This window comes from Pseudoclavibacter sp. JAI123 (assembly GCF_013409665.1).
In the GTDB taxonomy this organism is placed as follows: Bacteria; Actinomycetota; Actinomycetes; order Actinomycetales; family Microbacteriaceae; genus Pseudoclavibacter.
Map to the genome: position 1 here is coordinate 2,562,756 of NZ_JACCCM010000001.1, position 43,242 is coordinate 2,605,997.

A 43,242-nucleotide genomic window follows, 5' to 3' on the forward strand; every position below is an offset into this window, starting at 1 on the left:
CTGCGAGCACCTCGGCCTCCCCCTCGTGTGGGGGTCCGTGCTTCGCTTCGACGCGCAGCTCAGCGTGTTCTGGTCGGCGCCGCCTGCCCCCGCCGTCGGCGTCACGCTACGGGACGTCTTCCCGGAGCCGCCGCCCGCCGGGTCCGTGCCGTCCTGCGCCGAGGCCGGCGTGCTCGGCGCGCTCTGCGGCATCGTCGGCTCGATGATGGCGGTCGAGGCGATCAAGCTCGTCACAGGCATCGGCGAGGTGCTGCTCGGCAGGCTCGTCGTGGTCGAGGCGCTCACGATGCGCGTCTCCGAGCTGCCGCTGCGCGCGGTCCCCCAGCAGCTCCCCGCACAGCCCTCGGCGCGGACCGCTGCCCGGGATCGGCCGGTGGCGCCCCCACCAGGGCAGCCGAGCCCGCTCGATTTCGACCCGACCCGGGACGCGCGCGGCCACTTCGTCGACGTGCGAGAGCCGGACGAGTACGCGGTCGACGCGATCCCCGGTGCCCATTCCCTCCCGCTCAGCGAGCTGATCCACCTCGAGCGAGAGCCAGAGGCTCTGACCGCTCGCCTGCGCCACCTTCTGCGTGAAGATGAGGCCGAGGTCCCCACACCGCTCAACCTCTACTGCGTCTCGGCGACGCGGGCACGACGTGCCGCGCTGCTGCTCGCCCCGCACGGCTACGAGGTGCGCGTCGTCCAGCCGTCGGCGCTCAGCCTGCTCCGGGCCCCAACCGGACTGCCGGACGCCGACGCAGCTCAGGCCGGGACGCTCGCATGATCGAGGTCGAGACCCAGCTGGCTCGCGTGCTCGCGGAGACACGGCCCCTGTCGAGCGAGACCGTTGCGCTCGCGGCAGCCCACGGGCGCGTCATCGCCGAGACCGTCGCCTCGAGGTACGCGCTGCCGCCGTGGACGAACTCCGCCATGGACGGCTACGCGGTGCGCTCCGCCGACGTGGCCACCGCGAGCGCGGACACCCCAGTCACCCTCGAGGTCGTCGCTGATCTGCCCGCCGGCGCGTCGGCGGACCCAGCCCTCTCGGCGGGGCAGGCCGCACGCATCATGACCGGTGCACCCGTCCCGGCGGACGCCGATGCGATCGTGCCCGTCGAGGCGACGGACGGAGGCGAGCGACGAGTGAGCGTCACCGCCCCCGCCGCCCCCGGCGTGCACATCCGCTCGGCTGGGGAGGACCGCCGGCCGGGTGATGCGCTCGTCTCGGCCGGGTCACGCGCCGGGGCCGAGGTGCTCTCCGCGCTGGCATCCGCCGGCTACGGCAGCATCGCCGTGGCTCGACGCCCTCGAGTCGCCGTCATCGCCACGGGCAGCGAGCTCGTCGCCCCTGGCGAGCCGCTCGACCGCGGCCAGATCCCTGATTCCAACTCGCTGCTCATCTCCTCGCTCGCCATCGAGCACGGGGCGGAGCTCGTCGAGGTCGTCAGGGTCTCCGACGACATCGCCGACCTCGACGCGGCGCTTCGGCGGCTCGCCGGCCGGTGCGACGTCATCGTGCTCACGGGTGGTGTGAGCATGGGCGCCTACGACCCCGTCAAGGAGCTCCTCTCTCCCGGCGGCCAGGTGAGCTTCGAGAAGGTCGCCATGCAGCCGGGCAAGCCGCAGGGCTTCGGCCGCCTCGGTGACCCCTGGGTCGGAGCGGGCGAGCCCGGCCCCCTCGTGTTCGGCCTCCCCGGCAACCCCGTGAGCGCCTGGGTCTCATTCCTCGTGTTCGTGCGGCCGTGTCTGCGCGCGCTGCAAGGCGCATCCCTCGTCGAGGATCCGCGGCTGAGCGCGCGAGCCGAGACCGGATGGCGCACCCCGCCGGGGCGCCGCCAGTACCTCCCCGCACGCATCCGCCTCACCGATGCGGGAGTCCTGGTCTCCCCGGCAGCCGCCCGTGGGTCCGGCTCGCACCTCGTGGGCAGCCTCGCCGACGCGAACGGCTACGCCATCGTCGATGCGAGCGTCGAGCGCGTGCAGGAGGGTGACCTGGTGCACGTCGTTCGGCTGATGTCGGACGTCGGTGCAAGACTCTGAGCATGACGAACTTCACGCACCTCGACGCAGCCGGCCACGCACGCATGGTCGACGTCACCGAGAAGCAGCCGACCGTGCGCGCCGCGACGGCGTCCGGCATGGTCTTCTGCGGCGAGCAGGTGCTGGAGGCGCTCACGAGCGACGCCGTGCCGAAGGGTGACGCGTTCGCGGTGGCGCGCATCGCCGGCATCCAGGGTGCGAAGAAGTGCGCCGAGCTCCTCCCGCTCGCCCACATCATCGGCGTGCACGGCGCGGCGGTCGACCTCGAGCTGCGCGACGACGGCGTGCTCATCACGGCGACCGTGCGCACGGCCGATCGCACGGGCGTCGAGATGGAGGCCTTCACCGCCGTCTCGGTTGCGGCGCTCGCGCTGGTCGACATGGTGAAGGGCATCGACAAGTCGGTGACGATCGGCGACATCAAGCTCATCGCGAAGACCGGCGGGAAGTCCGGGCCGTGGAAGCGCGAGCAGTAGGGCAGTCGCCCGGCGCGCCCACGGCGTCTGTCGGGTTCGACGCCGTCATCCTGGCCGGTGGCCGCGGCTCGCGCCTGGGAGGCGTGAGCAAGGGCGAGCTCGAGATCGGCGGTCGTCGCCTCGTCGACATCGCCGTTGTCGCCGCGAGGGATGCCGGGGCGAGACGGATCATCGTCGTCGGTCCGGTTGCCGTGGCTTCACCTGCCGTGGTCGTGCGCGAGGAGCACCCGTTCGGCGGGCCGGCGGCTGGGCTGGCGGCGGCTCTCCCGAGCGTCGAGTCGCCGCGTGTCCTGCTGCTCGCCTGCGACCTCCCGCGCGCCGCCGAGCTCGTCGCGCTGCTGGTCGGGCGCCTCGAGTCGCAGCCGGCCGGGCTGTGCGCGGCGGACAACGCCTCCGGCCCGGACGGCGCTGTGATCGTCGACTCGGATGGGCGCGTGCAGTGGCTCGCTGGGCTCTACCGCGCCGAGGCGGTGAAGCATGCGCTCGCGAACTCTCCGGGATCGGGCGCGCACGGCCTCCCTCTCCGCCGGGTCCTCGAGCACCTCGATCTCGCGCGAGTGCTCGACGAGACCGGCGCCACCGCAGACATCGATACCCCCGAGCAGCTGGAGGCGGCACGCGCCCTGGCCGCCGCCTCCGCCTCCCCAGGCCTGCCGACAGACCAGCCGACAACGAGGAAGGAACCGTCAGCGATGACCGAGAAGCCCAAGCATCTGCCCCCTGAGGCGCTCGACGCGTGGCTTGCCGAAGCCAAACGCGTGCTCGAGCTCGACGACGACATCGACGTCGCCGCCGTCCTCGATGTCGCCAGGGACGTCGCCCACAACGTCGCTCGGCCCGCGGCGCCACTCACGACGTTCGCGCTCGGGCTCGCGCTGGGGCGGCAGAGCTCTGCCGCAGACTCCCCCGAGGTGTTCGCGCGCCTCGCCGAGCTCGTCACCGAACGGGCTCTCGCCTGGGAGCATCAGGCATGAGCGCGGCGTCGCGAGTGCGCGTCTTCGCCGGCGCCGCCGAGGCCGTGGGCGGCAGCGAGTTCGCGGTCGAGGTCGACTCGATCGGCGCGCTGTTGACGGCGCTCAACCCGTCGGCTGACGCTCACATCGCCGAAGTCCTCGCGCGCTGCTCCTTCCTCGTGGACGGGGTGCGAACCTCCGACGCCGGCGCGACCATCGCGCCCGGAGCATCCGTCGACGTGCTCCCGCCCTTCGCTGGCGGCTGATCGCTGCCGACCGCCAGGCGCGGCGCGAACGGCCGACTGCGCGTCGCCCGCTAGCCGCCGATCGCGTTCATGCCGCGGGCAGGCTGCAGGAAGCTGGGGTCGTTGATGGCGTGCCCGGGCAGCTTGTTGTGGATGCACGAACGCAGCATCGCGTCGACCGCCAGTTCCGAGTCGGTCCAGTTCCCAGCCGCGTGGCGTGCTCGCGCGGCATCGTCGGCGTCGAGCGCGAAGCTCGGGTCCGCGCGGAGGATCGGCATGAGGTCGTACTCGCTCGTCGAGAACAGGCAGTTGCGGAGCTGCCCGTCAGCCGTGAGCCGCAGGCGGTCGCAGTTCCCGCAGAACGGCGCCGTGACGGAGGCGATGACACCGACCGTGTGCGGCCCGCCGTCGATGGTCCACCGTTCGGCCGGCGCACCGCCGCGTCCGGGGACCGGGGCGAGCTCGAATCTCGCGCCGAGGGCCTCGAGGATCTCCTCCCGGGTCACCATCTGCATGCGATCCCAGGTGTGGCCGGCATCGAGCGGCATCTGCTCGATGAAGCGCATCTGCGCGTCGTGCTCCATGGCGAACTCCACGAGCTCCACGATCTCGTCGTCGTTCACGCCGCGCATGGCGACGGCGTTGAGCTTGAGCGGGCGCAGCGACGACGCCTGCGCGGCGCGGATGCCGGCGAGCACCTCGTCGAGCTTGTCGCGCCGGGTGAGGGACGTGAAGCGGTCGCGTCGCAGGGTGTCGATGGACACGTTGAGACGGTCGAGACCCGCGTCGATGAGCTGCGGCAGCATCCGCGGCAGGAGGATGCCGTTGGTGGTCATCGCCACTTGCACGCGTCCGTTCGGCCCCTCGATCGCAGAGATGCGCCGCACGATGTCGGCGGCGTCGCGGCGAAGGAGCGGCTCCCCGCCGGTCAGTCGAAACGTCGTGATTCCGGATGCGGCGGCGAGCTGCGCGATGCGCACGATCTGGTCGGTCGTGAGGATGCTGTCCTTCTCGAGGAACTCGTTGCCCTCCGCCGGCATGCAGTACGTGCAGCGCAGGGAGCACTTGTCGGTCAGCGAGATGCGGAGGTCGCGGTGCACGCGCCCGTGCGTGTCGACAAGCGGGGCCCCGGGCGCAGCTGCGAGCTGCGGCTCCACGAGCCGTGGCCTGCGCGAGATCGTGACGGGCACTGCGCTCATGGCAGGCCGACCCAGGATGCGGCGCCGTCAGCCTCGTGCTGGTGCTTCCAGATCGGCACCTCGGACTTCACGTCTTCGACGAGGGCGCGGCTCACGTCGTAGGCCTCGCCGCGGTGGGCGCTCGAGACGCAGGCGATGAGTGCGATGTCGCCGACCTTCAGGTGCCCGATCCGGTGACTCACAGCGATTCGGACGCCGTCTTGAGCATGGGCCGTGACGAGCCCCTCGAGCACGCGCTCGGCGTCTGGGTGCGCGGTGTAGTCGAGCGAGACGACGCGGCCGGCGGCCTCCGGGTCGTGGTCTCGGATCTGCCCGACGAAGGTCACGACGGCGCCCGCTCGGGGGTCGTCGACGGCGGCGAGATGCTCGGCGAGCAGGAGCTCGTCGGTGGTCACGCGGGCGAGGGGGGTGCCGGTCACGAAGGGTGGTCTCCGCCACGCAGCTGGTCGAGGATGTGCGGGATGAGGGGCGCCAGCAGCGCCACGCCGTCGCGGGCCGCGCCGGGTGAGCCCGCGAGGTTCACGACGAGGCTCGGCGCTCCGCGGCCAGGTCGGTCGATGATGCCGGCGAGACCGCGCGAGAGGATCGCGGTCGGCACCCGGTCGCGGGCTGTGGCCCTGAGTGCTTCGGCGATGCCGGGCAGCTCACGCGTGATCAGCGGCCAGGTGGCCTCCGGCGTCTCGTCGCGCGGCGAGAGCCCGGTGCCCCCGAGCGTGACGATGAGCTGCGCGCCAGCATCCGCTGCGTGCGCGATGGCATCGCGCACGACGGTCGCACCGTCCGGGACGACCGAGAGGGCGACGGAGGTGTAGCCGTGCCTCGCGAGTGCGTCGACCGCCGCGGGACCGGAGAGGTCCTCGCGCTCGCCCCGAGCCGAGCGATCGGAGACCGTGATGACGGCGATCGTCGCCTGCTGCTCTTCGTTCGATGCTTGCCGCTCGAGGGACGCTTCCTGCATGGGTCGAGCGTACCTGCTCGGCTCTCGGGGAAGCCCTGCTCAGGCCGCGAGCGCGCCGGTCGCTGCGGCGATGCCGAGGAGCACCACGGCGAGGAGGGGGAAGCCCCCCTGGATGCTGCCCGCGCGCAGCTTCGTGCGGTCGCTCGTGACGAGCACCAGGGCGGCGAGCAGCATGGACCCGGCGCCGGCGAAGATCAGCGTCGCCCCGATCGCTGGGTGACCTGCGACCGTGAGCACGACCCCCAGGCCGGCCATGATCGCGAGGAACAAGTTGTAGAAGCCCTGGTTGAAGGCCAGCGACTTCGTGGTCTCGGCGACCTCGAGCGACGGGATGCCGAACGTTCTCCGAGTCGATTCGGCCGTCCATCGGAGGGATTCGAGGATGAAGATGTAGACGTGCACGAGGGCCGCGAGAGCGGCGAAGACGAGGGCGGCGACAAGCACGAGATGCTCCTAGATCGGTGTATTCTGAAACGAACGTTACAGTATCGGGGGCCAGATGGCACGCACGAAGAACTTCGAGCAGGATGACGCGGTTCGACGGGCGCGCACGCTCTTCTGGCGCCAAGGCTACGACTCCGCATCCACGAGCGACATCGAGGCCGCGACCGGCTTGAGTCGGTCGAGCATCTACAACACCTTCGGCAGCAAGCGAGGACTCTTCGACGCCGCCGTGCAGAGCTACCTCGACGACGTCGTGCATCCCTTGCTCGCGCCGCTGCTCGCCGAGCCCGTCTCCGCGTCCGCCCTCGATGACTACCTCGCGAGACTCTCGGCAGCCGTCGCCGCACAGGGTCAACGAGACGACGTGCGCGGCTGCCTCCTCCTCGCCACCGCCGCGAGCTCACTTGCACGAGACCCAGCGGTTCGCGACACCATCGCCGACTATCGCGCGACACTCGAGCGGGCGATCCTCCGCGGCACCGCCGCACTCGGCTACCCCCGCGAGACCGGCGCCCTGGTGACGTCAGCGGTCGTCGGGGCGCTGACCATCGCGCGCGTCGACACTCGCGCGGCGACGGATGCACTCGAGGCCGCCCGCGCCGCCGTCCGCGCCTGATCCAGTGACCCCTCGGAGATTCATCAACTCAGTGGTTGACAAGCGCGCAACCCGGTCGCAGACTTGAACCATCAACCATCTGGTTGACAAAACACCCCGAGGAGCCATGGACCACGACGCGCTCTCCCCCGTCTTCGCCGCACTCGCCGACCCGACTCGACGAGACCTCATCGCCAGGCTCGCCGATGGCGACGCGACGGTCGGCGACCTCGCCGCCCCCTACGACGTCTCCGTGCAGGCCATCTCGAAACACCTCCGCGTTCTCGAGGATTCCGGACTGGTCTCCCGCACGAGCGACGCGGTCCGCGCTCCCCGCCACCTCGAAGCGGAGGTCCTCAGCCTGATGACCAAATGGATAGAGCGCTACCAGGCGACCGCCGAGACCAGATTCCGCCGACTCGACGCGCTCCTCGAGTCCCAGACCGACCAGACCCCACCCACAGCAGCAGCACCCGAGAAAGGAACACCATCATGAGCACCACCTCAGCCAAGGACACCGTCGTCACCGTCGGCGAGGACCTCCCGAACATCACCGTCGTCCGCGAGTTCGACGCCACACCCGAGCGCGTCTTCTTCGCGTTCATCGACCCCGACCTCTTCACCAAATGGGTGGGCCCGCACGACGTCTCCACCAACATCGACCACTGGAACGCCGTCACGGGAGGCGCCTACCGCTGGGTGAACCTGCAGGGCGGCGAGGAGATCGCGAGGTTCTTCGGCTCGTTCCACGAGATCCGCGAGAACGAGCGCATCGTACAGACGCAGACCTTCGAGATGATCCCGGACGGCGTCCTGCTCGAGACCATCACCTTCGAGGCACTCGAGGGCGGCCGCACGAGGGTCACGAGCACGAGCCTGCTCGAGTCCTTCCAGATGCGCGACGGCCTGGTAGCGAGCGGCATGGAGCACGGCGTGCGGGACGGCTACGAGAAGCTCGACGCGCTCCTCGCCGCGTGAACGGCCCTCCCGACGCGCGCATCTGACGCCAGGCCCGGCCGGTTTGCGTGCTGAAAGCCCCGAGATCCAGCACCACGTGCCGGGTCCGGGGCTTTCATCACGCAAGTTGGTCAGGCGAGGAGGAGGCCAAGCGTGGTGCTCAGGCCGCGAGCGCCGCCCGGGGCAGCCGATCGAAGAGCTTGTCGAAGACGGCCAGCCGGTCGAACTGCAGTGCGTAGTCCCTCGCCTGGACGGCGAGCAGTCGGCGTTCGGCGGCGCTCGTCTCGAGCACGGCCGTGTTGAGCGCCTCGGCGATCGACGACGGACTGTTGACGGGCACGATGATGGCGTGGTCACCGACGGCCTCCCCCACCCCTCCCGTGACGGTCGTGATGACGGGGCCTCCACCTGCGAGCATCTTCTCCGCGAGCGCGATCCCGAAGGTCTCGATGAACTCCGGGCGCGGCTTCGTCGGCAGCACGAACGCGGCGCAGCCCGCCATGAGGAAGGGCTTCTCCGCGTCGCCGACGTCTTCGAGGAAGTGGATGCGGTGGGCGAGCGGCGACGCGGCCCCGATGGCCTTGAGCTCCTCGGCCTGCGGCCCGCGCCCGGCGATGACGAGCTGGATGTCGGGGTCGTCGGCGACGCGGGACTGCTCGAAGCCCGCGATGAGGTCCTCGACGCCCTTCGCCTCGGTGAGGCGCGACAGGAACATGACGTAGCCGTCGCGCTTCAGCCCGCGCGCCTCGACGGCGGCGGTGATGTCGGTGTCCGCGAGGCCGACGTAGGCGCTCGAGTCGATGGCCGGGTAGGAGATCTCGATGCGGTCTTCGCACTGGGGCGCGTAGCGGGTGCCGTGCTGCGCGTCCACCTTCGCCGCCTCCCCCACGATGAGGTCGCGCGTGTACTCGGAGACGGCGACGCAGACGTCCTGCGACAGGTAGGCGGAGAGGATGTGGGCGGCGGCCCCGAGGCGGCCTTCCTCGACGGCGTGCTTGACGACGTTGGTGACGTCGGATCCGACTGCCTCGGCGATCGTCGTCACGTTGACGGGGAGGCCCGTCGAGCGTGCGACGGTGAGCGCCTCGGCCACGGCGAGCGTGTGCGGGCTGAGGTACAGCGACATGCACACGGTCGGGACTCCGTCGGTGAAGAGCTCGACGAGGCGCCCGATGAGGCCGGCGAGGTAGCGGCCGTCTGGCACCTTGTAGTCGCCGACGGGTGCTGGTCGGTCGACGAAGATGCCGTCGCTGTATGGCATGACGGTCTCGAGCGGCTTGAGCGGCAGCCCTGCCGCTTGGAGGCGCTCGATGGGCCAGGTGACGATGCGGACTTCGTCGAAGCCGCGCAGGCGTGCGGCTTCCGCGAGGTTGCGGGCTTCCACGGAGTGCCCGCAGATGACCGGATCGGCGCGGACGACGATCACGAGGCGGTTCTGGATCTTGTTCATGAGGGCCCTCCCGGGGTTGGTGTCGACGGCAGGCCGTCGGCGGTGGGTGGTGGTTCGGGTGAGGTGATGGGGGCGGATGCTGGGGCTGGGAACGAGGTGGGGAGGTCCTGCTCACGGGTTCCCCAGTCGCTCGGCTCGGGTCCGAGCTCGAGGTGGAGCTCCTGCGCGGCCATGAGCTCGCTCGGCGAGAGCCAGCTGCGAGCGAGTGGGCGCCCGTCGAGGTGGGCGCTCTGCACGTACTGCACTGGTCCGCCGTGGGTGGGCTCGCGGAAGCCCGTTGTGGTGATGCGGAAGCGCTCGCCGTAGACCGCGAGCGAGGACTCCGCGAAGGCTGGGGCGTTGACGAGGAAGCTCGCCTGGCCTGCGACGGGGAACAGCCCGAGCGAGGCCCAGACGTACCAGGAGCTGAGGCCGCCGGAGTCGTCGTTGCCGGGCAGGCCGCCCCGTCCGGTCGCATACTGCTGGGTGATGACGGCGTGCACGATCTCGGCGGTGCGGTCCGGTCGCCCCGCGTAGTGGTAGGCCCAGGGGGCCTCCATGTCCGGCTCGTTGTTGAGGCCCTCGAAGCGGCCGAGTGCGTAGCCGGCGGCGAGCTCCTCGATGCCAGGCGTGCGGCCTGGCTGCTTCACGGGCGGCGCGCCGTAGCCGAAGAACTCGTCGAGCTGGGCCACGAAGCCCTCCGGCCCGCCGCTCAGCTGCATCCGCCCCGCCATGTCGTGGAGGATGCGGAACGAGTAGTTGTGCTTGGAGCCCTCGTAGAAGTTCGAGTCGACGAGCAGGCCCGTCTCGGGGTCGAACGCCCCCTTCCACTGCCCTGCGCGCTTCTCGAGCTGCTGCACGAGCTGCAGGTCGCCGACGCGGGCGGCGACGCGGGCCGTGCACCAGTAGCCGAACGCGAGGTCGAGCGTGTGGGTGATGGGGTGGGCGACGCCGCGCAGCAGGAACTCCTCGCCGTAGGTGCGCCGCAGGTCGTCGGCCATGTGCACGAGCGCCCAGTCCCAGTCGATGCCGGGCAGTCCGAGCTGGCAGAGGTCGGCGAGGAAGGTGTGCGCGAGCGCGCTGCCCTGCCGGGAGAAGCGGTCGCTGCCCTTGGCCATGCGGTAGCCGATGGGGAAGTTGCCTTCCTCCTCGCAGATGGTGAGGAGCGCGTTGGCGAGTTCGACGGCCTTGTCGGGGCGTAGCGCGGTGAGCAGGGGCAGCTGGGTGCGGTAGATGTCCCACATCGTCGAGAGGTCGAAGACGAAGGGCCCGTCGCTCGGCCAGAAGGGGCTCTCGTTGAGCGCGAACGATGGTTTCACGAACGAGTGGTAGAGGGCGGTCGAGAAGACCGTCTCGCGCTCGGTGGAGCCAGTGTCGACGTCGATCTCGTCGAGCAGGCTCTGCCAGTCGCGCTCGGTCTCGGCGAGCCGGTCGGCGAACCTGGCCTCCCCGTCGCCGCAGTCGTCTCTGAGGTTCTGCTCGGCCTGCTCGACGCCGCGGAGCGAGAAGCCGATGCGCACCTCGATGACCTGTCCTTCCTCGCTGGGACCAGCCCACATGAGGCCGAAGGGGCGCAGCGTGGTGGGGCGGATGTGGTCGAAGTCGAGGCGAGTGCCGCCCGGCATGAGGCGACGGTCGTGCCAGAGCAGCTGCCGCCACTGAGGCGTGTCGCACTCGATGTGCACGGCGAGCGGAGCGCCTTCGGCCACGATCTCGCCCGTCGCGACGCCCGGCCTGACCGTCTCGAGGTGGGCCCGCAGCGGCACCGTGGCTCCGTAGGGAATGGCGAGGCCGCCCAGGGAGAAGTCGATCACGACTCGCGCGCTCGCGTGCTTGGGGAACGTGTACCGGTGCACCGCGCTCTTGGGGCCGACGGTGATCTCGGCGCGGATCCCGTTGCCGAGCGTCGCCGCGTAGTAGCCGGGCGAGGCGTCCTCGTCGTCGAGCGACCAGGTGCGGCCGAGCACGTCGAGCGGCTCGGTCATCGGCGTCACGCGGAAGTAGTTGTAGTACTTGCGGATCGCGCCCGTGCCCGACTGCTGGAAGTGGGTGAAGCCAGAGGCGAGAGACCGGTCGTAGATCGTCTCCGGCACGCCCTCGAGGCTCAGGTCGTATCGGCCGTAGCCCGTCGGGTACGCGCCCGAGTAGGCGCAGGCTGACACCATGCCGAGCGGATAGGTGGCACCGGGATGCGTGTTGCCGATCTGCGGCTTCGGCCACCACCAGGTCGCGGCGAGGCCCGTCTGCGGCGGCAGCGCGGTGGGCTCTGTGCCGATGAACGGGTCTACTCGGGTGGTCATGCTGTGAGCCTGAAGGGGCCCTGCTACGGGCGTGTGGACGCCAGGTTACGTTCGCGCGTCGGGAGACTGTGCACGCCCTGGGCCGAGGCGACGCCTGACGGTTCCGAGACTGGTCAGACGAGCGGCCGGTCGCGTCGGATGCGCCGGCGCACGTCAGCGAGGAGGAGCCGGTAGACGAGGCTGGACGCGGCGAGCGGCAGCGCTCGCTCGATGCGCACGAGCCGCGCCCGCTGGCGCACGAACCACGCCTCGTCCGCGGCAGTCCACCGCACCCGCAGCGCGCGGCGGAACTCGGGCGGCAGGAAGCCGATGGTGAGCCGCTGATGCCAGGCCCGCATCCGCTCGGGCAGCACCCCAGCCGCGAACCCGAGCCGTGCGACGTCGAGCAGGTAGGTGCGCACCTCGTCGTCGACGCGGAGCTTCGCGACCTCCGCGTTCCAGTACGCGTCGAACGCGACCAGGTTGCCGGGCCAGGCACTCGGCGGCATCTGCAGGGTCGTGCCGAACACCCGCCCCTCGAGGAGGAAGCGCTCCGCGGTCGCGGTCGGCTGCGGCCCCTCGACGAGGTCGAGCACGTCGCGCGAGCCGACGAACAGGCACGCGGCCACCCACTTCTGCAGGTCGACCCAGAGCGCCGAGTACTCCTCGGTCGCGCGAGGGTCGCGGTCGGAGCGGACCTGCGCGTGCTGGCGCGTGACCGCCCTGCGGTACGCGCGGCGTTCATCCGGCGTGCCGAGCACGGCCACCGCGAGGTAGCTCAGCGTTGTCCTGGTGCGCTTGATCGGATGCACGTCGAGCCGACCGCTGCGCACCCGGCTGTGCGCGACGCCCTGCCCCACGGCAGGGTTGGAGAGCTGCATGATGACGTTCGCCGCCCCCATGGTCAGGGCCAGCAGTCGCGAACTGCGCGGGAGCTCGATGCAGACGAGGTCGTCGACGGACGCCGCCGTCCACCGCTCAGATGGGGCAGCACCCTCCGCTGCTCGAGCCCCGATGTCAGAGGCCGTGCGCACTCAAGCTCTTCGCGATCGCCTTCAGTTCGGTGCTCGAGCAGCCAGCGAGTGGCGAGGCGCGCTTGAGCGCCGCGATCGCGAGCTTTCGAACGCGCTTGCCCTCGGCCGTCAGCGTGACCACCCGTGAGCGCCGGTCGTGCTCGCTCTCACGCCGCTCGACCAGGCCGCGGTCGACGAGCCGATCCGAGACGAAGGTCAGGTTCGACGCGTTGCAGTGCAGCTTCGTCGCGAGCTCTTTCATGGCGGGCGGCTCACGGTCGGGGTCGATCGCCCAGAGCGCCTGCGCGGTCGCGAAGGTCAATCCGAGCGCTTCGAGCTCCCGCTCAGCAGCCACATTGGTGCTCTGCGCGGTTTCGTAGACGGCACGCATCGCCCGTTCCAGCGAATCCATATTCAGTACCTTACGCCACGGAAATATTTCAGCAATCGAAGCGTTGTACTCTGAGTCTCGAAACGTTCGAGGCTTGAAGGAGTGTGACGATGAAGACCTTCGCCATCACCGGTGCCACGCAGGGTGTGGGCTACTTCGCCGCGGAAGAGCTCGCCCGCCGCGGCCACCACGTCGTCCTGCTGGGGCGCAGTGTCGAGAAGCTGAACAGAGCCCTCATCTCCATCACCGAGCAGGTGCCGGATGCGAGCACGAGCCGCATCCTCCTCGACCTGACCTCCAGCGAGTCCATCGCCAGCGCAGCCGCCTCCCTGAGCGCCCGCGAGCGCCTCGACGGCGTGCTGCTGAACGCCGCGCACGTCTCCCCCGGCGCGCACCGCGAGCAGGACTCCGAGGGTCGTGAGCTCACGATGTCGACGAACCACCTCGGGCACTTCGAACTGACCGCGCAGCTCATGGACGCGCTCGTGGCCACGAAGCCCGCCCTCGACGGGGAGGCGCCGGAGAAGAGCCGCGTCGTCGCGGTCGGCAGCCTCGCGACGCGCATCTACCCCTTCGACCTCGAAGACTGGCAGAGCACCCACCTGTACGAGCCGAAGCGCGCCTACGCCGCGTCGAAGCACGCCCTCGAGATGTTCACGTTCGAACTCGACCGACGGCTGCAGGCCGCCGGGGCACCCGCGGAAGCGCTCGTCGTCGACCCGGGCATCCCCGTCAACGGCGCGACGCCGCCACGCACAGGCGTCAGCGAGCCAACCGCGTGGCAGCGCTTCGCATCCCGCCTCGCCGGCCCGTTCGCCCATGGCAAGCACCGTGCGGCGGCCATTGCCGTGCACGCGCTCACGAGCGACGCCGTCGCCGGCGGCGACTACCTCGGCCCGGCACGCACCCTGCGCGGCACCCCCGTGAAGCTCGACAAGCCGGCGACGCAGCGCGACCGGGAGCGAGCGGCGCGCCTCTGGCACCTCAGCGAGGCGTCGACCTCCGCGACGTTTCGCCTGAGCGAGACGGTCAGCTGAGGCGCGGCCGCGTCACACCTCGACCGCGCCCCCGACCCGGCTCAGGTGCTCGCGCAGCGTGAGCGCGGGCTCGGCGCGGCGGGCCTGCACATAGGCGGAGAAGCGCACCTGGTCCCGGAGGCTCGTGCCGAGGCGGATGCGCGATGCCTGCGCGCGCTCGACGTCGCGGATCTGCAGGGCGTGCATGAGCACCTCGTTGGCACGATCCTCCGGCACGAAGAGCAGACCGTCCTCGTCGCCGAAGACGGTGTCGCGCGTGCGGATGGTGTGCTCTCCGAACTCGGCCGACGCGAACGTGTTGCGTCGCCGCTCGTCCAGCCGTCGGGGCCCAGCAGGCAGCGCGCCGAGACTGAAGACCGGGAGACGGATGCCGCGGATGTCGCGGGTGTCCCGGTGGAGCCCCCAGATGGCGATGCCGGCGAGACCAGCCGCCTTGGCCTCGAGGACGACAAGATCACCCACGCAGCTCTCGTCAGAGCGTCCCTGGTTGTCGACGATGAGCACGTCCCCGGGATGCGCCCGCTCGATGACCTCGAGGAACACGTCGACGCTGCCGAAATGACGCACGGGCAGGCACCGACCAGCCACTCTCGTCGCCCGACCGGAAACGGACGTCAGCCCCGGCGGGCCGCAACGCACCTCAACCCCGGCTCGGACGCATCCGTCGGCGATGTGCGCCGTCGAGAGCCCCGTCGCATCGGTCCACAATTGCGCGATCTCCTGCACAGACGACTCCCCTGAACCTCACTCGAGCACTCGTCTCCGAGTGCCTGAACGCCCCCACGTTCGGCGAGGTCACGATACGGCATGCGCAGGTGTGAAACACTCTGCACATGGACGCGCACGAGATTCGCAATGCCTACCTCGACTACCAGGAGCGGCTCGGGCACGTCAGGATCGACCGAGCCCCGCTCATCCCCCGCGGAGACGGCTCGACGCTCTTCACGGGAAGCGGCATGCAGGCCCTCCTCCCCTACCTCCTCGGCGAGGACCACCCGGACGGCACACGCCTCACGGACAGCCAGCCTTGCGTCCGCGCGCAGGACATCGACGACGTGGGCGACAACCGCCACACGACCTTCTTCGAGATGCTCGGCAACTGGAGTCTCGGCGATTACTTCAAGGCCGAGCAGATCCCTGCTTTCCTCTCGTTCCTCGTCGACACGGTGGGCCTCGACCCGAACCGCCTGTACGTGACGGCCTTCATCGGCGACGAGGCTGCCGGCATCCCGCGCGACGACGAGGCGGCCAGCATCTGGCAGAAGGCCTTCGCGGAGCGCGGCATCGAAGCTGGCATCGTCGAGATGGGCAGCCAGGCCGACGGCGACGCACGCGGCGTGCAGCCCGGCGAGCGCATCTTCTTCTACGACGGCAGCGAGAACTGGTGGTCGCGCGGCGGATCGCTGCAGGCGACGCCCATCGGAGACCCCTGCGGACCAGACAGCGAGGTGTTCTACGACTTCGGACCCGAGCACCACGACCCGTCCTACGGTGCGGCGCACCCCGCGAGCGACAGCGGCCAGTTCATGGAGATCGGCAACCAGGTCTTCATGCAGTACCGGCGACAGGAGGACGGATCGTTCGTCGAGCTGGAGCGACGCAACGTCGACTTCGGCGGCGGCCTCGAGCGCATCGCGGCGGCGGCCATCGACTCCCCGGACGTGTTCCGCATCTCGCTCCTGCGCCCCATCGTCGAGCAGATCGAGCAGCTGAGCGGCGAGAGCTACGAAGCGCACACGCTGTCGATGCGCATCATCGCCGACCACCTCCGCGGCGCCACCTTCCTCGCCGTCGACGGTGTCGTGCCCTCGAACAAGGAGCAGGGCTACGTCATGCGGCGCCTCGTCCGCCGCGCGATCCGCGAGGCGCTCATCCTGGGCATCTCGGAGAACTTCTTCGCCGAGCTCGTTCCCACGATCGCCGACCTCTACGTCGACGACTACCCGGAGGTGCGCGAACGCCGCGACCAGGTCGTCGCGGTGCTCGTCAAGGAGGAGCGCTCGTTCCGCCGCACCCTCAAGGGTGGCCTCAAGGCGCTCGCCGCCTACAAGGGCTCGACCCTCACCGGTGCTGATGTGTTCCTGCTCTCCGACACCCACGGGTTCCCCCGCGAGCTGAGCGTCGAGGAGGCGAAGCGCCAGGGCATCGAGGTCGACCCCGCTTGGGAGGCGGAGTTCCTCGCAGCGCTGGAGGAGCAGCGTGCTCGCTCGCGCGGCGCGACGAAGCTGGGCACCGCTGGCCTTCCACACCAGGAGACAAAGGCTCAGCAGGAGTCGCAGGCCCCCAAGGACCAGGGATGATGTTCCGCTGGCGCCGGAAGTCTCGAACCTCCTCGACAAGTCAGCAGACGAAGCCGAAGAAGAAGGCCGGGCTGCCGCCCGTCATCTTCCCTGAGCTCTCCGAGGCGATCGACGACGGGCTGCTGCTCGCGCTGCGCATCGTCAGGCTCGACGTGAAGAACGCCATCATCAAGCGCACGGTCGGCGAGAAGGTGCCGTTCGCCGCAGCCGACTATCGCGAGGCCGCGAACGCGTCCCTCGACCGGGTTCTCAAGGAGCTCCGGTACTCGGCGGAGCGCGTGGCCGGTGTGCGAGACCGCGCGAGGCCTGGTCGCTCGCTGAGCGCGCACGACTACCGCCACGCCGACATCGAGACGCTGAGCTTCCGTGAGCGGGCGTCTCAGGCGGTGAGCGAGCGGATCGAGTCGGAACGCGAGGACGAGGCGTACGTGGACGGCCTCATCGAGCAGGCGCGAGCCGACGCGTGGGCCGAGATCTCCGCGCACATCGAGCATGAACTGCTCGACCCGTGGTCGAAGGGCAGTCCGCGGATGCAGCTGCCGACCTCGCCGGAGGACGACCCGGAGCGCGGTGAGCGCTTCGACGACCTCGAGAAGGAGCTGCGGAAGCTCGCTCGTGAGGCGAAGATCCAGGAGCGTCGCGACGCGAAGCAGCGCGAACGCTCCTGAGCCTCGTGCTCTGGCCCCGCGGGAGTGTCACCCCCGCGGTCGTGACCCGCACCCCGCCTACTTGGCGAGGATCGAGTAGAGGGCCTTGCGAGCGTCGTCGAGCACCTTGGTGGCTTCCTGCTGCTGCTCCTCGGTCGCGCCGAGGCGGAACTGCTGCATGACGCCCATGAACTGCATCGCGGACTCTCGCAGGCCGGTCGCCGTCTCCGACATACCGGCGACGCCGCGCCAGCCCTGCTCGAGCTCCTCGGCGTGCTCGGACACGTACGTGCGGCCAGCTTCGCTGAGCTCGAAGACCGGCTTCTTCTCGGTGCCGCCCTGCTCGATGAGCTCCTCGTCGACCAGCTGCTGCAGCGTCGGGTAGACAGAGCCGGGGCTCGGGCGCCAGACGCCGTCGGTCTTCTCGGCGATGCCCTTGATCAGGCCGTAGCCGTTCGAGGGCCCCTCGGCGAGGAGGGAGAGGATGGCGGCGCGGACGTCGCCCTTGCCAGCGCGGCGGTGGCCGCGTGGACCGAACTTGGGCCCGAAGCCGGGGCCGTGACCCGCGCCCGGCCCGAACCCGGGGCCGAAGCCTCGTCCGGGACCGAAGCCGTGCGAGAACCGTCGGACGCGCTCGTCCTGCTGGTGCTCCTGGCCGTAACCGTGACCGCGACCACCCTCGTGGGAGTGTCCCCGTTCGGTTTCGAACGGGTGGTGATTGTGAGTGAAGTGCTTGCGCATTGAATGAACCTTTCTGCCGGAGCTGCACGCTGCAGCTCCGATAGCTCGACGATATATCGGTGAATGATCGGTGTCAAGCGATATATCGGAGAATGTTCGAGAGCTTCGGGCTGAGGCCTCAGCCCCGCGCGTCCCGGCGCCTCCGAAGCTCGGGCATGACGCACTCACTGAGCAGGGGCGCAAGGTCCCGCAGGTCAGCATCCGGCCCCGGGTACGCATCCACCCAGCGCAGCTCCTCGATCTCGGCCCGCGCGTTCGGCTCACCGGTGAGCGCAGCGAGGTAGACGGTGCCGACCAGGTCGGTCGCCGCCTCGTTGGCAGCCGCGGTCGTCCACTCGCCGAGGAAGGCGACCTCGGCATCGTCGAGCACGATGCCGACCTCCTCCTCGATCTCCCGGATCGCGGCGGCCTTGGGCGACTCCCCCGGCTCGAGCTTGCCGCCGGGAAGCATGAACTTCGTCGTCCCTCGCTTGCGAACCGTGAGCACCCGCCCCTCGGAGTCTTCGAAGCAGATGGCGGCGACGGTAAGCACAGGAGCGGGCACGCACCAAGGATAGGTGCGTGCCCGCCGTCGTCGAGAGGATCTGCCGCGAGTCTGGTCCTGGAGCTGAGTCCTACTGCCCGAGCTCCCCCACCGTCACCTGGACGGTCTGCTCCTGGCCACCGCGCACGAGCACGGCCTCGACCTGCGTGCCGGGCTCGAGGGCGCGGATCTGCGCCGTCAGGTCCGTCGAGTTCGAGACTCGATGGCCACCGAAGGAGGTGATGACGTCACCGGCCTGGATGCCGGCCTGCGCCGCAGGTCCTCCCGCTGTGAGCTGGGCGACGTAGGCGCCCGCCACGCTCGAGTCGGCCGCCGTCGGGTCGCTCACGCTGGCACCAAGGAACCCGTGCGACACCGCACCGTCGGCGATGAGCTGCTCGGTCACCCGCTTGACGAGGTTCGACGGCAGCGAGAAGCCGACCCCGATGTTCCCGGCAGTCTCGCCGCCGCTGCTCGCGCCGGCGATCGCGACGTTGATGCCGATGAGGGCACCGTCCTGGTCGACGAGTGCGCCACCCGAGTTGCCCGGGTTAATGGCGGCGTCGGTCTGGATCACGGGCAGGGCGACCGAGGACGAGCCTTGCGTCGTGCTCTGCCCCTCTGGTGAGTTGGGGTCGCCGCGCCAGAAGTTGTACGGGCTGTCCTCCTGTGTGCCGTCGGACTCGACTTCCTCGGGCACCGCGGAGGAGCTGACCAGGATGCCGCGGTCGAGCGCGCTCACGACGCCCTCGGTCACGGAGTCGGAGAGTCCGAGGGGCGCGCCGATGGCGACAGCGACGTCCCCGACATTGAGCTTGTCGGAGTCGCCGAAGGTGATCGGCGTCAGGGACGTGTCCTCGACCTTGATGATCGCGAGGTCGAGCACGGGGTCTCCGGCGACGAAGGTCGCAGGCAGCAGGCGACCGTCGCTGGTCTGGACGGAGAGCTCAGCGTTGCCGGTGGCGCCGTCGATCGTCGCGACGTGGTTGTTGGTCACGATGTAGCCGGCACCGTCGATGACGACGCCCGAGCCGCTCGCGGCCGTCTGGCCGGAGGAGGCCGAGATCGTGACGACGCTCGGCGAGGCCACAGCCGCGATGCTCGTGACGAGCGTTGCATCCTGCGGGTTGTTGACCGTGATCGACTGCGAGCTCGACTGGCCCGCGGCGACCTGCGACGAGCCGAAGCCCCCGACGACCGCACCTCCGACGCCACCGCCGACGACGCCGCCGACGAGGAGACCCGCGGTGAGGAGCGCGACCGTGCCGAAACGGCGCTTGCGCGGCTTCGTGTCGGGGGCAGCCGCCTGGTCACCGGCCGGGCCGAAGCTGCTCGACGAGAAGTCTGCACCCGGGTATTGATGGGTCCTCGAGTCAGACGAGGCGTAGCCACCGGCGACGGACCCACCTGGAACGTACTGGCCCGGCTGATACTGGCCGGACCCCGACGAGTACTGGGGCGCGAACGAGTGCGCCTGCTGGCCGGCTGGCGCCTGAGGGGCGAAGGGCTGCTGGGGGAAGGACTCGGGGTACGACTTCGCGCCGTCCTGCGGGGAGTTCTCCGGGGTGAAGGGGGTGGACATGTGTGGTTCCTTTCGACACCACTGAGCATCCAACCCGGGGCTATGGCATTGCTATGCCGCAGCTGTGGCTCAGCTTCGACCCGCGATGGCGTGCACCCGCACGCGTACCCGCACGGTCGATCCGACCGGGAGCACCGTCAGAGCAGCCGCCTTGATCCGCGTCGCGAGCCCTTCCACGATGCGCCCCTGCGGGCCCGACGAGTCGACGCGCACGCGCACCGTGATCGAGACGACACCGTCTGCAGTGCCGACATCCACGTGCAGTGATCCCAGGTGGATGCCGATGATGGGCAGCAGCTCCACAACGCCAGGGGTTCCGAGGGCCGCGCCCTCGACCACCTCGGCGACGCGCTCACGGTCGATCATTCGACGCTCCTCACATCTGCGATGACGATATCGATGCCCGTGACCCGCAGCGTCGTGTCGAGTGCAAGCGCCTCCGCGATCGCATCCCGCACCTCGTCGGCGAGCGGATGCAGCGGGCGCAGCCCGAGCACCGTCACCGAGACGGTGACGTGCACCGGCGCTCCCGGCGTGGTCACGTCGCCGTCCAGCACGCACCGTCCGATCAGCACGCCGTCGATGGCGTCGCCAGTCCGGCGGATGAGCTCGCGGATGACACCCTCGCTCTGCGAGAACTCGAACTCGGGCTCCAGCGAGGCGAGCGGGATCTCGCGGCCCGCGCGTGCATCCATCGCGATGCCGCGCAGCATGGACTGCAGCCAGGCGCTGCTCGGCGCGGGCGTGGCCGCGGACTCCGCCTCGATGAGGTCGTGCGACGCCCTCGTCACCCGCTCGAGTGCCGCGAGCGCCCGCTCGCACTCAGGGTCTTCCTCGATGTCGGCGTTGTACGGCAGACGACCGGCGTCCAGGTACTCCGAGAGCTGCGTCAGGGTGTACCCCGCGGCGCCGATGGTCGGCTCGACTTCTTCGCTCATGCCCATTCCTCCATGCCCCGCAGCAGCGCGATCCGGGCCCGAGAGAGGGCCCCACGCACCGTCGATGTGTTCGTGTCGAGCTGTTCGGCGATCTCCGCGTAGGTGAACCCGGCGGTCTCCTTGAGGATCCAGCACTGGCGCTGCAGCTCGGGGAGGCCCGCGAGCACCCGGGACGCCGAATCGAGCTTCGCGTTCAGCTCGAGCTGCGCGAGCGGACCGAGCTCCGGGGCCTCCGGGGCGTCCACGTCGTCGATGTCCTGCTCGAACTTCCGCCTCCTGAGGCGATCGGTCGCCTTGCGTGCCGCGATCTGCACGAGCCACGCGCGCACGGCATCCGGGTCGCGGAGGAGGTCGAGGCGCTTCCAGGCGACGATGCAGGCGTCCTGCACCGCGTCCTCGGCGTCAGCGCGCGACGACAGCAGCCTGATGGCGGTCGCGATCATGAGTCCCCAATGCCGGCGGATGAGCACCTCGAACGCACGCTCGTCACCGTCTCTGGCACGGGCGACAAGCAGCGCATCTGGCGCATCTGCGAGGTCAGGCACGCTTCCTCCTTCGCGACATTCCGAACTGGCTGGTCCTGCCGGGCAACCCTAGGGCATGCAGGCCCGGCACTCCCTGCCAATGAGCGGGGTCACCACCACGTGGGGATCGACGCAACTTCTCCCCCGGCAATCGCCATCGTGCTTCCGGCAGGTAAACTCCACACGCGCGCGGGTGCCCGCGCGCGGAGAGAACACACTGGGGGAACACCTTGAGCTTTTTCCAAAGCCTGATGCGAACGAAGAGCATCGAGGCCTCACTCGCGGACTCGCACTCCGAGGAACGGTCGCTCAAGCGATCCCTCGGCGTGTGGGACCTCGCCATCATGGGCGTCGCCGTCGCCGTCGGCGCCGGCATCTTCTCCGTCGGAGCGAAGGCGGCCGCCAACAACGCCGGCCCGTCCATCACCATCGGATTCCTGCTTGCCGCCGTGACCTGCGGCCTCGCGATCATGGCCTACGCGGAGTTCGCCTCGTCCGTGCCCGTGGCCGGTTCCGCCTACACCTTCACCTACGCGACGCTCGGCGAGCTCCTGGCCTGGATCATCGGCTGGGACCTCATCCTCGAGATGCTGTCAGCCTCCGCCGTCATCGCGAGCTACTGGGGCGTCTACCTGCAGGAGGTCGTCAACATCTGGGACTGGGACATCCCGCCCAAGCTCAGCATCTTCGGCCTCTTCGAGCTGAACTGGGCCGCTTTCTTCATCGTGGCCGTCCTCACGACGCTGCTCGTGCTCGGCACGAAGCTCTCATCACGCGTCAGCGCGGTCCTGACGATCCTCAAGGTCCTGACCGTGCTGTTCGTCATCGTCGTCGGCGCGTTCTTCGTGAAGGCCAGCAACTACACGCCGTTCATCCCGCCGTCGCAGCCTGCGGCCGAGTCGGGCACGGATGCCTGGCACCAGTCGCTCTTCTCGTTCATGTCCGGCGCTGAGCCGAGCATGTACGGCGTCTTCGGGCTCCTCGCCGGCGCATCCATCGTCTTCTTCGCGTTCATCGGCTTCGACGTCGTCGCGACGAGCGCGGAGGAAGTCAAGAACCCGAAGAAGAACCTGCCCCGCGGCATCTTCCTCGGCCTCGGCATCGTGACGGTGCTCTACCTCTCGGTGAGCCTCGTCATCACCGGCATGGTCTCCTACAAGGACCTCGCCGCCACCGAGACCCCGTCGCTGGCGACCGCGTTCGTCCTCGTCGGCGCCGACTGGGCGGCGCAGATCATCTCCATCAGCATCCTGCTCGGCTTCACGACCGTCATCCTCGTGCTGCTCATGGGCCTCGCCCGCGTGCTGTTCTCCATGAGCCGCGACGGCCTGCTGCCGCGTTCGTGGAGCATCACGAGCGAGAAGCGCAAGACCCCCATCCGCCTGCAGATCGGCGTCGGCATCGCCGTCGCGCTCCTCGCCGGCCTCACGAACGTCGACTGGCTTGAAGAGATGATCAACATCGGCACGCTCTCCGCGTTCGTGCTGGTGAGCCTGTCCATCCTCGTGCTCCGCAAGAAGTACCCGAACCGCGAGCTCGCCTACCGCATGCCGTGGTCGCCGTTCCTGCCGATCCTGTCGGCCGTGCTCTGCTTCTGGCTCATGCTCAACCTGTCGACGCTCACCTGGCTCCGCTTCGCCATCTGGCTGGCCATCGGCCTCGCCATCTACTTCCTCTACAGCCGCCGCAACTCGCGGCTTGGCAAGGAGCGCGCCTCCTACACCGAGATCCTCGGCGCCGAGCTCAAGTAGTCCAGCGACGAGATACCCCGAAGGGTCGTCATCCGCACAGGATGGCGACCCTTCGGGGTATCTGGCGCACCACGCGACGGCGCGGCGGCGCCGGGCCTAGAGCTGTGAGACTTCCCTGCGGTGCGGCACGATGGGCGGCTGGACGCCACCGAGCTGCTCGATGATGCGCACCACCTGGGTCGAGTAGCCGAACTCGTTGTCGTACCAGACGTAGAGCACGAGGTTCTTGCCCTCGGCGATCGTCGCGAGGCCATCCACGATGCCGGCGCGCGTCGTGCCGACGAAGTCGGTGGAGACGACCTCGCTCGACTCGATGTAGTCGATCTGCTGGCGGAGCACCGAGCTGAGCGACACCTGGCGCAGGAAGTCGTTGACCTCGCCGCGGGTCGTCGGGCGCTCGAGCGTGAGGTTGAGCACGGCCATGGAGACGTCCGGCGTGGGAACGCGGATGGCGTTGCCCGTGAGCTTGCCCTCGAAGTGCGGCAGCGCCTTCGCGACGGCCTTCGCCGCACCGGTCTCGGTGATCACCATGTTGAGTCCGGCGGCCCGACCACGACGGTCGCCCTTGTGGAAGTTGTCGATGAGGTTCTGGTCGTTGGTGAACGAGTGCACCGTCTCGACGTGACCGTGCACGACCCCGTAGCGCTCGTCGATCACCTTGAGCACCGGCGTAATGGCGTTGGTCGTGCACGAGGCGGCCGACAGGATGCGATCGTCGTCGGTGATGCCGGCGTTGTTGATGCCGTAGACGATGTTCTTCAGCTGCCCCTTGCCGGGCGCCGTGAGCAGCACTCGACGCACTCCGGGGCTCTGCAGGTGCTGCGCGAGACCGTCGGCGTCGCGCCAGCGTCCCGTGTTGTCGACCACGATCGCGTCGCGGATGCCGTACGACTCGTAGTCGACGGTCGCGGGGTCGTTCGAGTAGATGACCTGGATGACCGTGCCGTTGGCCTGGATCGTCGAAGCGGCCTGGTCGACCGAGATGGAGCCGGCGAACGCGCCGTGCACCGAGTCGCGGCGCAGCAGGCTCGCACGCTTCTCGAGGTCGTTGTCGCTCCCCTTGCGGACGACGATGGCGCGCAGGCGCAGCCCCCGTCCCGTGCCGGCGTGCGAGATGATGATGCGCGCCAGGAGGCGGCCGATGCGGCCGAAGCCGTACAGCACGACGTCGGCGCCCGAGTCCGGAGAGCCGGTGCCGATGACTTCGAGGAGCTGGTTCGCGAGGAACGTGTCGAGGTCCTCGCCCTGTGCCGCGAAGCGCGTCGCCAGCTCGCCGAGGTCGATGGAGGCGGTGCCGAGATCGAACTCCTGCAGCCGCTCGAGGATCGGCAGCGTCGCGTCCAGCGAGAGCTCGACGTCGTTGATGCGGCGGGCGAAGCGGTGCGCCTTGATGATGTCGATCGCGGAGAGGTTGATGAGGCGGTGACCGTAGATGGAGGTCACGACGTTCCGGGTGCGGTACAGGTTTCCGATGAGCGGGATCATCCGCTCGGCGATGCCGACTTTCTCCAGCCACTCGTGCTGCGTCTGCTCGGACTTTTCCATCATCGAATGGGACCCCTCAACGTCGAAAGTTCTCGCCTGAACGCCAGGCACAGACAAAATCCTACGGTTCTGCGTCCTGCGCGAGGCCCGAATCGGCGGTATGGAGCGCCGAAGTATTCACGATGAGAGAAATTCTGCCGTTTTTGACAGGCAGGACCTGCCACACGAAAGGGGCCAGCCCCGCCGACCCGAGCGGGTCGAACTGGACTGGCCCCATCAAGCTCGAGGGCTCGATCAGCTGCGCTTGGCCCGCTTCTCGCGAACACGCATGTTCGTGATGATGGGCGACCCCTCGAAGCCGTACACCTCGCGCAGGCGACGCTGGATGAAGCGGCGGTAACCCGGGTCGAGGAAGCCGGTCGTGAAGAGCACGAATGTCGGCGGGCGCGTCTGCGCCTGCGTGCCGAACAGGATGCGCGGCTGCTTTCCGCCTCGGAGCGGGTGCGGGAACTCCGCCGTGAGCTCGGCCAGGAAGGCGTTGAACTTGCCGGTCGGGATGCGCGTGTCCCACGAGTCGAGGGCGAGCTCGAGGGCTGGCACGAGCTTCTCGAGGTGGCGCCCCGTCTTCGCGGAGATGTTGACGCGCGGCGCCCAGGCGACGTGGGCGAGGTCCCGCTCGACCTCACGTTCGAGCTGCCAGCGGCGTTCGTCGTCGAGCATGTCCCACTTGTTGAACGCGAGCACCAGCGCGCGGCCGGACTCGAGGACGAGGTCGATGATGCGCAGATCCTGCACGTTGACGGCCTCGGTCACGTCGAGGACCACGACGGCGACCTCGGCCTTCTCAAGAGCTGCCGTCGTTCGCAGCGAGGCGTAGAAGTCGGCGCCCTGCTGCAGGTGCACGCGGCGGCGGATGCCGGCCGTGTCGACGAAGCGCCAGATCTTGCCACCCAGCTCAACCTGCTCGTCGACGGGGTCGCGCGTCGTGCCAGCGAGCGAGTTGACGACGACGCGCTCCTCGCCTGCGGCCTTGTTGAGGAGGCTTGACTTGCCGACGTTCGGGCGTCCCAGGATGGCGACGCGGCGGGGTCCGCCGATCTCCTCCTTCGCGACCTTCGAGACCTCGGGGAGGATCTCGATGACCTTGTCGAGGAGGTCCGCGACGCCGCGGCCGTGCACGGCGGAGACCGGCCACGGCTCACCGAGGCCGAGGCTCCACAGCTGCGCTGCGTTCGGCTCCTGCACGGCGTCGTCGACCTTGTTCGCGACCAGGATGACGGGCCGGTCGGTGCGGCGGAGCAGCTTCACGACGTGCTCATCGGTCGCGGTCGGGCCGACGTTCGCGTCGACGACGAACAGGACCGCGTCAGCGAGCTCGACGGCGATCTCGGCCTGCTGAGCGACGGAGAGGTCGATGCCCTTGGCATCCGGCTCCCACCCGCCGGTGTCGACGATCGTGTACCAGCGGTTGTTCCACTCGGCCTTGTACGAGACGCGGTCGCGCGTGACACCGGGGGTGTCCTCGACGACAGCCTCGCGGCGGCCGATGATGCGGTTGACCAGTGCGCTCTTGCCCACGTTCGGGCGTCCCACGACTGCGAGCACGGGGAGCGCGGGCAGGTAGGTGATGGCGTCGCCGTCCTCGGAGGCGCCGAGCAGCACCTCGAGGTCGTCTTCCTCGAGCTCGTAGTCGTCGAGGCTCTGGCGCAGCGCCTGGGTGCGCTTCTCCACGACCGTGTCGTCGAGCTCCTCGAGGCGCGCGACGAGCTCTTCGCCGCCTGCTGGGTCGAACTCCTCGGAGGCGTCGGTCGCCTCGTCGTTCCGTCCTTGGTCGTCAGTCATCGTGACTCCTTCGTGTTGTCGTGTCTGACAGCGCTTGGGGCGGCTGCCAGCGACGGTGCTGTCGTCTGGTGCGGACCTGGTGTCGCCGAGGCGACGATCCGCAGGAATTCCTCGACCGACTGCTCGAAGTCGAGCCTTGTCGTGTCGAGCACCGTGACGCCGTCGGCGGCTTCGGTGAAGTTGGTGACCTTGGCGTCGCGGGCGTCGCGCGCTGACACGGACTCCGCAACGGCGGCGACGGTCTCGCCGACCTTCTCGCCCGCCCTGCGCGCGATGCGCACGGCCTCGTCGGCGGTCATGAGGATGCGCGCAGGGGCATCCGCGGCCACGACCGTCGTGATGTCCCGACCCTCGGCGATGATGCCTGGGCTCGTGGTGCCGGCCATGGTGCTCCGGAAGAGCGCCGTGAGGGCCTCGCGGGCAGCAGGCACGCGGGAGACCCGCCAGACCTCGCCGGAGATGGCGGTGTCGCGGATGAGCTCCGTGACGTCGCTCTCGCCGACGCGAACCCAGCGTTCGTCCGGGCTCTCCGAGATGCGGTACCGGTCGATGAAGCTCGGGAGCAGTGCCGCGACGGCGTCGACGTCGTCGAGGTCGCATCCGCTGTCGATCGCGAACCAGGTGAGCGCGCGGTACGCGGCACCTGTGTCGAGGTAGCCGAAGCCGAGGCGTCGCGCGCTCTCACGGCAGACGCTCGACTTGCCGGAGCCTGCCGGCCCGTCGACGGCGACGACGACGGGAGTGCCAGCGGCGAGGGCGTCGTGGCTGATCGGGGTGGTCTCGGTCATGCGGCGATCCTCCATCCGCGCTGTTCGAGCTCGTCGACGAGCTTCGCGGTTGCCGAGGGGACGACGGAGATGACGACGAGGCCGACGTTGGAGGCCTGAGCGTGCTCCATGCGGAAGTCCTCGACGTTGACCTGGGCGTCGCCCACGTCGCCCATGAGCTTCGCGAGCTGGCCTGGCTTGTCGTCGATCATGACCGTGACGGAGTCGAACTCACGCCTCGAGGAGCCGTGCTTGCCTGGCAGCCGCGCGACGCCGGCGTTGCCGGTCGCGAGCTGCTCGGCGATGATGCGGCCCGAGCCGCGTTCGTGGCTGTGCTCGAGTGCGCTGGCGACCTTGTCGAGGTCTGCCTGCAGCTTGCGGAGCACAGCAGCGGTCGGGGCGGCGTTCGCGGTGAGGATCTGCGTCCACAGCACGGGGTCGCTGGATGCGATGCGCGTGAGGTCCCGCAGGCCTTGGCCCGCGAGCGCCGTGGCCCCGTCCTCGTCGTCGACGAGACGCGAGGCGAGCAGCGTGGAGACGAGCTGGGGAACGTGCGAGACGAGCGCGACGGCCCGGTCGTGATCGTCCGCGGTCATGGCGACGGGAGTGGCGCCGACGTCGAGGGCGAGCCCCTCGATCTCCTGCAGCGCGAAGACGCTGGTCTGCTCGTGGTGCGCGATGACCCAGGGGCGGCCGACGAAGAGGTCTGCGCGGCCCGAGAGCGGCCCGCCCGTCTCGCGCCCGGCCATGGGGTGCGACCCGAGGTAGCGGCTGATGTCGGCGCCTCGGGCGACGAGCTCTGCGAGCGGCGCAGACTTCACGCTCGCGACGTCGGTCACGATGGCGTCGGGCCAGCGTTCGAGTTCCGCGGCCACGACCTGGCCGGTCACGTCAGGGGGCACGCAGACGACGACGATCCGCGGCGCTTCTCCCCCGGCGGCGTCAGCGGCCAGGGTCCCCGCCCCGTAGTCGACGGCGAGCTGGAGCACCGAAGGTGAGATGTCGTCGAGCTGGACGTCGACGCCGAGCCTGCGCAGGGCGTGCCCGACGCTGGTGCCGAGCAGCCCGGCACCGACCACCCGCACCGGGGAGTTGGTTCGAGTTGGCGTCATCGACGACCTTTCGATCTGGTGGGCGGCGCCTGCCGCGGGCCGCGGCCCTGCTTGGGCTCGCGAGCCGGCTCTGCCGCCTGGGTGAGGGAGCCGCCGTCGCGCTGCTCCCCGGCTCGCCGGGCGAGCTTCAGGATGCGGCCGAGTTCCAGTGTAGTGAACTCGCGCATCTCGCCTTCGCGGAGGGTGCCGAGGTTCAGCGGGCCGAAGCTGCGGCGGACGAGCGCGGTGACGGGGTGGCCGACCTCCTCGAGCATGCGACGCACGATCCGGTTGCGGCCGGAATGCAGCACGATCTCGACAAGCGAGGCGGTGCGGCTGGGCTGGTCGGCGAGGAGCCTCGCGCTGTCGGCTTTGATGAAGCCGTCCTCGAGCTCGAAGCCCTGGCGGAGGCGCTGCAGGGCCTTCGCGGAGACCCGCCCGTCGACGCGTGCGATGTACGTCTTCTCGACACCGAAGGACGGGTGCGCGAGCACGTGCGCGAGCTCACCGTCGTTGGTGAGGATGAGCAGGCCGCTCGTGTCGACGTCGAGCCTGCCGACGTTGTAGACCCGCTCGCTGAACTCCCTCGTGAACTCGCGGAGGTCGGGGCGTCCCTGCTCATCACGCATCGTGGAGACGACGCCGGTCGGCTTGTTGAGCACGACGTAGCGCTTGCTCGGGTCCAGCTGGATGGGCGTGCCGTCGACGGCGACCTCGTCGCGGTCCGGGAAGATGCGGCTGCCGAGCTCGGTCACGACGACGCCGTTGACCTCGATACGACCCTGCGTGATGTACTGCTCGCACACGCGACGCGAGGCGACGCCGGCCGCGGCGAGGGCCTTCTGCAGGCGCACGCCGTCGCTCCGCTCCGGCGCCGGTTCGGCTTCACGCCCCGCGAGCGGGATGTCGTCGAAGTCGTCCATCGAGTAGCCGCCTTCGGGGCGAGCCTGCGCCGCCTGGCGGAGTGCCGCTGCCTCGTCGGCGGTGCGGTCGGTGTCGCCGCGGCGCGATCCGCGCCCTCGCTGGTCACTCATGGAATCCGTCCTGTCCTTCGTCGAGCAGAGGTGAGATCTTGGGCAGCTCGTCGAGCGAGTTGAGTCCCAGATGCACCAGAAGCGTCTGAGTCGTGACGTAGCGAATGGCCCCGGTCACGTCGTCGTGGCCGTCTTCTGCGATGAGGCCACGTGCTACCAGAGTACGCACCACCGAGTCGACGTTCACGGCGCGCACCTGCGCCACCTGCGAACGCGTGATCGGCTGGCGGTACGCGATGACGGCCAGCGTCTCGAGCGCGGCCTGCGAGAGCTTCGACGGCTGACGCGTGAGCACGAAGTCGGCGACGATGTCGTCGAGGTTCTCGCGCACGTAGAGCCTCCATCCTCCACCCACTTCGCGCAGCTCGAAGCCGCGCTCGGGACCAGCGAGGTCACCGTTGTAGTCGGCGACCAGACGGCCGATGGAGGCGCGCACATCGGGGACGGGGCGGCTGACGGCCCCGGCGATGGCCACGAGCGACAGCGGCTCGTCGGCGACGAAGAGGATCGCCTCGACGGCTCGGTCGAGGTCGATGCTCGGCTGGTGAGCTTCTTCGGCCGCGCGGTCGAGCTGCCGCGGATCAGTCATCGTCGTCTCCGAGGCTCGAGAGCTGCGCGGCGTCCCAGTCGTCGGCATCCCAGGTCACCGTCAGCTCGCCGAGGGGCGTCTCCTGCTCGAAGCTGAGCGCTGCCCGCCGGTAGAGCTCGAGGAGGGCGAGGAAGCGAGCGATGACGACACCCCGGGCGTCGGCGTCGGCGACGAGCTCGCGGAACGTCCGCGGCTCACCATCCTGCAGCAGGGCGACGAGGATCCGGGCCTGCTCGCGGATGCTCACCTTGGGCGCGTGCAGGTGGGTGAGGCCGACGGTCGGGATCTCGCGCGGTGCGAGCGCGAGGGTCGCGAGCGCCGCGAAGTCGGCGGCCGAGAGCGTCCAGACGAGATCCGGGATGCGCTCCCTGAACCTCGGCTCGAGCGGCACGGCGCGGGTCGTGCGCTGCCCCTCGACGCCGAGCGCGGCCGCGAACCAGGTGGAGACCTCTTTGAAGGCCTTGTACTGCAGGAGACGGGCGAAGAGCAGGTCCCTCGCCTCCAGGATCGCCACGTCCTCCGCATCCACATACTCGCCCTGCGGCAGCAGGCTGACGATCTTCATGTCGAGGAGGGTTGCGGCGACGACGATGAACTCGCTCGCGCGGTCGAGCTCTTCCGGCGTCGACAGATCGTTGAGGTACCCGATGAACTCACTCGTGACGCGGCTCAGCGACACTTCGGTGATGTCCATCTCGTGCTTCGAGATGAGGGTGAGGAGCAGATCGAACGGGCCCTCGAAGTTGCTCAGCGACACCCGGAAGTCGGGGTCGGACGCGCCTTCGAGGTCGGGCGCGGCGGAGGCGCCGACCCGCGGTGCTGAGGTTCCCCGGGTGGTCAGGGCGCTAGGCGACGGCGCCACGTTCGATCAACTCGCGCGCGAGCTGGTGGTACGCCTTCGACGCGGTGTGCTCTGGAGCGAATCGGACGATGGGGACTCCGGCGACGGATGCGTCGGGGAACTTCACCGTGCGGCCGATGACCGTGTCGAAGACCTGGTCGCCGAACGCCTCGTACACGCGGTCGAGCACCTCGCGCGAGTGCAGCGTGCGGCCGTCGTACATCGTGGGGAGGATGCCGTCGAGCTCGAGCGACGGGTTCAACCGGTCGCGGACCTTGTCGACGGTCTCGACGAGCAGCGCGACACCGCGGAGCGCGAAGTACTCGCATTCGAGCGGGATGACGACGCCGTGGCTCGCCGTGAGCGCGTTGACGGTGAGGAGGCCCAGCGACGGCTGGCAGTCGACGATGATGACGTCGTACTCGCTCGACACCTTGCGGAGCACGCTCGCGAGGATCTGCTCGCGAGCGACCTCGGTGACGAGGTGCACCTCCGCGGCGGAGAGGTCGATGTTGGCGGGCATCACGTCGAGGCCAGGGAACGCGGTGGCCTGGATGACGTCGTGCGGGTCCTTGACCGTGCCGATCAGCAGATCGTAGACGGTCGGCACGTCGTACGTGCGGATTCCGAGGCCGGCGCTCAGCGCACCCTGGGGGTCGAAGTCGACGGCCAGCACCCGGCGACCGTAGAGGGCGAGGGATGCGCCGAGATTGATGCTCGTCGTGGTCTTCCCGACGCCACCCTTCTGGTTGCACATCGAGATGATGCGCGCGGGGCCGTGGCTCTCCAGCTCTTCCGGCACCTCGAAGTGGTTGTAGAGTCGCGTCGACACCGCGCTTGCGCTGCGGGGCGTGGATTCGATCGTCTCTTCGCTCATGACCTCTGCATCCTATCCCCGCCTCAGCCTCCGCCGAGGGTGGCGCGCGGATGGCTCGTCGCGTACACGTCGCGCAGGGTGTCGGCGGTCACGAGCGTGTAGATCTGCGTCGTCGACACCGAGGCGTGGCCAAGCAGCTCCTGGACGACTCGCACGTCAGCACCGCCCTCGAGCAGGTGGGTCGCGAAGGAGTGCCGCAGGGTGTGCGGGGAGACTCGACCCGCGAGGTCGGCTCGCGTCGCGATGGCGTCCAGCAGGTTGAACGCGCTCTGCCGAGACAGCCGCGCTCCTCGTGTGCCGAGGAACAGCGCGGGAGTCGCATTCCCCCGCGTCGAGAGCTCACGCCGCGCCCGCACGAGGTAGCGGTCGAGCGCCCGCTGGGCGAAGCTGCCGACCGGCACGATGCGCTGCTTGTTGCCCTTGCCTCGCACCCGCAGGATGCCGGGCTCGATCAGATCGTCGACGTTGAGGTCGACGAGTTCGGAGATGCGGGCGCCGCTCGCGTAGAGGAGTTCGACGAGTGCCGTATCGCGCATCGCCTCGAGCGTCTCGCCGTCAGCCGCCTGCAGCAGCCGTTCGACCTCGGCGACCGTGAGCGCCTTCGGGAGCCGTGACGGGAGCTTCGGGGCGCGCGTGCGCGTCGTGGCGTCCGCATCCAGCACGCCTTCGTCGAGCAGGAACCGGTGGAAGCCGCGGACCGACGACAGGGCCCTCGAGACGGAGGACGCAGCCAGGCCCTCGCCTTCGCGGAGGTGCGCGAGGAACGCGGACACGTCGTCGGCGGTCACCGCACCGATCGGCCCACGGTTGGTGCCCTCGAGCCATTCGAGGTACTTGCCGAGGTCGCGCCGGTAGGCGCCGAGGCTGTTGCTCGACAGACCACGCTCGATGGTCAGGTGTCGGAGGTAGGTGTCGAGCAGTGCCGTGTCCGTCTTCGCATCACCCGGATGTGCAGCCACGGCGCGTCGACTACTCTGGGCGGCCCGGCGACCGGGTCGGCCACTCCGCGCCGGCAGGGCGCAGCGTCGACCAGCCGCGCTCCTTCGCGAGGTGGAGCGCCATGATGCCGGAGATGACGAACGGGTTCTGCACCGAGCCTGCGAGGACGGCGTCGAGCGCCTCCGGCAGCGCCACCCAGCGCTGCTCCAGCTCCGCTTCCTCGCCGGTGCGGGCGAAGGCCTCTGGCGTCGAGGAGACCGCGCGCGCGAGGTACACGCGCACGTTCTCGCTGCTCCCGCCTGGCGAGGTGTACTGGTCGAGGAGCACGTCCCAGCGGTCGGCGACGAGGTCCACCTCTTCAGCGAGTTCGCGCTTCGCCGCGTCGAGCGGGTCCTCGCCTGGCGCGTCGAGAAGCCCTGCGGGCAGCTCCCAGTCGCGCCGCCCGACGGGGTGACGGTACTGGCGGATGAAGAGGATGCGGTCGGCGTCGTCGAGCACGAGCACCGCGACGGCGCCCGTGTGGGCCATGAACTCCCGGGTCAGCTCCTCGTCACCGAAGCGGAACCGCTCCCGGACGATATCCCAGACGGCGCCGCGGAACACGACGCTCGATTCGAGCACCGTGTCCTCGGCGACCTGGTCGGCGAACGGACCCGCTCCGGCGGCGTCGGTCACTGCTGGACCTGGTCCACGTCCTGCACGTTCTCCTCGACGTCGACGAGGCGTCCCGAGCGCTGACGCTCGAGGCCGGCGGCGACGAGGCCGGAGAAGAGCGGGTGCGCGCTGTTCGGGCGCGACTTCAGCTCGGGGTGCGCCTGCGTCGCCACGTAGAACGGGTGCACCTCGCGCGGCAGCTCCACGTACTCGACGAGCGTGCCATCCGGGGAGAGCCCAGAGAAGTGGAGCCCCGCATCCGCGATCTGCTCGCGGTACGCGTTGTTCACCTCGTAGCGGTGGCGGTGGCGCTCCTCGACGAGCGTCGAGCCGTAGAGCTCCGCGATGATGGACCCCTCGTCGAGGGCCGCCGGGTAGGACCCGAGGCGCATGGTCCCGCCCATGTCGCCGGTCTCGATGATGTCGACCTGCTCGGCCATCGTCGCGATGACGGGGTTGGGCGTCTCCGGGTCGAACTCGGAGGAGCTCGCGTCGGTGATGCCGACGACGTTGCGTGCGTACTCGATGACCATGCACTGCATGCCGAGGCACAGGCCGAGCGTGGGGATTGCGTTGTCACGCGCGAAGCGCAGCGCGCCGAGCTTGCCCTCGATGCCGCGGATGCCGAAGCCGCCTGGCACGCAGATCGCGTCGACGTCGCTGAGCTGTGCTGCCGCGCCGTCGTGCGTCTCGCACTCGTCGGACGGGATCCAGCGCAGCTTCACGCGGGTCTGGTTCGCGAAGCCGCCGGCTCGCAGCGCCTCGGTGACCGACAGGTAGGCATCTGGCAGATCGATGTACTTGCCGACGAGCCCGACCGTGATCTGGTGCTTCGGCTGGTGCACGACCTCGAGCAGGCGCTCCCAGGCGCTCCACTCGATGGGCTCGGCCGGGAGCTTGAGCTGCTCGATGATGTACTCGTCGAGGCCCTGCTCGCGCAGCACGCGCGGGATGTCGTAGATCGAGGGCAGGTCGATGGTGTTGACGACCGCACGCTCGGGCACGTCGCACATGAGCGCGATCTTGCGCTTGTTGCTCTCCGTCACCGGGCGGTCGCTGCGGAGCACGAGAGCGTCCGGCTGGATGCCGGCGGAGCGCAGCGCGGCGACCGAGTGCTGGGTGGGCTTCGTCTTCTGCTCCCCGGATGCGCCCATGAACGGCACGAGCGAGACATGCACGAAGAAGACGTTGTCGCGGCCGAGCTCGTGGCGCAGCTGGCGCGCCGACTCGATGAACGGCTGCGACTCGATGTCGCCGATGGTGCCGCCGACCTCGGTGATGATGACGTCGGGGCGAGGCTCCTCGCTGGCCTGCAGGCGCATGCGGCGCTTGATCTCGTCGGTGATGTGCGGGATGACCTGCACGGTGTCGCCGAGGTACTCGCCGCGTCGCTCCTTGGCGATGACGCTCGAGTAGATCTGTCCCGTCGTGACGTTCGCCGACTGGGCGAGGTCGACGTCGAGGAAGCGCTCGTAGTGCCCGATGTCGAGGTCGGTCTCAGCGCCGTCGTTGGTGACGAACACCTCACCGTGCTGGAACGGGTTCATCGTTCCCGGGTCGACGTTCAGGTACGGGTCGAGCTTCTGCATGACGACTCGCAGGCCTCGGGCCCTGAGCAGATTGCCCAGGCTGGCGGCGGTCAAGCCCTTGCCGAGCGAGGAGACGACGCCCCCGGTCACATAGATCTGCTTGACAACGGCCTGGTCGTTTCCCGCAACTGGGATATCTGCGCTAGTCACGGAATTCCATCTTAGACGACGGACCGCGATCCGTCTGCGCCTGCGTCGTGTCCGACGCTCCCCGGCGTTGCTCGATTCGCCGCCGCGAGCTCCAGCAGCTCCTCGGCGTGGGCGTTTCCCGTCTCGCTGTCGGAGAGTCCGGACAGGAGCCGGGCGATCTCCTGCGTGCGGTCCGCCCCGCTGATCCGGCGGATGCTCGACGTGGTGAACTGCCCGTCGCTCGACTTCTCGATGCTGATGTGGTTGTCCGAGAACGCCGCGACCTGTGCCAGGTGGGTGACGACGATGACCTGCGCGTTCGCGGAGAGCCGCTGCAGGCGGCGCCCGATCTCGATGGCGGCGGAGCCTCCGACGCCGGCGTCGACCTCGTCGAAGACGAGCGTCGGCACCGAGCTAACATCGGCGAGCACCACTTCCAGGGCCAGCATGACTCGGGAGAGCTCACCGCCTGATGCCCCCTTGCCCAGGGGTGTGGGCTCCGTTCCCGGGTGCGGGCGGAGCATGAACGCGACACGGTCGCCTCCGTGCGCGGCGATCTCGTCGAGCGACGAGATCTCGACCGTCAGCTGCGCCGCAGGCATCGCGAGCGCGTGCAGCTCCTTCGTGACTCGTTCTTCGAGCACCGAGGCGGTCGCCGTCCGGAGGTCGGTGAGCCGCGAGGCCGCCGCTGCGAGTGTCTCCTCGGCCTCGGCGATCTGCGTCTCCAGCTCCTGGATGCGCGTGGAGTCGTTCTCGAGCTCGAGCAGCTGCATGCCGGCCTGCGAGCCGAGCTCGATGACGTCGTCGAGGGTCGGCCCGTACGTGCGCGTCAGGCTCGTGAGCAGCGTCAGGCGGTCGTTGAGCTGAGCCAGCTCGCCGCTCCCCTCCGCCTCGAGTCCGTCGAGGTAGCTCGCGAGGCGGAGCCCGAGCTCGTCGATCGCGAACGAGATGTCTGCCGCGGCCTGTCCCAGCTCACCCAGCGCGGGGTCGCTCGACGTCGCGCTGTCGATCAGGGATCGCACCTGGGAGACGAGCTCGGTCGAGCTCCCGCCACCCTCGCCGCCGAACCCTGCGGAGCTGTCCCCCGCGAGCAGCTCGTGCGCCTGGCCGACGTCACGGCGCAGGGCTTCGAGGTTCGAGAGACGCTCGATGCGCGCCAGAAGCGTCACGTCCTCCCCCGGCTGGGGCTCGGCTGGCTCGATGTCGGCCAGGGCGCGGCGCAGGCGGGCAGCTTCGAGCTCACGCTCGGCCTCGGCGTCGCTCAGCGTCTGCAGCTCCGAGCGGAGCTCGCCGCGGCGGATGTGCGCGTCGCGGACCGCTGAACGCGCGGTGCGCAGCTCAGCGCCACCGAACGCATCCAGCGCCGCTCGCTGCGCGCCCTCGCTGCGCAGCCGCCACTGGTCGCTCTGCCCGTGCACGACCACGAGCCGCTCGCCGAGGTCGGCGAGGATCGACGCGGGGACACCGCGCCCGCCGAGCCAGGCCCGGCTCCGGCCTTCAGCGCTCACCTGGCGGGCCACGAGGAGCTCGTCGTTCTCGTCGAGCTCGGCGCCCGCGTCTGCGGCGAGCCTCGCCGCGGGGCTGCCGGAGTCCAGCTGCCAGCGCCCCTCGACGACGGCCTTGCTGGCTCCGGAGCGGACGGCGTCGGCAGACGCGCGTCCTCCGCGCAGCAGACCGAGTGCGGTCACGATCATGGTCTTGCCCGCGCCGGTCTCACCCGTGATCGCGGTGAAACCGGGCCCCAGGGGAAGCTCGGCTCGCTCGATGACGCCGAGGCCGGAGATATCGATGTCAAGAATCATGCGCGTGCGGGTCCTCGCCATCCTGAGGTCGGGAGTTGGAACTTCTCGACAAGTCGCTTGCTGAACGGCGCGCTGTGCAGGCGCGCGAGACGGATCGGGGCGCCGCCCCTCGTCGCCGTCACGCGGGAGCCCGCGGTCAGGTCGTACGTGCGTCGCCCGTCGCACCACAGCACGCCGGGCGTGCCGGTTCTGGGCACGATCTCCACGGCGAGGGTGGAGCTCGGCCCCACCACGATCGGTCTCGCGAAGAGTGCGTGCGCGCTGATGGGCACGAGCAGAAGGGCCTCGACGGTCGGCCAGACGATAGGCCCGCCAGCCGAGAACGAGTATGCGGTGGAGCCGGTCGGCGTGGAGAAGATGGCACCGTCGGCGCCGAAGCTCAGCAGCGGCTGACCGTCGACCTCCAGGACGAGCTCGAGCATCCGCTCCCTGCTGGCCTTCTCGATCGTCGCCTCATTGAGGGCCCACGTCTCGTAGACGGTCTCGCCGCCGAGCGTGACGCGGACGTCGAGGGTCATGCGCTCCTCGACCTGGTAGTCGCGGTCGAGGGCGCGGCCCACCGCATCCGCCAGCGAGTCTCGCTCGCTCTCCGCGAGGAACCCGACGTGGCCGAGGTTGACGCCGAGGATGGGCACTCCTGCCTCGCGCACGATCTCAGCGGCGCGGAGGATCGTGCCGTCGCCTCCGAGGACGATCGCGATCTCCACCTCGTGTGCCGCGAGCTCCTCCCCGAGCGAGATCGTCGTCCTGGGCACCCGGTTGCGATCGAGGCGCACCAACTCACGGTAGGTCGCAGGCTCCAGCACGGGCGTGACTCCCGCATCGTCGAGCAGCTGCAGCACGGTCATGGCCGCCTCGATGGCGTCCTCCCGGGCAACGTGGCTGACGACGAGGATGCGCCGCTTCGGGAACTCCGTCATCGATCTCCCTCCAGGTCCTCCGCTTCGACGATGGCTCGTCGCAGAGTGACGAGTCTGTCAGCATCGGCTGGACTCGCGCCTGTCGACGTGCGGAGAACCGCAACGAATTCTGCGTTGCCGTGGGTGCCGACGATCGGCGACGGGCGCAGCGAGACGAGTTCGAGCCCGCAACTCGCCGCCTCGACGAGCACCCGCTCGAGTGCGGGCGCGACCAGTTTCCGGTCGTGGACGATGCCGCCCTTCACGCCGGTTCGGCCAACCTCGAACTGCGGCTTGATGAGCAGCACCGCGTCCGTGAGACCGGGCGCCATCGCCAGGATGGGGGCGATCACCTTCGTCAGCGAGATGAACGAGAGATCGCCGACGACCAAGTCGAGGTCGCCAGAGCGCACGGGAGCATCAGCGGCCTCGAGCAGCTCGTCGAGCTGCTCAGCATCGGTGAAGCGCGCGTTGACGCCCTCGAGGTTCGTCACACGGGGATCTTCGCGCAGGGCGGGCGCGAGCTGGTCGTGACCGACATCCAGGGCCACCACGTGCCTGGCACCGCGCGCGAGCAGCACCTGCGTGAATCCGCCGGTCGAGGCTCCCACGTCGAGCGCTGCCCGCCCAGCCGGATCGAGGGTCGGGACGGCGTCGAGTCCGGCGACGAGCTTGTGCGCGGCGCGGGAGACGAAGTCGTCTCCCCCGGCGACGGCCAGCGCATCGCCAGGCGCGACTCGCACCCCGGTCTTGGTCGAGATGACGCCGTTGACCGACACGAGGCCGGACTCGATGAGTCGCGCCGCCGCCGTCCGACTGCGCGCGAGACCGCGGCGCGTCAGCTCGGTGTCGAGCCGCTGGAGGGCTTCGCTTTCGGCGCTCTGAGATCGCGAGTTCATGACTGGTCTCCATCGATGAGCTGGACCGGGGTGCTCTCGAGGAGCTGACCGAGCTGCTGATGCACTCGCGAGAACTCGGCTGCCCGCTCAGAGACTGGCAGGGCGCCGATCCGCTCGAGCTCCAGCGTCAGTTCGTTTTCGGGCCCGACGACGTGGTCGCCGCCCGTGCGACCTGCTCCCTCGTGGCCCTCACCCGCGTGTTCGATGCTCACGAGGCGAGCTCCGAGTACAGCACCTCCGGCACGCGGAGCGCGTAGATCAGCTTCTCCGAGGCTGCGATCGCCGCGCAGCCCGCGCGCAGCAGGTTGATGGGCGAGGATCCGGCGCGGTCGACGATGACGTCGATGCCGCGCACCGTGACCTGGGCGTCGCCGACCCTCGCGACGGCGTGCTCGGCCTGTGGACGCTCGGCGATGACCTTCGGGTACGGCTGCGAGAGCTCCCGCAGGTCGCTCAGGATGAAGTCGGGGCGCTGGCCGGGAGGTGCCGCGATGAGCTGCTTCGGGCGGTCAACGCCCGTGAGCACGAACGCCGAGGTCATGCCGGCGTTGTCCGCGCCCTTGATGTCGGTGTCGAGGCGGTCGCCGATGAACAGCGCCTTCTTCGCGTCGAAGCGACGCACCGCCTCGTCGAAGATCGCCTTCTCGGGCTTGCCCGCCACGAGGGGCAGCTTCTGCACCGCTGTGTGCACTGCGGAGACCAGCGTGCCGTTCCCGGGCGCGATCCCGCGGGCGACGGGGATCGTCCAGTCCTGGTTCGTCGCGACCCACGGGATGTCGCGGGCGAGCGCAAACGAGGCCTCGGCGAGGTGCTCCCAGCCGACGTGGGGCGCGAAGCCCTGGATCACGGCGTCCGGTCCGTCGTCGGCGGACCGCGTCACGCGGAAGCCGCCCTTCCCGAGCTCGTCGACGAGCCCATCGCCGCCGACCACGAGGATCAGCGCGCCAGGGGCGACCTTCGTGGAGAGCAGCCGGACCGCAGCCTGCGGGCTCGTGACGACATCCTCAGCGGTGAGCGACAGCCCGAGGTCGCGCAGGTGCTGAGCAACCTGCTCGTCAGTGCGTGACGCGTTGTTCGTGATGTAGCCGGAGCGGATGCCGGCGGGCGCGAGCGCGTTCAGGCTCTCGACCGCGTGCGGCACCGGATTCGGGCCGCGGTAGACGACACCATCGAGATCGGCCAGCACAACGTCCACGCCGTCGAGGGGAGCTGGTCCGGTTCCGGTGCTCTTCTTGAACAATGCCATCGGGATCTCTCGTCTCTCTGAGCGTGCCACCGTGCGGTGCCGGGCCGGCGCTCGTACTCGTCATGGGTTGTGCTCGTGGCGCGTTGATCGCTGAGTGCGTGGTGGCGTGACGCAGTCGCGCCGGGGACGCAGGAGCGGGACGGCAGAGTGCATCCGCCGCCCCGCATCCGGTCACAGGTCGAAGAGCGGCTCGGGCTCGTCGCCCTTGCGCTTTCCTTCGTTGTCGTCGTTCTCGTCGTCAGCCTCGGCGTCGGAAGCTGCCTCAGGCTCGGAGGCCGCAGCCGCGGCCTCCGGCTGCGTCGGCTCTACGCCGGCTTTCTCGGCTGCTTCCTCTTCGAGGGCAGCGGGAACGACGTCGAGCTGGACTTCGAGGACGGCAGGTGCGTCCGCCTCGTCTTCCAGCTCTTCGAGCTCCTCAGCGGCGGCGACGATCTCGTCTGCCTCCTCCTGCACCTCGGCGACCTCGTCGGCGGCTTCGGCCTCGGCCACGATGTCCTCCGCCTCGGCCTCCACGTCATCGGCTGCCTCGGCTTCAGCGACGATCTCGTCTGCCTCCGCCTCGACCTCGGCGACCATTGCGTCGTCGAGCACAGCGGCGGCGCCGTCCACAGGTTCAGCGTCGCTCGTCGAGCTGGCCTCTGTGGTCAGCTCGTCGCCGGCGGCGAGCAGCTCGTCGACTTCAGCTTCGAGATCGTCGTCGTCGCTTGAGTAGGGCGCGTCGGTGGCCTCAGCCGCGGTGGCCTCAGCCGCGTCTTCGCCGTCGATGCTGTCCGCGGCGTCGGTCGATTCGGTGTCCGAGTCAGTGTCTTCGGTGAGGGCAGCCTCGCCGTCGATCTCGTCGATCTCGTCCTCCTCGTCGTCCTCATCCTCGAGCGGTGGGAACTCGCCCTCGGTGATGACCTCGATCGTCTCGTGCTCGTCGTGCTTGACGGCGTCGAGCGCGTCCTGGGCACGGGTCGCGAGCGCAGTCCAACGCTCGGCCTCCGACTGGCGGCCGAGCTCTTCGAGCACGGTCGCGTAGGCGCCGAAGAGCGCCGGGCTGTACGAGTAGGCGCGCTTGGGGTCGAGCTGCGGGATCTCGAGCTCGGCGAGCGCAAGATCGGGTGAGCCCTGGTCGAGGCGTGCGCCCGACATGGCGATGGCAACCTGGACGAGTTCCGCTGGGCCGAGGCCCGTGCGGTCGGCGGCGCGGCCCAGCTCGAGGGCTCGGTCGGGGCGACCGAGCCCACGCTCGCTGTCGATCATGAGCGCCAGCTGGTCTTCCTTGCCGCTGATGCGTCGGTAGGTGCGCAGCTCTCGCAGCGCGAGGGCGTAGTCGCCGATCGTGTAGGCCGTGATCGCGAGCGTCTCGCGGACCATGGCGATTCGACCGCCGCGACGGGCCGCGGAGACCGCGTGCTGGTGAGCCAGCTCCGGGTCGCTCTCGATGAGGACCGAGGCCATGACGAGGTGCCTGGCAACGAACTCCTGGTTCGTCGCCTCGAGCGTCTTGAGCTCGTTGCGGGCGCCCTTCGGCAGGTCCGATTCGCTGACCTCATCGGGCACGATGGGGTCGATGTGCTCCGCGCGGACCGGGCGCAGCTCGCGTGCAAGCAGCTCCTCTTCCGTCAGCTCCGGGCGTTCCGGCGCGGGACCACCGCGTCCGCCGAAACCGCCTCGGCGGTCCTGCCCACGGTCGTCACGTCCGCCGCGGCTGTCGTTGCGGGGGCCGGATGAGCGGCGTTCCCCGTCGCGGGGCGGGTAGGACTTGCGCTCGCCGTCCCGGGGCGGGTAGCTCTTCCGCTCGCCATCGCGGGGCGGGTACGACTTCCGCTCGCCATCCCGGGGAGCGTACGACTTCCGCTCACCGTCGCGGGGCGGGTAGGACTTGCGCTCGCCACGGTTGTCACCGCGGTCATCACGCGAGTTGTACGGACGACGCTCACCGTCCCGGGGAGCGTAGGACTTACGCTCGCCATCGCGGGCCGGGTACGACTTCCGCTCACCGTCGCGAGGCGGGTACGACTTACGCTCGCCATCGCGCGGCGGGTACGACTTACGCTCGCCATCGCGGGGCGGGTAGCTCTTCCGCTCACCGCGGTTGTCACCGCGGTCATCACGCGATCCGAAGGAACGACGCTCGCCGTCGCGTGGCGGGTACGACTTACGCTCGGCATCGCGCGGCGGGTAGCTCTTCCGCTCGCCGTCACGGGGAGCATACGACTTACGCTCGCCGTCGCGCGGCGGGTAGCTCTTCCGCTCACCGTCACGAGGGGCGTACGACTTGCGCTCACCATCGCGGGGCGGGTAGCTCTTGCGCTCGCCGCGGTTGTCACCGCGGTCATCACGCGACCCGAAAGAACGACGCTCGCCGTCACGGGGCGGGTAGCTCTTGCGCTCGCCACGGCTGTCGCCGCGGTCGTCGCGTGAGTTGTACGGGCGGCGCTCACCATCGCGGGGCGGGTAGGACTTGCGCTCGCCGTCGCGGGGAGCGTACGACTTGCGCTCGCCGTCACGGGGAGCGTACGACTTGCGCTCGCCGTCACGGGGCGGGTAGCTCTTGCGCTCGCCACGGTTGTCGCCGCGGTCATCGCGCGATCCGAAGGAACGACGCTCGCCGTCGCGTGGCGGGTACGACTTACGCTCGCCGTCACGGGGCGGGTAGCTCTTGCGCTCGCCACGGTTGTCGCCGCGGTCATCGCGCGAGTTGTAGGGGCGGCGCTCACTATCGCGGGGCGGGTACGACTTGCGCTCGCCGCGGTTGTCGCCGCGGTCATCGCGCGAGTTGTAGGGGCGGCGCTCACTATCGCGGGGCGGGTACGACTTGCGCTCGCCGTCGCGGGGCGGGTACGACTTGCGCTCGCCGCGGTTGTCGCCGCGGTCATCGCGCGAGTTGTAGGGGCGGCGCTCACCATCGCGAGGCGCGTAGGACTTCCGTTCGCCGCCTCGTCCGCCGGCATCCCGTCGGCCATCCTGGCCGCCGCGTTCGTTGCGGTTGCCCGCTCCACGGTCGTTGTTTGAGCTTCGCCGCTCGTTGTCGTTTGCGTCCATGAATAGCTCCTCGGGATGCGCTGTCGAATTGTCGTTGTACTCGTTTGGATGCGCCTCACCTTGGACGCTTGCGTCGCCACCCAGCCTACTTCAACGCGGTTCAGAGCTTCGGGGTCCCTGACTCGTGCGTCTGCTGCCGCCCGAACTGTCACATAGGCGGTGCGTAGTACTTGATGGCAAATGAAAAAAGCCGGGGTTGGTTGGTGAGGAGCATCTCTGCTCACTCACCAACCAACCCCGGCTCATGAAGAAGTCCGGCGGTGACCTACTCTCCCACAGGGTCCCCCCTGCAGTACCATCGGCGCTGAGAGTCTTAGCTTCCGGGTTCGGAATGTAACCGGGCGTTTCCCTCTCGCTATGACCGCCGAAACACTATGGACAAACCATCATGTTTCGAACCACACACCACACCCAACAGGGCGTGACACGTGGTCGATTCTCGATCGTCTATCGAGAACCACAAAGTGGACGCGAACAGCAACAACATTCATGTGCATGTTTTATCAAATCATCAGCTTATTAGTA

The 43,242-nt window shown here is 69.5% G+C and carries 44 protein-coding genes and 1 rRNA gene (1 of these 45 cut by a window edge); 12 read left to right on the forward strand and 33 right to left on the reverse strand.

Annotation, left to right across the window (positions count from 1 at the left end):
* The 5 genes in view from HDC34_RS12025 to HDC34_RS12045 are tightly spaced (at most 2 nt apart) and all read left to right on the forward strand, a layout consistent with a single transcriptional unit that may run on beyond the window.
* A protein-coding gene (locus HDC34_RS12025; RefSeq protein ID WP_179557006.1) for a ThiF family adenylyltransferase crosses the window boundary here: on the forward strand, positions 1-766 show its 3' portion. Its footprint begins 449 nt before the window's first position; 766 of the gene's 1,215 nt are visible here — the last part of the coding sequence; its start codon lies off the left edge, out of view; the stop codon is at positions 764-766.
* Positions 763-2,022 carry a gephyrin-like molybdotransferase Glp gene (glp, locus tag HDC34_RS12030; RefSeq protein WP_179557007.1) on the forward strand — a complete coding sequence of 420 codons (1,260 nt, stop codon included), beginning with the start codon at positions 763-765 and terminating at the stop codon, positions 2,020-2,022. The genes HDC34_RS12025 and glp overlap by 4 nt, the downstream gene beginning before the upstream one ends.
* 2 nt (positions 2,023-2,024) lie before the next feature.
* Positions 2,025-2,498 (forward strand): cyclic pyranopterin monophosphate synthase MoaC, encoded by a 474-nt coding sequence (gene moaC / locus HDC34_RS12035; protein WP_179557008.1) that lies wholly within the window; start codon positions 2,025-2,027, stop codon positions 2,496-2,498.
* Positions 2,480-3,472: an NTP transferase domain-containing protein gene (locus HDC34_RS12040; RefSeq protein ID WP_179557009.1), complete on the forward strand. Its 993-nt coding sequence runs from the start codon at positions 2,480-2,482 to the stop codon at positions 3,470-3,472. Before moaC ends, HDC34_RS12040 begins: the two co-directional genes overlap by 19 nt.
* Positions 3,469-3,717: a MoaD/ThiS family protein gene (locus HDC34_RS12045; protein ID WP_104311583.1), complete on the forward strand. Its 249-nt coding sequence runs from the start codon at positions 3,469-3,471 to the stop codon at positions 3,715-3,717. The genes HDC34_RS12040 and HDC34_RS12045 overlap by 4 nt, the downstream gene beginning before the upstream one ends.
* A 50-nt stretch (positions 3,718-3,767) precedes the next feature.
* Here HDC34_RS12045 and moaA read toward each other — a convergent pair whose 3' ends face one another.
* From moaA to HDC34_RS12065, 4 genes are read right to left on the reverse strand one after another with little or no spacing between them, the layout of a single operon-like run.
* Positions 3,768-4,895, reverse strand: a complete 1,128-nt coding sequence (moaA, locus tag HDC34_RS12050) for a GTP 3',8-cyclase MoaA (protein ID WP_104311582.1) — start codon at positions 4,893-4,895, stop codon at positions 3,768-3,770.
* Positions 4,892-5,314 carry a molybdenum cofactor biosynthesis protein MoaE gene (locus tag HDC34_RS12055; RefSeq protein WP_179557010.1) on the reverse strand — a complete coding sequence of 141 codons (423 nt, stop codon included), beginning with the start codon at positions 5,312-5,314 and terminating at the stop codon, positions 4,892-4,894. Before HDC34_RS12055 ends, moaA begins: the two co-directional genes overlap by 4 nt.
* On the reverse strand, positions 5,311-5,853 hold the full coding sequence (locus HDC34_RS12060) for a molybdenum cofactor biosynthesis protein B (RefSeq protein ID WP_179557011.1): 543 nt from the start codon (positions 5,851-5,853) through the stop codon (positions 5,311-5,313). The genes HDC34_RS12055 and HDC34_RS12060 overlap by 4 nt, the downstream gene beginning before the upstream one ends.
* A gap of 39 nt (positions 5,854-5,892) precedes the next feature.
* Positions 5,893-6,297, reverse strand: a complete 405-nt coding sequence (locus HDC34_RS12065; protein ID WP_179557012.1) for a DUF1304 domain-containing protein — start codon at positions 6,295-6,297, stop codon at positions 5,893-5,895.
* 55 nt (positions 6,298-6,352) lie between these two features.
* On the opposite strand from HDC34_RS12065, the gene HDC34_RS12070 reads away from it, so the two are divergent.
* From HDC34_RS12070 to HDC34_RS12080, 3 genes are all read left to right on the forward strand, one after another.
* The gene (locus HDC34_RS12070) at positions 6,353-6,913 is read left to right on the forward strand and encodes a TetR/AcrR family transcriptional regulator (RefSeq protein WP_179557013.1); all 561 of its coding nucleotides are present in this window, start codon (positions 6,353-6,355) and stop codon (positions 6,911-6,913) included.
* Positions 6,914-7,019: 106 nt separating this feature from the next.
* A complete protein-coding gene (locus tag HDC34_RS12075; RefSeq protein ID WP_179557014.1) occupies positions 7,020-7,388 on the forward strand; it encodes a helix-turn-helix transcriptional regulator in 369 nt (122 codons plus the stop codon).
* The gene (locus HDC34_RS12080; protein WP_104311576.1) at positions 7,385-7,870 is read left to right on the forward strand and encodes an SRPBCC family protein; all 486 of its coding nucleotides are present in this window, start codon (positions 7,385-7,387) and stop codon (positions 7,868-7,870) included. The genes HDC34_RS12075 and HDC34_RS12080 overlap by 4 nt, the downstream gene beginning before the upstream one ends.
* A gap of 139 nt (positions 7,871-8,009) precedes the next feature.
* Here HDC34_RS12080 and HDC34_RS12085 read toward each other — a convergent pair whose 3' ends face one another.
* From HDC34_RS12085 to HDC34_RS12100, 4 genes are all read right to left on the reverse strand, one after another.
* Entirely contained in the window at positions 8,010-9,299 is a 1,290-nt protein-coding gene (locus HDC34_RS12085) for a glycosyltransferase (RefSeq protein WP_179557015.1), read from the reverse strand.
* Positions 9,296-11,578, reverse strand: coding sequence for a glycoside hydrolase domain-containing protein (locus HDC34_RS12090; RefSeq protein WP_179557016.1), 2,283 nt, complete (start codon positions 11,576-11,578; stop codon positions 9,296-9,298). The genes HDC34_RS12085 and HDC34_RS12090 overlap by 4 nt, the downstream gene beginning before the upstream one ends.
* 113 nt (positions 11,579-11,691) lie before the next feature.
* Complete coding sequence (locus tag HDC34_RS12095; protein WP_218854968.1) at positions 11,692-12,591, reverse strand: oxygenase MpaB family protein; 900 nt, start codon at positions 12,589-12,591, stop codon at positions 11,692-11,694.
* The gene (locus HDC34_RS12100; RefSeq protein WP_104252558.1) at positions 12,575-12,982 is read right to left on the reverse strand and encodes a MarR family winged helix-turn-helix transcriptional regulator; all 408 of its coding nucleotides are present in this window, start codon (positions 12,980-12,982) and stop codon (positions 12,575-12,577) included. Before HDC34_RS12100 ends, HDC34_RS12095 begins: the two co-directional genes overlap by 17 nt.
* Positions 12,983-13,071: 89 nt before the next feature.
* Here HDC34_RS12100 and HDC34_RS12105 point away from each other — a divergent pair, with 89 nt between their 5' ends.
* On the forward strand, positions 13,072-13,998 hold the full coding sequence (locus tag HDC34_RS12105; RefSeq protein WP_179557017.1) for an SDR family NAD(P)-dependent oxidoreductase: 927 nt from the start codon (positions 13,072-13,074) through the stop codon (positions 13,996-13,998).
* Between the two features lie 12 nt (positions 13,999-14,010).
* Here HDC34_RS12105 and HDC34_RS12110 read toward each other — a convergent pair whose 3' ends face one another.
* Positions 14,011-14,724, reverse strand: coding sequence for an RraA family protein (locus HDC34_RS12110; protein ID WP_308807323.1), 714 nt, complete (start codon positions 14,722-14,724; stop codon positions 14,011-14,013).
* A gap of 107 nt (positions 14,725-14,831) precedes the next feature.
* Between HDC34_RS12110 and HDC34_RS12115 the strand changes: the two genes are divergently transcribed.
* Complete coding sequence (locus HDC34_RS12115) at positions 14,832-16,298, forward strand: alanine--tRNA ligase-related protein (protein ID WP_179557018.1); 1,467 nt, start codon at positions 14,832-14,834, stop codon at positions 16,296-16,298.
* Entirely contained in the window at positions 16,295-16,966 is a 672-nt protein-coding gene (locus tag HDC34_RS12120; protein ID WP_146079098.1) for a hypothetical protein, read from the forward strand. The genes HDC34_RS12115 and HDC34_RS12120 overlap by 4 nt, the downstream gene beginning before the upstream one ends.
* A gap of 57 nt (positions 16,967-17,023) precedes the next feature.
* Here the strand turns inward: HDC34_RS12120 and HDC34_RS12125 are convergent, their stop codons facing one another.
* The 6 genes from HDC34_RS12125 to HDC34_RS12150 form a co-directional block, all read right to left on the reverse strand.
* Entirely contained in the window at positions 17,024-17,686 is a 663-nt protein-coding gene (locus HDC34_RS12125; protein WP_104252554.1) for a PadR family transcriptional regulator, read from the reverse strand.
* 118 nt (positions 17,687-17,804) lie between these two features.
* A complete protein-coding gene (locus HDC34_RS12130; protein WP_104312635.1) occupies positions 17,805-18,230 on the reverse strand; it encodes an NUDIX domain-containing protein in 426 nt (141 codons plus the stop codon).
* A 70-nt stretch (positions 18,231-18,300) separates the two neighbouring features.
* Complete coding sequence (locus tag HDC34_RS12135) at positions 18,301-19,791, reverse strand: S1C family serine protease (protein WP_179557019.1); 1,491 nt, start codon at positions 19,789-19,791, stop codon at positions 18,301-18,303.
* 69 nt (positions 19,792-19,860) lie between these two features.
* Positions 19,861-20,157: a hypothetical protein gene (locus tag HDC34_RS12140; RefSeq protein ID WP_104252551.1), complete on the reverse strand. Its 297-nt coding sequence runs from the start codon at positions 20,155-20,157 to the stop codon at positions 19,861-19,863.
* Positions 20,154-20,729 carry a hypothetical protein gene (locus HDC34_RS12145; RefSeq protein WP_179557020.1) on the reverse strand — a complete coding sequence of 192 codons (576 nt, stop codon included), beginning with the start codon at positions 20,727-20,729 and terminating at the stop codon, positions 20,154-20,156. Before HDC34_RS12145 ends, HDC34_RS12140 begins: the two co-directional genes overlap by 4 nt.
* Complete coding sequence (locus tag HDC34_RS12150; RefSeq protein ID WP_104252549.1) at positions 20,726-21,274, reverse strand: RNA polymerase sigma factor; 549 nt, start codon at positions 21,272-21,274, stop codon at positions 20,726-20,728. Before HDC34_RS12150 ends, HDC34_RS12145 begins: the two co-directional genes overlap by 4 nt.
* Positions 21,275-21,504: 230 nt before the next feature.
* Between HDC34_RS12150 and HDC34_RS12155 the strand changes: the two genes are divergently transcribed.
* Positions 21,505-23,004 (forward strand): APC family permease, encoded by a 1,500-nt coding sequence (locus tag HDC34_RS12155; protein ID WP_179557021.1) that lies wholly within the window; start codon positions 21,505-21,507, stop codon positions 23,002-23,004.
* 96 nt (positions 23,005-23,100) lie between these two features.
* Here the strand turns inward: HDC34_RS12155 and HDC34_RS12160 are convergent, their stop codons facing one another.
* The 18 genes from HDC34_RS12160 to rrf all read right to left on the reverse strand — a co-directional run bounded on the left by HDC34_RS12160 (position 23,101) and on the right by rrf (position 43,086).
* Positions 23,101-24,552, reverse strand: coding sequence for a glyceraldehyde-3-phosphate dehydrogenase (locus HDC34_RS12160; RefSeq protein ID WP_104312639.1), 1,452 nt, complete (start codon positions 24,550-24,552; stop codon positions 23,101-23,103).
* A 231-nt stretch (positions 24,553-24,783) separates the two neighbouring features.
* A complete protein-coding gene (der, locus tag HDC34_RS12165) occupies positions 24,784-26,331 on the reverse strand; it encodes a ribosome biogenesis GTPase Der (RefSeq protein WP_104252546.1) in 1,548 nt (515 codons plus the stop codon).
* A complete protein-coding gene (locus tag HDC34_RS12170; RefSeq protein WP_104312650.1) occupies positions 26,328-27,119 on the reverse strand; it encodes a d(CMP) kinase in 792 nt (263 codons plus the stop codon). The genes der and HDC34_RS12170 overlap by 4 nt, the downstream gene beginning before the upstream one ends.
* Positions 27,116-28,210 (reverse strand): prephenate dehydrogenase, encoded by a 1,095-nt coding sequence (locus tag HDC34_RS12175; RefSeq protein ID WP_179557022.1) that lies wholly within the window; start codon positions 28,208-28,210, stop codon positions 27,116-27,118. The genes HDC34_RS12170 and HDC34_RS12175 overlap by 4 nt, the downstream gene beginning before the upstream one ends.
* A complete protein-coding gene (locus HDC34_RS12180; protein WP_179557190.1) occupies positions 28,207-29,112 on the reverse strand; it encodes a pseudouridine synthase in 906 nt (301 codons plus the stop codon). Before HDC34_RS12180 ends, HDC34_RS12175 begins: the two co-directional genes overlap by 4 nt.
* Positions 29,113-29,215: 103 nt before the next feature.
* Positions 29,216-29,812 carry an SMC-Scp complex subunit ScpB gene (scpB, locus tag HDC34_RS12185; protein WP_179557023.1) on the reverse strand — a complete coding sequence of 199 codons (597 nt, stop codon included), beginning with the start codon at positions 29,810-29,812 and terminating at the stop codon, positions 29,216-29,218.
* Positions 29,805-30,674, reverse strand: coding sequence for a ScpA family protein (locus HDC34_RS12190; RefSeq protein WP_374757231.1), 870 nt, complete (start codon positions 30,672-30,674; stop codon positions 29,805-29,807). The genes scpB and HDC34_RS12190 overlap by 8 nt, the downstream gene beginning before the upstream one ends.
* Positions 30,658-31,530 carry a ParA family protein gene (locus tag HDC34_RS12195; RefSeq protein WP_179557024.1) on the reverse strand — a complete coding sequence of 291 codons (873 nt, stop codon included), beginning with the start codon at positions 31,528-31,530 and terminating at the stop codon, positions 30,658-30,660. Before HDC34_RS12195 ends, HDC34_RS12190 begins: the two co-directional genes overlap by 17 nt.
* Positions 31,531-31,553: 23 nt before the next feature.
* The gene (gene xerD, locus HDC34_RS12200; RefSeq protein ID WP_179557025.1) at positions 31,554-32,489 is read right to left on the reverse strand and encodes a site-specific tyrosine recombinase XerD; all 936 of its coding nucleotides are present in this window, start codon (positions 32,487-32,489) and stop codon (positions 31,554-31,556) included.
* A gap of 10 nt (positions 32,490-32,499) precedes the next feature.
* A complete protein-coding gene (locus HDC34_RS12205; RefSeq protein WP_104312645.1) occupies positions 32,500-33,144 on the reverse strand; it encodes an NUDIX hydrolase in 645 nt (214 codons plus the stop codon).
* A complete protein-coding gene (locus tag HDC34_RS12210) occupies positions 33,141-34,862 on the reverse strand; it encodes a CTP synthase (RefSeq protein WP_244295986.1) in 1,722 nt (573 codons plus the stop codon). Before HDC34_RS12210 ends, HDC34_RS12205 begins: the two co-directional genes overlap by 4 nt.
* Positions 34,863-34,873: 11 nt before the next feature.
* Positions 34,874-36,643, reverse strand: coding sequence for a DNA repair protein RecN (recN, locus tag HDC34_RS12215; RefSeq protein WP_179557026.1), 1,770 nt, complete (start codon positions 36,641-36,643; stop codon positions 34,874-34,876).
* Positions 36,640-37,563: an NAD kinase gene (locus HDC34_RS12220; protein WP_104312646.1), complete on the reverse strand. Its 924-nt coding sequence runs from the start codon at positions 37,561-37,563 to the stop codon at positions 36,640-36,642. Before HDC34_RS12220 ends, recN begins: the two co-directional genes overlap by 4 nt.
* Complete coding sequence (locus tag HDC34_RS12225) at positions 37,560-38,441, reverse strand: TlyA family RNA methyltransferase (protein WP_104312647.1); 882 nt, start codon at positions 38,439-38,441, stop codon at positions 37,560-37,562. The genes HDC34_RS12220 and HDC34_RS12225 overlap by 4 nt, the downstream gene beginning before the upstream one ends.
* Positions 38,438-38,653, reverse strand: coding sequence for a hypothetical protein (locus HDC34_RS12230; protein WP_179557027.1), 216 nt, complete (start codon positions 38,651-38,653; stop codon positions 38,438-38,440). Before HDC34_RS12230 ends, HDC34_RS12225 begins: the two co-directional genes overlap by 4 nt.
* Complete coding sequence (locus HDC34_RS12235; protein WP_104312649.1) at positions 38,650-39,687, reverse strand: HAD-IIA family hydrolase; 1,038 nt, start codon at positions 39,685-39,687, stop codon at positions 38,650-38,652. The genes HDC34_RS12230 and HDC34_RS12235 overlap by 4 nt, the downstream gene beginning before the upstream one ends.
* Before the next feature lie 171 nt (positions 39,688-39,858).
* The gene (locus tag HDC34_RS12240) at positions 39,859-42,717 is read right to left on the reverse strand and encodes a hypothetical protein (RefSeq protein WP_179557028.1); all 2,859 of its coding nucleotides are present in this window, start codon (positions 42,715-42,717) and stop codon (positions 39,859-39,861) included.
* 252 nt (positions 42,718-42,969) lie between these two features.
* Positions 42,970-43,086, reverse strand: a 5S ribosomal RNA gene (gene rrf, locus HDC34_RS12245).
* Positions 43,087-43,242 lie beyond the last annotated feature (156 nt).

Bases quoted from the DNA above. Each gene is read 5' to 3' on its own strand.
- HDC34_RS12070 (WP_179557013.1), top strand. From the start codon at position 6,353: ATGGCACGCACGAAGAACTTCGAGCAGGATGACGCGGTTCGACGGGCG.
- HDC34_RS12105 (WP_179557017.1), top strand. From the start codon at position 13,072: ATGAAGACCTTCGCCATCACCGGTGCCACGCAGGGTGTGGGCTACTTC.
- scpB (WP_179557023.1), bottom strand. From the start codon at position 29,812: ATGACTGATCCGCGGCAGCTCGACCGCGCGGCCGAAGAAGCTCACCAG.
- glp (WP_179557007.1), top strand. From the start codon at position 763: ATGATCGAGGTCGAGACCCAGCTGGCTCGCGTGCTCGCGGAGACACGG.
- HDC34_RS12135 (WP_179557019.1), bottom strand. From the start codon at position 19,791: ATGTCCACCCCCTTCACCCCGGAGAACTCCCCGCAGGACGGCGCGAAG.
- HDC34_RS12085 (WP_179557015.1), bottom strand. From the start codon at position 9,299: ATGAACAAGATCCAGAACCGCCTCGTGATCGTCGTCCGCGCCGATCCG.
- HDC34_RS12235 (WP_104312649.1), bottom strand. From the start codon at position 39,687: ATGGCATTGTTCAAGAAGAGCACCGGAACCGGACCAGCTCCCCTCGAC.
- HDC34_RS12240 (WP_179557028.1), bottom strand. From the start codon at position 42,717: ATGGACGCAAACGACAACGAGCGGCGAAGCTCAAACAACGACCGTGGA.
- HDC34_RS12080 (WP_104311576.1), top strand. From the start codon at position 7,385: ATGAGCACCACCTCAGCCAAGGACACCGTCGTCACCGTCGGCGAGGAC.
- HDC34_RS12175 (WP_179557022.1), bottom strand. From the start codon at position 28,210: ATGACGCCAACTCGAACCAACTCCCCGGTGCGGGTGGTCGGTGCCGGG.
- HDC34_RS12225 (WP_104312647.1), bottom strand. From the start codon at position 38,441: ATGAACTCGCGATCTCAGAGCGCCGAAAGCGAAGCCCTCCAGCGGCTC.
- HDC34_RS12145 (WP_179557020.1), bottom strand. From the start codon at position 20,729: ATGAGCGAAGAAGTCGAGCCGACCATCGGCGCCGCGGGGTACACCCTG.
- HDC34_RS12180 (WP_179557190.1), bottom strand. From the start codon at position 29,112: ATGGACGACTTCGACGACATCCCGCTCGCGGGGCGTGAAGCCGAACCG.
- HDC34_RS12120 (WP_146079098.1), top strand. From the start codon at position 16,295: ATGATGTTCCGCTGGCGCCGGAAGTCTCGAACCTCCTCGACAAGTCAG.
- HDC34_RS12195 (WP_179557024.1), bottom strand. From the start codon at position 31,530: ATGAGCGAAGAGACGATCGAATCCACGCCCCGCAGCGCAAGCGCGGTG.
- HDC34_RS12220 (WP_104312646.1), bottom strand. From the start codon at position 37,563: ATGACGGAGTTCCCGAAGCGGCGCATCCTCGTCGTCAGCCACGTTGCC.
- HDC34_RS12045 (WP_104311583.1), top strand. From the start codon at position 3,469: ATGAGCGCGGCGTCGCGAGTGCGCGTCTTCGCCGGCGCCGCCGAGGCC.
- HDC34_RS12075 (WP_179557014.1), top strand. From the start codon at position 7,020: ATGGACCACGACGCGCTCTCCCCCGTCTTCGCCGCACTCGCCGACCCG.
- HDC34_RS12115 (WP_179557018.1), top strand. From the start codon at position 14,832: ATGGACGCGCACGAGATTCGCAATGCCTACCTCGACTACCAGGAGCGG.
- HDC34_RS12060 (WP_179557011.1), bottom strand. From the start codon at position 5,853: ATGCAGGAAGCGTCCCTCGAGCGGCAAGCATCGAACGAAGAGCAGCAG.
- moaA (WP_104311582.1), bottom strand. From the start codon at position 4,895: ATGAGCGCAGTGCCCGTCACGATCTCGCGCAGGCCACGGCTCGTGGAG.
- der (WP_104252546.1), bottom strand. From the start codon at position 26,331: ATGACTGACGACCAAGGACGGAACGACGAGGCGACCGACGCCTCCGAG.
- HDC34_RS12160 (WP_104312639.1), bottom strand. From the start codon at position 24,552: ATGATGGAAAAGTCCGAGCAGACGCAGCACGAGTGGCTGGAGAAAGTC.
- HDC34_RS12155 (WP_179557021.1), top strand. From the start codon at position 21,505: ATGCGAACGAAGAGCATCGAGGCCTCACTCGCGGACTCGCACTCCGAG.
- HDC34_RS12100 (WP_104252558.1), bottom strand. From the start codon at position 12,982: ATGGATTCGCTGGAACGGGCGATGCGTGCCGTCTACGAAACCGCGCAG.
- recN (WP_179557026.1), bottom strand. From the start codon at position 36,643: ATGATTCTTGACATCGATATCTCCGGCCTCGGCGTCATCGAGCGAGCC.
- HDC34_RS12125 (WP_104252554.1), bottom strand. From the start codon at position 17,686: ATGCGCAAGCACTTCACTCACAATCACCACCCGTTCGAAACCGAACGG.
- HDC34_RS12090 (WP_179557016.1), bottom strand. From the start codon at position 11,578: ATGACCACCCGAGTAGACCCGTTCATCGGCACAGAGCCCACCGCGCTG.
- HDC34_RS12140 (WP_104252551.1), bottom strand. From the start codon at position 20,157: ATGATCGACCGTGAGCGCGTCGCCGAGGTGGTCGAGGGCGCGGCCCTC.
- moaC (WP_179557008.1), top strand. From the start codon at position 2,025: ATGACGAACTTCACGCACCTCGACGCAGCCGGCCACGCACGCATGGTC.
- HDC34_RS12170 (WP_104312650.1), bottom strand. From the start codon at position 27,119: ATGACCGAGACCACCCCGATCAGCCACGACGCCCTCGCCGCTGGCACT.